Genomic DNA, 56,597 nt, shown 5'->3' with positions numbered 1-56,597 from the left:
ACCCTTCGTCGTTGCAGCGAGACGCAGCCTTACAGCGCGGCGACCTGCTTCGCGATGGCCGACTTGCGGTTCGCGGCCTGGTTCTTGTGGATGACGCCCTTGCTCGAGGCCTTGTCGAGCTTCTTGGCGGCGAAGGCGAGCGCGGTGGCGGCCTTCTCGGTGTCGCCGGCGGCGATGGCGGAGTGCACCGCGCGGACGGCGGTCTTCAGCTCGCTCTTGACGGCCTTGTTGCGCTCGTTCGCCTTCTTGTTGGTGAGGTTGCGCTTGATCTGCGACTTGATGTTTGCCACGTCTATTACCTTCTTCTCGGATGTGTGTGCAGCCGGCTACTCGACGGAGTGCCCCTTCCGGTGGCGTGGAAACGCCATCCCGGTGCGACTGGAGGTCGCCGGCTTCTGAATCACTCCACACACGCCAATGGTGGAGCGCAAGCCAACAAGGAACTTTAGCGCACCCGCCGCCACCCTTCAACCGCGCCGCGCCCGCCGCCCGCCCGCCCCCGTCCCGTCCTGTCCCCTCCCGCGAGATGCCACTTGCGTACGCGACACGCCGCGCGGGGCGTACGCAAGTGGCATCTCGCGGGAGGAGCCCGCCAGTAGCCTGACCAGCGATGCCCCGACTCGCCGATCACATCCCCGCCGTTCCGCCCTCGGGCATCCGCCGGCTGTTCGAGATCGCCCTCCGCCTGGACGGCGTGACGCTGCTCGCCGTGGGGGAGCCCGACGTCGCCGTCGCACCGCACATCATCGAGGCGGCCCGCGCCGCGTGGGCCGCGGACGACACCGGCTACGGCCCGAACGGCGGCCTGATGGAGCTCCGGCGCGCGATCGTCGCCAAGCTCGCCCGCGACAACGGGTTCCGCGCCGACGTCGAGCAGGTCTGGGTCACGGTCGGCGCCACGCAGGCGCTCTACCAGGCGATGACGCTGACGCTCGGCCCGGGCGACGAGGTGCTCCTGCCCGACCCCGGCTACACCACCTTCACGATGAACGCGCGGATGATCGGCGCGGTCCCGGTGCCGTACACGCTGCGTGCCGAGAACGGCTTCCTCCCCGACCTCGACGAGCTCGAGCGGATCGTCACCGACCGCACCCGCGCGATCATCGTGAACAGCCCGTCGAACCCGCTCGGCATCGTCCTGCCGCGGCCGATGCTCGAGCGGCTGCTGGACTTCGCGCGCCGCCACGACCTCTGGATCATCAGCGACGAGGTCTACGAGTGCTTCACCTACGGTCGCCCGCACGTGAGCCTCGCCGCGCTCGCGCAGGAGGCCGGCCACGACGACGACCGCGTCTTCAGCGTCTTCTCGCTCTCGAAGACCTACGCGATGACGGGCGTCCGGGTCGGCTACCTGGTCACCCCGCCCGGCCTGACCTCGACGATGGTCACCGTGCAGGAGGCGTCGATCAGCTGCGTCGCGACGCCCGACCAGCGCGCGGCCCTCGCGGCGCTGACCGGGCCGCAGGACGCGGTCGCCGACGCCTCCGCGCACTACCTCGCCAACCTGCGGCTCGCGACGGCGCTGCTCGACGAGCGCGGCATCCGCTTCCGCGAGCCGGAGGGCGCCTTCTACCTCTGGATCGACGTGTCGCACGCGAGCGACGGCGACGTCGCCTCCTGGGCCGAGGCGTTCCTGCTCGAGACCCTCGTCGCCGTCGCGCCGGGCAGTGCCTTCGGGCGCACCGGTGAGGGCTGGATCCGCGTCTGCCTCGCGGCCGACCCCGCCGACCTCGAGCACGGGCTGCGCGCCCTGCCGGCCCCGACCGCGGCGGCGAGTGCATGAGCGCCGACGACGTCCTGGTCCGCCGGGTGCGCCCGGAGGAGTACGCCCAGGTCTCCCGACTGCGCCTCGCCGCGTACGCCCACGACTACGAGCTGGGGGAGGAGTACGCGGCGGACGTCGCCGACGTCGCCCGGCACGACCGCGAGGGCGAGGTCTGGGTCGCGGAGGAGGACGGCGCGATCCTCGCGACCGTCACCACCGCGGCTCCCGGCACCACCCTGTACTCCCTCGGCCGCCCGGGCGAGCTCGACTGGCGGCTGCTCGCGGTCGCTCCGGAGGCGCGCGGACGCGGGCTGGGCCGCCTGCTCACCGAGTTCGTGGTGATGCTCGCCGTCGAGCGGGGACTCCAGCGCGTGGTCATGAACAGCGGCACCGACATGCTCGCCGCGCACGCCCTCTACGAGAGCATGGGCTTCGTCCGGCTCCCCGAGCGCGAGAACCCGCCCGGGATCGAGCCCACGCGCACCTACGGACTCGACCTCTAGCGAGGACCGCCCGCAGAACATCAGCGGAGAAGGGCGTTCATCCCCAATCAGCGATGAGGTCCCTCCACAGCTGACGTTCTGCCCCGCATCCGGCCGGTCCCGGCCCCTCGCCCGCCGCCGCACCCCGGCCGTGGGACACTGGACCCACGATGTCTCCACGTGCACACCTCGGGCTCGAGCCCGCCGCGACCGATCCGGCGTCCATCCGCAACTTCTGCATCATCGCCCACATCGATCACGGCAAGTCCACGCTCGCCGATCGCATGCTCGGCATCACCGGCGTGGTCGAGGACCGCGCGATGCGCGCGCAGTACCTCGATCGGATGGACATCGAGCGCGAGCGCGGCATCACGATCAAGTCGCAGGCCGTCCGCATGCCCTGGGAGCGCGACGGGCAGACCTTCGCGCTCAACATGATCGACACCCCCGGTCACGTCGACTTCTCCTACGAGGTCAGCCGCTCGCTCGCCGCCTGCGAGGGCGCGATCCTCCTCGTCGACGCCGCGCAGGGCATCGAGGCGCAGACCCTCGCGAACCTCTACCTCGCGCTCGAGAACGACCTGGCGATCATCCCGGTCCTCAACAAGATCGATCTCCCCGCGGCCGACCCGGAGAAGTACGCAGCCGAGCTCGCGAGCCTCATCGGCGGCGACCCGGCCGACGTCCTCCGCGTCTCCGGCAAGACCGGGGTCGGCGTCGAGGCGCTGCTCGACCGCGTCACCGAGCTGGTGCCCGCGCCGGTCGGAGACAAGAACGCTCCCGCTCGCGCGATGATCTTCGACTCCGTCTACGACTCCTACCGCGGCGTCGTCACCTACGTCCGGATGATCGACGGCCAGCTCTCGCCGCGCGAGAAGATCCAGATGATGTCGACGCGCGCGACGCACGAGATCCTCGAGATCGGCGTCTCCAGCCCCGAGCCCGTCTCCACCAAGGGCCTCGGCGTCGGCGAGGTCGGCTACCTGATCACCGGCGTGAAGGACGTGCGCCAGTCCAAGGTCGGCGACACCGTCACCACCGCGTCCAAGCCCGCCACCGAGGCGCTGCCCGGCTACACCGAGCCGCTGCCGATGGTGTTCTCGGGTCTCTACCCGATCGACGGCAGCGACTACCCGGACCTCCGCGAGGCGCTGGACAAGCTCAAGCTCTCCGACGCGGCGCTCGTCTACGAGCCCGAGACCTCGGTCGCGCTCGGCTTCGGCTTCCGCTGCGGCTTCCTGGGGCTCCTGCACCTCGAGATCGTCACCGAGCGGCTCGACCGCGAGTTCGGCCTCGACCTGATCACCACGGCGCCGTCCGTCATTTACGAGGTGACCACCGACGACAAGAGCACCGTCACGGTCACCAACCCGAGCGAGTTCCCGGTCGGCAAGATCGCCAGCGTCACCGAGCCGATCGTCCGGGCCGCGATCCTCGCGCCGAAGGACTACGTCGGCACGATCATGGAGCTCTGCCAGAGCCGTCGCGGCACGCTGATCGGCATGGAGTACCTCGGCGAGGACCGCGTCGAGATCCGCTACCACATGCCCCTCGGCGAGATCGTCTTCGACTTCTTCGACAACCTCAAGTCGAAGACAGCCGGCTACGCCTCGCTCGACTACGAGCCCGCCGGCGACCAGGAGGCCGACCTGGTGAAGGTCGACATCCTGCTGCAGGGCGAGCAGGTCGACGCGTTCAGCGCGATCGTCCACCGCGACAAGGCCTACGCCTACGGCGTGCTGATGACGGGGCGGCTGCGCAAGCTGATCCCGCGCCAGCAGTTCGAGGTGCCCATCCAGGCCGCGATCGGCGCCCGCATCATCGCCCGCGAGTCGATCAGCGCGATGCGGAAGGACGTCCTCGCCAAGTGCTACGGCGGTGACATCACCCGCAAGCGCAAACTGCTCGAGAAGCAGAAGGAGGGCAAGAAGCGCATGAAGATGGTCGGCCGCGTCGAGGTCCCGCAGGAGGCGTTCATCGCCGCCCTGAGTGGTGACGTCGAGACGAAGGACAAGAAGTGAGCGTCCGGCGCTCGAGCTTCGAGGGGCAGCCGCAGGTCACCTACGCGGCGGTCGGCGGCACGCTCGCGCCGGACCTGCTCGAGTACCCGCCGGACGGCTTCACCGCCGAGCGGTTCGAGGCGCGCCTGGGCTCGGGTGCTGAGCGCTTCGCGATCACGACAGCGTCGCTGATGACGTGGGGCGTGCAGCGCGGCAGCGGCATCGCCGTCACCGACATCACCGCCGGCAGCGGCGTGCAGTACACGGGTGTCAACTTCGACTCCGCCGGCACGCCGATCGACCTCGCCAGCCGCCCGACCGAGGAGCAGTTCTCCGCGGACGGCACGCCCTACATCACCGCCGGCGTGACGGCCGTGCTCAGGATCACGCTGCTCGGCCGGACGGTGAACGCCCCCGTGCGCGTCGTCTACGTCGTGGACGAGCCCGACCAGGTCGGCTTCGCCTACGGGACGCTTGAGGGCCACCCGGAGAGCGGCGAGGAGTCCTTCGTGGTCGAGAAGCGCGCGGACGACTCGGTCTGGCTCGTCATCCGCGTCTTCTCGCGGCCCTCCACCGCCCTCTACCGCCTCGGCACCCCCGTCCTCCGGGTCGTGCAGAAGCGGCAGGTCAAGAAGTACCTGCGCGCGCTGCTGCCGGCGCGCGTCAGCTGACGTGGGCAGCGCCCTCCCGCTCGCCGACCCGGCACCGCTCGACGGACTCCTGCCGGCCTCCGTCGCCGACGGCGTGGAGACCCGCGACCTCGGGCTGTACGTGCACGTCCCGTTCTGCCGGGTGCGCTGCGGCTACTGCGACTTCAACACCTACACCGCGACCGAGCTGCGCGGCGCGAAGCAGCAGGACTACGCCGACGAGGCGATCGTCGAGATGGCGCTCGGCGAGGGCGTGCTGGCGGCCGCGGGTCTGCCGCGGCGGCCCGCGGCGACCGTGTTCTTCGGCGGCGGGACTCCGACGCTGCTGCCCGCCCGCGATCTGGTGCGCATGCTCGACGGGCTCCGGCGTCACTTCGGCGTCGCCGACGGCGCGGAGATCACCACCGAGGCGAACCCCGACTCGGTGGACGCCGCCTACCTCCGCGAGCTGGCCGACGCCGGGTTCACGCGGGTCAGCTTCGGGATGCAGTCGGCCGTGCCGCACGTGCTCGCGACGCTCGAGCGCACCCACGATCCCGAGCGCGTGCCGCTCGTGGTGGAGTGGGCGCGCGAGGCGGGGCTGCAGGTCAGCCTCGATCTGATCTACGGCACACCGGGGGAGTCGCTGGCCGACTGGGAGCGCTCGCTCGACTCGGCGCTGGCCAACCGGCCCGATCACCTCTCGGCGTACGCGCTGATCGTCGAGGAAGGGACGAAGCTCGCGCGGCAGATCCGCCGCGGCGAGGTGGCGACTCCGGACGACGACCTGACCGCGGACATGTACGAGCTGGCGGATGCTCGGCTCGCCGCGGCCGGCTACTCCTGGTACGAGGTCAGCAACTGGGCGCGCGACGACGCGCACCGGTCGCGGCACAACCTGTCGTACTGGCTGGGGCACGACTGGTGGGGCGTGGGGCCCGGTGCTCACAGCCACGTGGGCGGAGTGCGCTGGTGGAACGTGAAGCACCCGGCGGCCTACGCCGAGCGGCTGCACTCCGGCTCGTCGCCCGCAGCCGGGCGGGAGACCCTCGACGCGGCGACCCGCCGGGTGGAGGACGTGCTGCTGCGCTCGCGCCTGGCGGACGGGCTGCCGATCGACGCGATCGACCCGGAGCGCCGCCGCGAGGTCGCGGGGCTGATCGCCGACGGCCTCGTCGACGGCCGGGCCGCCCTCCGCGGGCGCCTCGTGCTGACCCTGCACGGCCGGCTGCTGGCCGACGCGGTCGTCCGCCGCCTCACGGACGGCTGAGTCGCCCCGCTCCCAGCTGATCGAGCAGCCCGCGGAGCGGGCGTATCGAGATCCCCTGTCCGATGTGCGTGGGTCTCGATACGCCGCCTGCGGCGGCTACTCGACCAGCATGTGGTTCCGCCTGCGGTGGCTGCTCGACCAGCAGGTGGCCCCGCCTGCGGCGGCTGCTTCCCTTCATGCTGATCGAGTAGCCCGCGGAGCGGGCGTGTCGAGATCCCGCTCGGTGCCTACTTGAAGAAGGGGATGCTCAGCGGGTACGTGTAGTACTCGCCGGCGCTGGCGCGCACCGAGGCGATGATCGCGAAGACGATCACGAGGATCGGCACCACGATGAAGACGATGAAGCCGACGAGCACGAAGCTCAGGATCGTCCCCGCGACGTACGCGATCAGGGTCGTGAGGTGGAAGTTCAGCGCCGTCTTCGCGTGCGCCTCGAGGAAGGGCCCGCGGCCCTTGAAGACGAGGTAGACGATCAGCGACGGGATGAAGCTGAAGAAGATGCCCGTGATGTGGGTGACGATCGCCCAGGTCTTCTCGTCGGCCGGGTTCAGCGGCGGGGCGGGCGTCGAGTAGGCGGGCGGCGGGGGCGGGGTGGCCGACATGGTGATCTCCGTCTCAGGAATCGGCGCGTCGGGCGACCCCGGGCGCTCGGCGTCCATCGTGGCAGAGACGCAGCCGCACCGGGAGGCGATCCGGGGCAAGCCCCGCCCTCCTTCCTCCTGCGCGGTTATGATTGGCACTCAATCTCGCGGAGTGCCAAGCTCCGCGCGGCGCCACGGCGCCGAGGTGGTCGTGCCGCGAGGCACCCGGAGTCCGGCGGGAGGTCGGTCGTATGGTGACGGAGCGCGGTCTCCAGGTCCTGCGCGTGATCGTGCAGGACTACGTCGCGAACCGCGAGCCGGTCGGCTCCAAGTCGATCGTCGAGCGCCACGCGTTCGGCGTCTCCGCCGCGACCATCCGCAACGAGATGGCGCAGCTCGAGGAGGAGGAGCTGATCGCGGCCCCGCACACCTCCTCCGGCCGCGTCCCCACCGACAAGGGCTACCGCCTCTTCGTCGACCAGCTGACCGACCTGCGCCCGCTGACCGCGGCGCAGCGGCAGGCGATCGAGACCTTCCTCGGCCAGAGCCCCGACCTCGACGAGGTGCTCGTCCGCACGGTCCGCCTGCTCTCGCAGCTCACCAACAGCGTCGCGCTCGTGCAGTACCCGTCCTTCGGGGCCGCGCGCATCCGTCACGTCGAGCTGGTCGCCCTCGCCCCGCGGCGGCTGCTCTCGGTGCTGATCACCGACACCGGCCGCGTCGACCAGCGCGTGCTCGAGACGCCCGAGGACGTCGACGAGCTGCTGCTCGGCGAGATCCGGGCGAAGCTCAACACCGCCGTCCTCGGCCTGGGGCTCGCCGCTGCGGCGGAGACGCTGCAGAGCGCGACCGAGCAGTTCAGCCCGGAGCGCCGCGCCGTCGTCGACCCGGTCGTGCAGACCCTGCTCGAGCAGGTCGGCGCGAACCGGCAGGACCGCCTGGTGATGGCGGGCGCCGCGAACCTGGTGCGCACCGAGGAGGACTTCTCCGGCAGCATCTACCCCGTTCTCGAGGCGATCGAGGAGCAGGTCGAGCTGCTGCGCCTCTTCGCCGAGATGACGCCGGACCCGCGCGGCATCTCGGTCCGCATCGGCCGCGAGAACGCACCGTTCGGCCTGCAGGAGACCTCCGTCCTCACCAGCGGCTACAACACGGCCGGCGGCCAGGTCTCGCGCCTGGGTGTCCTCGGACCGATCAGGATGGACTACTCCGGCAACATCGCGGCGGTCCGCGCCGTCGCCCGCTACCTCTCCCGCCTCCTCGGCGAGGAATGACCCGCTTCCAGACCCTCGCCGGAACCCCGGCTCCCGACAGGTCCGCCGCGCCCGGCGCACCGACCACGAACGAAGGACGAAGCCCCCTGTGGCCGATCACTACGAAGTCCTCGGCGTCGACCGAGACGCCTCCGCCGACGAGATCAAGAAGGCGTACCGCCGGCTCGCGCGCGAGCTGCACCCCGACGTCAACCCGAGTGCGGACGCGTCCGAGCGGTTCAAGCTCGTCACGCACGCCTACGACGTCCTGAGCGACGCCCAGCAGCGCCAGCAGTACGACCGCGGCCCGCAGGACGGCTTCCCCGGCGGTGGCGGGCAGGGCTTCGGCGGCTTCGGCGACATCTTCGAGACCTTCTTCGGCCAGGGCGCGCAGGGCTCCTCGCGCGGCCCGCGGTCGCGCCGGGAGCGCGGCCAGGACGCGCTGCTGCGCGTCGAGGTCTCGCTCGACGAGGTCATCTTCGGCACCCACCGCGACCTCGAGGTCGACACGGCCGTGCTCTGCGAGACCTGCCAGGGCTCGTGCTGCCAGCCGGGCACCTCGCCGGTCACCTGCGACATCTGCCACGGCTCAGGCCAGATCCAGCGCACCGTCCGCTCGCTGCTCGGCAACGTGATGACGGCCAGCCCCTGCGGCACCTGCCGCGGCTACGGCACCGTCATCGCCACTCCGTGCTCCACCTGCCAGGGCCAGGGCCGGGTCCGCGCGCGCCGGACCATCCCCGTCGACGTCCCCGCGGGCGTCGACACGGGCCTCCGCCTGCAGATGCCCGGCAGCGGCGAGGTCGGCCCGGCCGGCGGCCCGAGCGGCGACCTCTACCTCGAGATCAAGGTCAAGCACCACGACATCTTCAGCCGCAACGGCGACGACCTGCTCTGCACCCTCGAGGTGCAGATGACGGACGCGATCCTCGGCTCGACGACGACCCTCGCGGCGCTCGACGGCGACATCGAGATCGAGGTCAAGCCGGGCACGCAGAGCACCGAGATCGTCACGATCAAGGGCCGCGGCGTCACCAAGCTGCGCGGCAACGGCCGCGGCGACCTCCGCGTCGGCATCCAGGTGGTCACTCCGACCAAGCTGGGGCACCGCGAGCGCGAGCTGGTGCAGGAGTTCGCCAAGCACTACAAGCCGCAGAAGCCAGCTCTCACGCACTTCCAGCAGGGGCTGTTCTCCAAGCTCCGCGACCGCTTCCTGGGCTGACCGGCGTAGGCGTGGCGCACCACTACATCGACGAGTCGCTCGACTCCGGGGACTTCGTCGCCGGCGGCCGGCTGGAGCTCTCCGGCGCGGAGGCGCGCCACCTCGCGACCGTGAGCCGGATCCGCGCGGGCGAGAGCGTCCGCATCGGCGACGGCCGAGGCCGGGTCGCCGTGGCCGTCGTCGAGAGCGCGGAGGCGTCGCGTGTCGTCCTCGCGGTCGAGTCGGTCGAGGAGGTGCCCGCGCCGAGCCCGCGCCTCGTGCTCGTGCAGGCACTCGCGAAGGGCGACCGCGACGAGCTGGCGATCCAGGCGGCGACCGAGCTCGGCGTGGACGAGGTCGTGCCGTGGCAGGCCGCCCGCAGCGTCTCGCGCTGGTCGGGCGTCAAGGAGGAGAAGGGCCGCGAGCGCTGGCGCAGCATCGTCCGCGAGGCGAGCAAGCAGTCGCTCCGCGCCCGGGTGCCGGAGGTGTCGGCGGTCGTCGGCCTCCGCGCGCTCGTGGAGCGGGCGGCGACGGCGCGTGTGCTCGTGCTCGAGCCCTCGGCCGAGGCGCGGCTCACGGCGATCGAGCCGGACGGGCGCGACCTCGTGCTCGTCGTCGGACCCGAGGGCGGCATCGCGGCGGAGGAGCTGCGCGCCCTCGCCGACGCGGGTGCCGAGGCCGTCGCGCTCGGCGACTCCGTCCTGCGCACCTCCACCGCCGGCCCGGCCGCGATCGCCGTGCTCTCGGCTCGTCTCGGCCGCTGGTGATCCCCGCCGATCCGCGCGCCCTGGGCGAACGCGCCCCCGTCGTCGCCCTCGCCCCGTTTAAGATGGATGCATGACCGAGCCCACTGTCTTCACGCGCATCGTCCGCGGTGAGATCCCCGCCGACGTGGTGTTCGAGAACGAGCGGATCCTCGCGATCCGAGACATCGCGCCGAAGGCGCCCGTCCACCTGCTGATCTTCCCCAAGACCCCCGAGTACGCGAACGTCGCCGAGCTCGCCGCGGGCGATCCGGAGCTCCTCGCCGAGATGGCCGTGGTCGCGCAGACCCTGGCCGACGCGCACAGCAACGGCCAGTTCCGCCTCGTCTTCAACTCCGGCGAAGAGGCCGGTCAGACCGTGTTCCACGTCCACGCCCACGTCCTGGGCGGCCACCTGACGGAAGGCTCCCTTGCCACCGGTTGATCACGCGGGCGATCGCTCCGCGGACCAGAACCCCACTCGAACCGGCTCGACGGAGCCGTCGGTCCCGCAGAGCGACGCGGACCGGACCACCGGCGGGACCCATCGCGTCATCGCCGTCGACGGAATCGCCATGGTGCGCCTCCTCGGACCCCAGGACCGCCTCATCCGGGCGGTCGAATCGCGATTCCCCGACGTCCGGGTGCACGTGCGCGGCAACGAGGTGACCCTCGACGGCGAGGGAGCCCCCGTCGCCGCGGCGGCGCGCCTGGTGGAAGAACTGGTGCTCATGACGGCAGGCGGCCACGACCTCGACCCGGAAGGCGTGCGCGAGTCCGCGCGCATCCTCGAGAACGGCGGGCCGGTGCGTCCGGCGGACGCGTTCGGCCAGGCCATCCTCACGGCGCGCGGGAAGAGCATCCGCCCGAAGACCCTGGGGCAGCGCGAGTACGTCGACGCCGTCGATCAGAACACGATCGTCTTCGGCATCGGCCCGGCCGGCACCGGCAAGACCTACCTCGCGATGGCCAAGGCGGTGCAGTCCCTGCAGCGCAAGGAGGTCGAGCGGATCATCCTCACGCGCCCCGCGGTCGAGGCGGGGGAGCGGCTGGGCTACCTGCCCGGCTCGCTCACCGACAAGATCGACCCGTACCTGCGCCCGCTCTACGACGCGCTGAACGAGATGATGGACCCGGAGATCGTGCCGAAGCTGCTCGCGGCGGGCACGATCGAGGTCGCGCCGCTGGCCTACATGCGCGGCCGCACGCTGAACTCCTCGTTCGTCGTGCTCGACGAGGCGCAGAACACGACGCCGGAGCAGATGAAGATGTTCCTCACCCGCCTCGGCTTCGGCTCGAAGATGGTGATCACGGGCGACATCACCCAGGTCGACCTCCCCGCCGGATCGAGCGGTCTCCGCCTGGTGACCCGGGTGCTCGACGACATCGACGACATCCACTTCGCCCGGCTGACCAGCGAGGACGTGGTCCGCCACAGCCTCGTCGGCCGGATCGTCGACGCGTACACCGAGTACGACCAGCAGAAGCAGGCGCAGAGCTTCGAGCGCGAGCAGGCCCGCGAGTTCGCGGCCCGCGCCGAGCGCCGGGCGGCCACCCGCTCGACCGGCGCCGCTCAGCCCAAGCGCCCGCGCGCCTGAGCGCCGTACCACCGCCTCCCGCCCCGCCGAGCCCCTCCCGATCGAAGGAACACCGCACCCCGTGAGCATCGAGATCAACAACGAGTCGAGCATCCCCGTGGACGAGGCGACCCTGCTGCGCCTCGCGGGCTACGCGCTCGACTCGATGCACGTGCACCCCGACGCCGAGCTCGCCATCGTGCTGGTCGACGAGGGCGCGATGGAGCAGCTGCACGTGCAGTGGATGGACGAGCCCGGCCCCACCGACGTGCTGAGCTTCCCGATGGACGAGCTGCGCCCCGGCACCGAGGACGAGCCGACCCCGGCCGGCCTGCTCGGCGACATCGTGCTCTGCCCGCAGGTGGCGCAGAGCCAGGCCGAGGCCGCCGGCCACTCCGTGCTCGACGAGCTGCTGCTGCTCACGGCCCACGGGCTGCTGCACCTGCTCGGCTTCGACCACGCGGAGCCCGAGGAGGAGCGCGAGATGTTCGGCATCCAGCGCGACATCCTCGTCGGGTTCCACATCAGCGAGCGACGCCGCTAGGCCCGGCGTGCTCACCGTCCAGCTCCTCATCGCGGCCCTCGGCCTCGTCGCCCTCGGCGGCTGGCTCGCCGCCACCGACGCCGCGCTCGGCGTGCTCTCCCGCAGCGACGTCCTCGAGATGGCGAACCACTCGCGCAGCTCGCGCGCCCTGCGGGCCATCGCCGGCGACATGAGCGCGCACGTCAACGTCGTCAACTTCACCCGGATCGCGGCCGAGACCACCGCCGCGGTCTTCGTCACCACCGTGCTCGTCGTCGTGGTCGACGCCCTGTGGCTGGCGCTCCTGCTCGCGATCCTGATCATGGCGGCCGTCTCGTTCGTGCTCGTCGGCTCCAGCCCGCGCAGCGTCGGGCGCGCCCACGCCCGCGCCGTGCTCGGCTCCAGCGCCTCGCTCGTGCACGTGCTGCGGGTCGCGCTCGGCCCGGTCGCGCACGGCCTCGTCGCGCTGGGCAACCGGGTCACCCCGGGCACCGGCCGCTCGGCCGGCTTCTCCTCCGAGGAGCAGCTGCTGAGCATGGTCGACGAGGCGACCGAGCAGTCGGTCCTCGAGCAGGACGACCGCGAGCTCATCCACTCCATCTTCGAGTTCAACGACACGCTCGTGCGCGAGGTGATGGTGCCGCGGACCGACATGGTGACCATCGAGGCCGGTGCGTCGGTCGGCGCCGGCATGGGACTGCTGCTCAGCCGCGGCATCTCGCGCCTGCCCGTCATCGGCGACGGCGTCGACGACGTGCTCGGCGTGCTCTACCTCCGCGACGTCGCCCGGCACACCTACGAGCGCCCGGACGACGACGACTCCGCGGCCGACCTCGCCCGCCCGGCGCTGTTCGTGCCGGAGTCGAAGAAGGCCGACGAGCTGCTGCGCCAGATGCAGCTCGAGTCCAACCACCTCGCCATGGTGGTGGACGAGTACGGCGGCATCGCCGGGCTCGTCACGCTCGAGGATCTCATCGAGGAGCTCGTCGGCGACATCTCGGACGAGTACGACCGGGAGGTCGACCTCTTCGAGGAGACCGAGCCGGGCGTCTACCGCGTCTCGGCGCGGCTGCCCGTCGACGAGCTGGGCGAGCTGTTCGACCTCGAACTCGAGGACGACGACGTCGACTCGGTCGGCGGACTGCTCACCAAGGCCTACGGCCGCCTGCCCGAGCGGGGCGCGACCGCCCGGATCGACGGGGTGATCCTCGAGGCCGAGCAGGCGGATCCCCGTCGCGGCACCATCTCGACCGTCATCGTGCGGCGCGATCCCGACTACGATCCCTCAGGCGAGACCGGCACCGGACCGGTCGCGATCGTCGCCGAGACAGACCACCAGGACGAGGACGCACGATGACCGACCCCAGCACTCCCACGACCCCCTACCGGGCGGGCTTCGTGTCGTTCGTGGGCCGCCCGAACGTCGGCAAGTCCACGCTCACCAACGCGCTGGTCGGCGAGAAGATCGCCATCACCAGCTCGAAGCCGCAGACCACTCGCCGCGCCATCCGCGGCATCGTGCACCGCCCCGACGGCCAGCTCATCGTGGTGGACACCCCGGGCATCCACCGCCCGCGCACCCTGCTCGGCGAGCGGCTGAACTCCCTCGTCACCTCGACCCTCGGCGACGTCGACGTGATCGGGATGCTCTTCCCGGCCGACGAGCCGATCGGCCCCGGCGACCGCTTCATCAACGAGCAGCTCGAGGCCTTCCCGCGTGCCCGCAAGGTCGCGATCGTGTCCAAGGTCGACCTCTCCTCGAAGAAGTCCGTCGCCAAGCAGCTGCTCGCCGTCTCCGAGCTGCGCGAGTGGGACACCATCGTGCCGATCTCGGCGGTCACCGAGGAGCAGCTCGACGTGCTCGCGGTCGAGCTGCTGCGCCTCATGCCGGTCTCGCCCGCGCTCTACCCCGAGGAGGCCGTGACCGACGAGGACACCGGCTCTCGCATCGCGGAGTTCATCCGCGAGGCCGCGCTCGAGGGCGTCTCGGACGAGCTGCCGCACTCGCTCGCCGTGACGCTCGACGACATGGTCGAGCGCGAGGACGGCTCCTTCATCGACATCTACGCGAACGTCTTCGTGGAGCGCGACAGCCAGAAGGGCATCATCATCGGCAAGGGCGGTCAGCGCCTGCGCGAGGTGGGCGCCGTGTCGCGCGAGCAGATCGAGCGGCTGCTCGGCCGGCGCGTGTTCCTCTCCATCCGGGTGAAGGTCGCCAAGGAGTGGCAGCGCGACCCGAAGCTGCTCGGCCGCCTCGGCTTCTGAGCCGGTGAGCGCGGCGCCGGATCGGGAGGGGGACGGCAGTCACTCTCCCGGACGACGCCCCGCGGCGACGTCGCCGCGTAGCGTGGGGCTCATGCGTGCGCTCCTGGATCGTCCGGCGACGCTCCCGATCGCGGGAGCCCTGCTCGGGGTCCTCCACCTCGGACTGAGCGCGGCCGGCCTGATCGCGCCGGAGCACCTCAGCGGCGGGCTGCTGATCGCGCTCGGCCTCGGCCTCGCGGCCTTCCTGCCGGCCCTCGCACCGTCCCTGGTCGCCGTCGGGGCGGTCACCGGCGGCGGGATCCCGCTCCTCGGCGTGCCGGTGGACGGTGTCCTCGTGGGCCTGCTCGTCCTCTGGTCCACGGCGCGCCGGCTCGGGCCCTGGACGCGGACGCTGACCCTCGTCGGCGCCCTCCTGCTCGCGGGCATCGCCGGGCTGGTCGCCGCGCTGAGCGGGACCGAGCAGCTGCTGCCGCAGGAGGCGAGCGCGGACCAGGTCCTGCTCTTCCGCGCCGTCGCCGCGCTGGTCGTCGCCGCCCTCCTCGCCGGCCTGGAGGTCCTCGTCTGGCGCGCCGGGGTGCGGCGGCCGGTCGGTCCCGACGACAGGATCGATGCGCTCCTGGTGCGGGTCGCCGGTCCGCAGGACGGCTTCGCCGTCGGAGCGGCCGGCTGGCAGGCGCTCCTCCTGCTGCTGATCTCGACCGTGCCGTTCGCGGCGCCCGACGGCTCGCTCCAGCCGGTCGTCGGCGGAGTGCTGGCGGTCGCGCTGGTCCTGCACCGCCGGGCGCCGGCGCTCTCCCTCACGATCGCCTGGGGCGGGGCGCTCCTGCAGATGGGTCTGCAGCTGGCACCGGGTCCGGCCGACCTCGCGATCCTCGCGGTGCTCTTCGGCACCGGCGCGTCCGAGCGGCGCCGGGTGCGCGCTGCCGGAGCCGTCTCCGCGGTGCTCGGCGCGGTCGTGGCGGTCGTCTACCTGATCATCGTCTTCCGGCTCGTCCAGTCCATCCCCTCGCCGATCCTGACCGGGGGAGCGGTGTTCGGCGGGATCCTCGCCACGCTCGGCCTCTCCTGGACGGTCGGCCTGCTCTCCCGCTCGGTGCGGCGAGCGCGCGAGGGGCAGACCCTCCGCGCCGAGGCCGAGCGCGAGCGCGCGGCGGCGCAGCGCGAGCTGGACACGGTCGAGGAGCGCAACCGCATCGCCCGCGACATGCACGACGTCGTGGCGCACTCGCTCGCCGTCGTGATCGCGCAGGCGGACGGCGCCCGCTACCTCGGTGCGTCCAGCCCGGCGCTGACGGACGCCGCCCTGCTCACCATCTCCTCGGTCGCCCGCGACGCGCTCGGCGACGTCCGCGTCCTCCTCGCTCAGCTCCGGCACAGCCAGAGCGACGGACCGCAGCCGGAGGCGCGCGACCTGCCGGCGCTGCTCGAGAGCGTCTCCGGAGCCGGGACGCAGCTGCGGTCCGAGCTCGAGGTCGACCTCGAGACCGTGCCGCGCGGCATCGGCCTCGCGCTCTACCGCATCGTGCAGGAGGCGACGACGAACGCGCTCCGGCACGGACGGCCCGGCGCCCCGCTCGACGTCGCGCTGCGCCGCGAGTCCGGCGAGATCGTCCTCACCGTCCGCAACGCGCGCTGCGCCGACGCCGAGGCCGCCGCTCGCGTGCCCGGGGAGGGGCACGGCCTCGTCGGCATGCGCGAGCGCGCCGCACTCGTCGGCGGCGTCCTCCGCGCCGGCCCCGACGGCGACGACTTCGTGGTCGATGCGCGCCTGCCCGCCCCCTCTTCCACCGCCCTGCCCGTCGCCTCTGGAGGCCACCCCGCATGACCGACACCATCCGCCTCGTCCTCGTCGACGACCAGGCGCTCTTCCGAGCCGGCATCCGCATGCTGCTGAGCTCCCAGCCGGACCTCGAGGTGGTCGGCGAGGCGTCCGACGGCGCGGAGGGCGCGGAGCTCGTCGGCCGGCTGGCCCCGGACGTGGTGCTGATGGACATCCGGATGCCGGGGGTCGACGGCATCGAGTCGACGCGCCGCATCCTCGCCGACGCCGCGGAGAAGGACGTGGAGCCGCCGCGCATCCTGGTGCTCACCACCTTCGACCTGGACGAGGCGGCCGCCCGCGCGATCCGCGCCGGAGCGAGCGGCTTCCTGCTCAAGGACACCGAGCCGGGCTTCCTGCTCGCCTCCGTCCGCACCGTGCACGCCGGCACCGCGGTCGTCGCCGCCTCCGCGACGCGCGAGCTCTTCGAGCACTTCGGCGCGCCGGGGAGCGGCCGCGAGACTCCCGCCGCGTTCGGCACGCTGACCGACCGGGAGCGCGAGATCTTCCACCTCGCCGCGCGCGGCCTCAGCAACACCGAGATCGCCCGAGCGGAGTTCCTCAGCGAGGCGACGGTCAAGACGCACATCAGCCGCACGCTCGGCAAGCTCGGGCTGCGCGACCGGGTGCAGCTCGTCGTCTACGCCTACGAGAACGGGCTCGTCGCCTGAGGACGACGTCCGCGCCGCAGTGGTGCCTCGTGGGTGCCGACCCGCGGGCGCAGTGCTACCGTGGTCGCGTGCGCATCGGTCTGCTCCTTCTTAGCCGCCGCGACGAGATCTGATCCTCAGGCCCTCCTCGTCGCGGAGTCCGTCGTCGGCTGAATCAGACCCATCGTCACCACAGACCACCCGCGTGGTTCGATCCGCATCCGGATCCCCGCGAGACGAGAGACAGGCGCGTCCGCGCGCCGGGAGAGCACCCTCATGAAGAACACCCAGAAGCCGTCGTCGCTGCCGATCGGCAAGTACAAGCCGTTCCACGAGCAGATCGTCGTCGAGCTGCCCGACCGCACCTGGCCGGCCAAGCGCATCACCACGGCGCCGCGCTGGTGCGCCGTCGACCTGCGCGACGGCAACCAGGCGCTGATCGACCCGATGAGCCCCGAGCGCAAGCGCATCATGTTCGACCTGCTGGTCCGGATGGGCTACAAGGAGATCGAGGTCGGCTTCCCGAGCGCCAGCCAGACCGACTTCGACTTCGTCCGCAGCCTCATCGAGGAGGACGCGATCCCGGAGGACGTCACCATCCAGGTGCTGACCCAGGCGCGCGACCACCTGATCGAGCGCACCTACGAGTCGATCCGCGGCGCCCGCCAGGCGATCGTGCACCTGTACAACTCGACCAGCGTGCTGCAGCGCGAGGTCGTCTTCCGCAAGGACCGCCAGGGCATCATCGACATCGCCCTCGCCGGCGCGCGCAAGTGCCGTGAGATGGAGGCGTCGGTGCCCGGCACCGCCGTGTACTACGAGTACTCGCCCGAGAGCTACACCGGCACGGAGCTCGACTTCGCCCGCGAGATCTGCGACCGCGTGGTCGAGGTCTTCGAGCCGACCCCGGAGCGCAAGGTCATCCTCAACCTGCCCGCCACGGTCGAGATGGCGACGCCCAACGTCTACGCCGACTCGATCGAGTGGATGTGCCGCAACCTCGCCCAGCGCGAGAACATCATCGTCTCGCTGCACCCGCACAACGACCGCGGCACCGCCGTCGCCGCGGCCGAGCTGGGCTACCTGGCCGGAGCGGACCGCATCGAGGGCTGCCTCTTCGGCAACGGCGAGCGGACCGGCAACGTCGACCTGGTCGCGCTGGGCGTCAACCTGTTCACTCAGGGCATCGACCCGCAGATCGACTTCAGCGACATGGACGGCATCAAGCGCACGGCCGAGTACTGCAACCAGCTGGCCGTGCCCGAGCGCAGCCCCTGGGCCGGCGACCTGGTCTTCACCGCGTTCAGCGGCTCGCACCAGGACGCCATCAAGAAGGGCTTCGAGGCGATGGAGGCCGAGGCGGAGCGCACCGGCGTCAGCCGCGACGAGCTGACCTGGGCGGTGCCCTACCTGCCGGTGGACCCGAAGGACCTCGGCCGCTCCTACGAGGCGGTCATCCGCGTCAACTCGCAGTCCGGCAAGGGCGGCGTCGCGTACCTGCTGAAGACCGACCACGCGCTGGACCTGCCGCGCCGCCTGCAGATCGAGTTCTCCGCGGTCGTGCAGGCCAAGACGGACGCCGAGGGCGGCGAGGTCACCAGTGAGCAGATCTGGACGATCTTCCAGGACGAGTACCTGCCCGCGCCCGCGCACCGCGCCGAGGACAAGTGGGGCCGCTTCGAGCTGGCCCGCACGAGCACCTCGAGCGACCTGGGCGGCTCGATCGCCCTCGACGCCGTGCTGCGCGTCGGCGACGAGACGATCACCGCGAGCGCGACCGGGAACGGCCCGATCAACGCCTTCGAGGCGGTGCTGGCGCAGCACGGCGTCGAGGTCCGCGTCTTCGACTACGTCGAGCACGCTCTCAGCGCCGGCGGCGACGCGCTGGCCGCCTCCTACGTCGAGTGCTCGGTGAACGGCCGCACCCTCTGGGGCGTGGGCGTCGACGCCGACATCTCGACCGCCTCGCTGAAGGCGATCGTCTCGGCCGTCAACCGCGCCCTCCGCGAGGAGGCGCCGGACCGCGAGCTGGCGACGGCCTCGGCCTGAGCCTCCTTTGCCGGGCGAGTAGCCCGCGGAGCGGGCGCGCCATGCTGGTCGAGTAGCCCGCGGAGCGGGCGCGCCATGCTGGTCGAGTTGCCCGCGGAGCGGGCGTATCGAGACCCGTGTTCATGCGGTGGTGGGTCTCGATACGCCGCGTTCCGCGGCTACTCGACCAGCATGGGGCGGTGCCGCCTGCGGCGGCTACTCGACCAGCATGCTGCGGGCTTGCTGCGGTCGCCGCCGAGGCGGACCTCCGTCTCAGGCGCGGCCCTGGAGGATGAGGTTCCAGTAGACCCAGGGGAGCAGGTAACGGTCGGCGAGGAAGGTGAGGCGGCGCTCCTTCGCGAGGCCCTTCCAGAAGGGGATGGTCGGCTTTGGGCGGTAGCGGTCGTCGAACTCGGCGAACACCACGGTCGAGCGCGAGACGACGAACGGGCAGACCGAGTAGCCGTTGTAGACCTGGGGGAGCGGCTTCCCCTTGCGGGCGGCGACGAGGTTCTTCGCCAGGGTCTTCGTCTGCTGCCGGAGCGCGCCGCCCGACTTCGAGTTGGTGGTCGCCGCGGCGTCGCCGAGCGCCCAGACCTCGGGGTGGCGGGGGTGGCGCAGCGTCAGCGGGTCGACCTCGACGAAGCCGCCCGTGCTCCCCTCCGCCACGAGTCCGGTGCCCGCGAGCCAGTCCGGTGCGGACTGCGGCGGGACCGCGTGCAGCACGTCGTAGGAGAGCGTCTCCCGCTGCTCGGTGCCGACGTGCCCGGCGTCGTGGTCGACACCCAGCTGCGCGCGGCGGCCGTCGTCGCCCGCGATGACGACCGTTCGCTTCTCGGTGTCCACCTCGACCAGCTCGCGGCTGTAGCGCACGTCGATCCCGTACTCCGCCACCTTGCGCTCGAGCTCCGCGTCGATCAGCGGCATGCCGAACATCGTGGGTGTCGGCACGACCAGCACGACGTGGACGTCCGCGAGCACGCCGATCTCGCGCCAGTAGTCGCAGGCGAGGTACATCGGCTTCTGCGAGGCGCCCGAGCAGGTGCCCGGGCCGCTGGGCTGCGTGAAGACGACCGTTCCGGAGCGGACCCCGCGGAGGACACTCGAGGCTTTCCGCGCGTACTCGAACTCGTAGTTCGAGACGCCGACCGGCGACGCCATCGCCTCCGTCAGCCCGGGCACCGCGGACCAGTCCTTCTGGATGCCGGGGCAGACGACGAGGTCGCCGTAGCCGACCCGCCGACCGGAGGCGAGCACGACCGTCTTCGCGACGGGATCGATCGCCTCGACACGGTCCCGGATCCAGGTGACTCCCTTCGGCGTCACCGAGCCCTGCGGCCGGGTCGCCTTCGAGGCGGGAGCGGTGCCGCCGGCGACGTGGGAGAACATCGGCTGGTAGAGGTGCGTCTCGCGCGGCTCGATCACCGCGACGTCCGCCACCCCGTAGCGGCGGAGGCGCCCCGCGACCGAGAGTCCCGCGTTCCCCCCGCCGATGATCAGCACGTCGTGTCGGTCGGTCGTGGTGCCCGCAGCGGTCATGCCGCCACCCTAGGTCGGACCCCCGACACGGGCGCGGGCTTCCGCGAGCCGTCCGGACGTGCATCCCCGCCGTCAGCCGCGCTTCCGCCAGCCCAGACGCGGCACCCGGCTCAGCGCCCGCTGCTCCGGCAGGCTCCAGCCGTAGCGCACCGCCAGCAGCCGGATGACGGCCGTGACCAGCACCGCGATCGGCGCCGCGTAGTCGATCACCATCCCGAACCGCAGCGCGACCACCAGCACCACCGTGCCGCCGGTCGCGGCGATCGCGTAGAGCGAGCCCACGTGCATCAGCGCGATCGGCCGGTTGAGCAGGATGTCCCGGATCACCGAGCCGCCGACGGCCGAGACGGTGCCGACGAACACGGCGGGCACCTCCGGCACGCCGAGCGAGAGCGCCTTCGTCGTGCCGATGGCGCCGAAGAGCCCGATCGTCAGGGCGTCGAGCGCCGTGATCGTGCCGTCGACCCGGTTGAGCACGTGCTGCAGCAGCATGCCGAAGAGCGAGGCCGTCACCGCGACGAGCAGGTAGGCGTTGGTGTGCAGCGCCACGAGCGGGGTCTGCAGCAGCAGATCGCGCAGCACGCCGCCGCCGAGCCCCGTCGCCGTGCCGATGATCGTGACGCCCAGCAGGTCGATCCGGCGGTCGCGGAACTCGCCGGCGAACATCGCGCCCTGCAGGCAGCCGATCGCGATGGCGAGGAGGTCGGCCCAGGCGGGGATCTCGAAGAGGGAGGCGGCCACCGAGCCATCGTTCCACGGGCGGGAGCGGGCGGGTGCCGGTCCACCGCGGGGTTGTCAGGGGTGGGGAGGATAATCGAGCGCATGCCCACCTACCGTGACGAAGCCGTCGTGCTGCGCACCCACAAGCTGGGCGAGGCCGACCGCATCGTGACGCTGCTCTCGCGCAGCCACGGCAAGATCCGTGCGGTCGCGAAGGGCGTGCGCAAGACCGGCTCCAAGTTCGGCTCGAGGCTCGAGCCGTTCATGGTCGCCGACCTGCAGCTCTACGAGGGCCGGAGCCTCGACATCGTCACGCAGGCCGAGTCGCTCGGCGCGTACGGCGCGATCATCGCGGCCGACTACGACAGCTACACCGCGGCGAGCGCGATGGTCGAGACGGCCGACCGCCTCACCGACGCCGACGCGTCGCTGCAGCAGTACCTCCTGCTCGTCGGCGCCCTGCGCTCGCTCTCGAAGCACGAGCACGAGCCGGTGCTCACGCTCGACTCCTACCTGCTGCGCGCGCTCTCGATCGCCGGCTGGGCGCCGAGCTTCGAGGACTGCGCCCGCTGCGGCGCCCCCGGCCCGCACGGCGCGGTGGTCGTCCAGCTCGGCGGGGTGGTCTGCGAGGACTGCACGCCTCCCGGCGCCCCGCGCGTCGCCCCGGAGGTGGTCGTCCTCCTCGGCGCCCTGCTCACGGGAGACTGGGAGCACGCCGAGACGACGGAGCCCTCGACCCGCTCCCGAGCGAGCGGCGTGGTCGCCGCCTACACCCAGTGGCACCTCGAGCGCGGACTGAGATCTCTGGAGCACGTCACCCGATGAAGCCGTTCACCCACAGGGACGCCGTCCCGTTCCGCCCCCTCGACTGGACCGGCGTGCACCCGCCGGAGCTGCCGCGCAAGGCGGTGCCCGAGCACGTCGCGATCGTGATGGACGGCAACGGCCGCTGGGCCAACTCCCGCGGGCTGACCCGGGTGGAGGGGCACAAGCGCGGCGAGGCGTCGCTGCTCGACGTGGTCGCGGGAGCGATCCAGATCGGCGTCAAGCACCTCAGCGTCTACGCCTTCTCGACCGAGAACTGGAAGCGCTCGCCCGACGAGGTGCGCTTCCTGATGGGCTTCAACCGCGACGTGCTGCACCGCCGCCGCGACCAGCTCAACGAGTGGGGCGTCCGCGTGCGCTGGGCCGGCCGGAAGCCGCGGCTCTGGGCGTCGGTCATCAACGAGCTGCAGTACGCCGAGAAGCTGACCGAGGGCAACGACGTCCTCACGCTCACCATGTGCGTCAACTACGGCGGCCGCACCGAGATCGCCGACGCGGTGCAGCGGATCGCGGCCGAGGTCGCCGCGGGCCGGCTGAAGCCGTCCGGCATCACCGAGAAGACGATCGGCAAGGCGCTCTACCTGCCCGACATGCCGGACGTCGACCTCTTCGTGCGCTCCTCCGGCGAGCAGCGCACCAGCAACTTCCTGCTCTGGCAGAGCGCCTACGCCGAGATGGTCTTCCTCGACCGGCTCTGGCCCGACTTCACCCGCGAGGACCTCTGGGGCGCGATCGGGCACTACGCCGGCCGCACCCGCCGCTTCGGCGGCGCCGTGGACGTGCCGGGCGCGTCCGCCTGACGCGCCCGGCACGATCGGCGGCTCAGCCGTCGGTCCCGCACCGGGTCGGGTCGGCCGGAAGGGTGCCCTCGACGAGGTAGGCGTTCGCGATGGCGGTCGCGCACGACGAGTCCCGGTACAGGGCGCCGTGACCGTCCACGTCCACCTCGACGAGCGTGCTGTTCGTCACCTCGGTCTCGTGCAGCCGCACGGCGTCCGCGTGCGGCGTCGCCGGATCGTGCAGGTTGGAGGCGATGAGGATCCTGTTCCCGCTCGTGTAGGAGAGCGCCGGATCCAGGCGCTCGTACTCGCCCCACCGGTCGCAGTCCCGGACCGGGTCGTCCGCCTGCTCGAGGACGCCGAGCGGCCCCGTGCTCGTCGGACCCTCACCCGCGACCGGAGCGGCACTCGCTCCGGGGACCGCGGGGACGGCGCAGTAGACGGCGTACTCGAGTGCTCGGTCGACAGCCGAGTCGTCGGCGCTCGCGACGACGTCCAGCGCGCTCGCGTCGCCCGCCACCACCCCGCGGAGGACGGCGACCGTCTCTCCCCACGAGGACCGCGGCTCGTACAGGCTGGTCAGCAGGAAGGACGCGAGCTCGCGGCCGCCCACCTCGGCGGGCGCGCCGTCGGGGTCGGTCGCCGTCCGGGGCTCCGCCGTCAGCGTCTGCAGGAGGGCCGTGAGCTGCTCGGCCGCCGTCGTCGCATCGCCGGTGAAGGGGCATTCGCCGATGCCACCCGATGTGCAGGCGGCGAGGAGGCGCGTGAGGCTCGCCTCGAAGCCCTCGAGATCGCTCGCCCTGTTCAGCGAGGCGGTGTCCACGACGCCGTCGAGGATCATCCGGCCGACGGTCTCCGGGAAGAGGGTCGCGTAGACGCTGCCGATGTAGGTGCCGTAGGAGGCGCCGTAGTAGTCGAGCTCCGGCTGCTGCAGCGCCTGCCGCAGCAGCTCGTGGTCCATCGCCACGTCCGTGCTGGACGCGTGGACGGCGAACCGGCTGGTGCTCGAGCACGCCTCGACCGCACCCGCATCGTCGGCGGTCATCGCCTGGACGTCGCAGGCGAGAGCCGTCTCGGGGCTGACGCCTCGCGGCTCGATGCCGACCACGTCGTACTTCTCGAAGACGGGAGCGGTCTCCGGCACGGTCGCCAGGCCGAGGGCCATGTTCCGCGCGGAGACGCCCGGTCCGCCCGGGTTGACCATCAGCACCTCGTCGTGCGGTCCGCCCACCGAGACCCTGATCAGGTCGAGGTCCACCGACTCGGAGGTGTCGGGGCGGCTCCAGTCGACGGGCGCTGCGATGCTGCGGCAGGTTACGTCCACTCCGTCGAGCCCCGTCACGGCCTCGCTCGGGCAGTCGAACCAGGAGGGCTCCCCGTGCTGGGTGAACCACGAGGTCACCTGCGCCCGGGGCCCGCTCGTCGAGTCGACCACCGTGCCGGCGGTGCCGGCGGTGCAGCCGGACAGCATCAGCGCCAGGAGGCACCCCGCGCCGATCATCGGATTCTTCTTCATCGTGTCCATCCCTCGTGAATCGCTCGTCACCGCTCATGTCGCCGCGACGCGGTCGTCGGCTCGTGATCCGCACGGCGTCGACTCGTCTCGCGATCGGCGGCGGATCCGGACGTCGCCGCGGCCGCGACGAGGCGGCGTCGCGTGCGAGTGGTCAGCGTAGGGAGCGGGGGCCGCAGAGACCGGGCCGGCGTGCAGTGGACGCTGTTCGGAGATGATCGCGGCGCGGTTGGCCTACTCTTCTCCGTCCGCTTGCCCGCGAGACACCTCGGCTGGTGGGGGGAGTCGGCGTGACGGGCGGGCCCGGTGGCGCCGCTGGCTACCATCGGAGCATGACGATCGGGACCAGCACACTCCGCGTCGGGCTCGTCGGCTACGGACTCGCCGGCCGGATCTTCCACGCACCGTTCCTCGAGGCGCACCCGGACGTCGTGCTGGTCGCGATCTCGACCAGCGATCCGGAGCGGGCGGCGGCGGCCACCGCCGCGCATCCCGGCGCACGGATCGTCGCCGGCCTCGACGCGGTGCTCGCCGAGGGGCCCGACCTGGTCGTCCTCGCGACGCCGCCCTCCGTGCACCGCGAGCAGGCCGATCAGGTGCTCACCGCCGGTGTCGCGGTGGTCATCGACAAGCCGTTCGCGCCGAGCACGGCCGACGTCGACGCGATCCTCGCCGCCTCCGAGGCGGGCGGGGCGCCGGTGTTCGTCTTCCAGAACCGCCGCTGGGACGCCGACTTCCTGACGTTGCGCCGGCTCCTCGCGGAGGGAGCGCTCGGCGACGTGATCCGCTTCGAGTCGACGTTCGAGCGCTGGAGCGCCCCGAAGACCGGGCGCTGGCAGACGGCGATCGGCCCGGCGCAGGGCGGCGGCATCCTCTTCGACCTCGGCAGCCACCTCGTCGACCAGGCCCTGGTGCTCTTCGGTCCGGCCGTCGTCACCGCGGCGGAGACCCGCGTCGTGCACGCGGGCGGTGCGAGCGAGGACGACGCCTTCGTCTCGCTGCTCCACGAATCCGGAGTGCGCTCGCACCTGACGATGAGCCGGGTCGCCCGCGCCTCCGCCCCGCGCTTCCGGGTGCTCGGGACGCGGGCCGCGTTCTCGGTCGACGGCCTCGACCCGCAGGAGGGCGCGCTGCGCGGCGGCGGCGCCACTCCGCTGGACGAGGACTTCGGCGTCGTTCCGCAGGGCGCGGAGGGGATGCTGGCCGACGAGCGCGGCACGACGGCCGTGCCGAGCGAGCGCGGGAACTACGCCGCCTTCCTCGCGGGAGTCGCCCGCGCCCTGCTCGACGGCGCTCCGTCACCCGTCGACGTGCAGGACGCTCGAGCAGTGGTCGCGCTGATCGAGCAGGCCCACGCCCTCGCCGCGCGGTGACGCACGACGCGCCCGGTACTGCCGCGAGGTTGGCGATCCGGGCGTCGAGGGGGATCCTCGGAGGGTGAGCACCGCACCCCCGGCCCCCGCCGACCTCCGAGCGCTCTTCCCCGGCGCCCGCGGGTACCACAACGCCTGCACGCTGGGCCTGCCGCCTCGCGCGACCGCCGAGGCCCTGCGCGCGGACCTCGACGAGTGGTCGGCCGGCTGCGGTACCGCCGCGGGCTACGGAGCGGTCGCCGAGCGCGCCCGAGCCTCCTTCGCGCAGATCGCCGGAGTGCCGGTCGACCGGGTCGCGATCGGCTCGCAGACCTCGGCGATGGCCGCCGTGCTCGCCGCATCGCTCCCGGACGGAGCGCACGTCCTCTGTGTCGACGGCGACTTCTCCTCCATCGTCTTCCCCTTCCTCGCCCAGGCCCACCGCGGCGTCGTGGTGCGCTCGGTGCCTCTGGAGGCGCTCGCCGACTCGGTCGAGGACGCCGACGACCTCGTCGTCTTCTCGGCCGTGCAGTCCAGCAGCGGAGCGCTCGCCGACCTCGACGCGGTCGTCGAGGCGGCCGCCCGCCACGGCGTGCGCACGGCCTGCGATCTGACCCAGGCGGCGGGCGTGCTGCCGGTGGACGCCTCCCGCTTCGACGCGACCCTCACCCACGCCTACAAGTGGCTCTGCTCGCCGCGCGGCGTCGCCTTCCTCACCGTCTCGCCCGAGTACGCGGCCGAGCTGCTGCCGGTGCAGGCCGGCTGGTACTCGGGGGAGGACGTCTGGTCCTCCTGCTACGGGCCCGCGATGCACCTCGCCGAGAACGCCCGGCGATTCGACGTCTCGCCCGCCTGGCAGGCGTTCGTCGGGGCGGAGGCGTCGCTCGAGCTGTTCCGCTCCCTCGACCTCGCCGCGGTCTGGGCGCGCGCCTCCGGGCTGGGCGACAAGCTCTGCGAGCGCCTCGACCGCGCGCCGCAGCACCGCGCGATCGTCTCCTGGCCGGACGAGGACGGCGCCGATCTGGCGCGCCTGCAGGCCGCGGGGCTGCGCGTCTCGGGCCGCGGCGGGCGCCTCCGCGTCGCCTTCCACCTCTGGAACGACGAGTCCGACGTCGACGAGCTCGTCCGGGTGCTGCGGGAATAGCTCCCGGTGGCAGCGGTTGTCCTCGGAGTGAGCGAAGCGCAGACCCCCATCACCGTCGACATCTGGTCCGACATCGCCTGCCCCTGGTGCTACATCGGCAAGCGCAAGTTCGAGCGCGGGCTGGCGGCGTTCCGCGCCGCGCACCCCGACGCGCCGGAGGTCGCGGTCGAGTACCGCAGCTTCGAGCTGTCGCCGGAGACGCCGGAGGACTACCGCGGCGGCACGGCCGAGTTCCTCGCCCAGCACAAGGGCGTCCCGCTGGAGCAGGCGCAGCAGATGCTCGACTCCGTCACCGCGATCGCGGCGGGAGTCGACCTCGACTACCACTTCGAGTCGGTCGTGCACGTGAAGACCGTCCGGGCGCACCAGGCGCTGCACCACGCGAAGGCGAACGGGCTGCAGCTCGAGCTGAAGGAGCGACTGCTCCGCGCCTACTTCGTCGAGGGGCGCGACCTCGCGGACTCCGACGTCCTGGCCGCCCTCTCCGCCGAGGTCGGGCTCGACGCCGACGAGGCTCTACGCGCGCTGGACGAGCAGCGGCACCTCGCCGACGTGCAGTCCGACATCGCGCAGGCCCGCGAGTACGGGATCAACGGGGTGCCGTTCTTCGTGCTCGACGGCCGCTTCGGGGTCTCCGGAGCGCAGGAGCCGACAGCGTTCACCGAGGTGCTCGAGCACGTGCTGTCGCAGCGGGCGGTCGTCGCGTGAGCGATCGAGTGCCGAGCGGGCCGTTCGAGATGCTCGGCGCCGCGGACGTGCCCGTCTGCGAGGACGGTGTCTGCTCGGTGCCGGCTCCCGGCGCTCCCGCTGTCAGCGAGCAGGCTCCTCGATCGTGATGTCGGCGACCGTCGCGCCGTAGGCGGCGATCAGCGCGTCGGCCTCCACGAAAGCGCTCCGGCCGCTCGTGCCGGCGCCCATCGCGATCCTGCGGCCGACGATCCGCTCGTCCGCGACGACCGGCCAGGCGGTGGTCGAGCCGATCGGCGTGATCGTGCCGCGGCGGTAGCCCGTCGCCTCCAGCGCCACCGACTCGTCGGGCAGGCGGAGCTTGTTCACGCCGACCACCGCGCGCAGCAGCGGCCAGGAGATCTGCCGGCCGCCGGGCACCAGCGCGAAGAGGAAGCCGCCGTCGTGGCGCTTGACCACCAGTGACTTCACGATCGAGCCGGGCTCGATGCCCAGCAGCTCGGCCGCCTCGGCCAGGCTGCCGGCCTCCGGGCGGTCGACGATCTCGACGTCGAGTCCGCGCTCGCGCGCATCCGCCTCGAACCGCGCCGGGCCGTCCTCCGCGGTGCGGTCCTCCGCGGTGCGGTCCTCCGCGGTGCGGTCCTCCGCGGTGCGGTCCTCCACAGTGCCGTCCTCCACGGTGCCGTCCTCCACAGTGCCGTTCCCGTCCATCCGTCCCCACCTCTCCGCTCGTTCGCCTTCCCCAACACAGGATCTGGGAGAATCGATACCGATGTCCTCCACTCTCATGGCCGCACCGCCCGCGCGCACCGCGCCGGCGCTCCGGATCGGCCCCCTCGAACTCGACGCCCCCGTCGTCCTCGCGCCCATGGCCGGGATCACCAACACTGCGTTCCGCCGGCTCTGCCGCGAGTTCGGCAACGGGCTCTACGTCAGCGAGATGATCACCTCCCGCGCGCTCGTCGAGCGCACCCCGGAGTCGATGCGCCTCATCCGCCACCACCCCAGCGAGAAGGTCCGCTCGATCCAGCTCTACGGGGTCGACCCGAAGACGGTCGCCGAGGCCGTCACCATGCTCGTCGCCGAGGACCGCGCCGACCACATCGACCTCAACTTCGGCTGCCCCGTCGCGAAGGTCACCCGCAAGGGCGGGGGAGCGGCCCTGCCGTGGAAGCTCCCGCTGTTCCGTCAGATCGTCGAGGGCGCGGTGCGGGCCGCGGGTGACATCCCGCTGACGGTCAAGATGCGCAAGGGCATCGACTCCGACCACCTCACCTACCTCGAGGCCGGCCGGGCCGCGGAGGGCGCGGGAGTCGCGTCGATCGCGCTGCACGCCCGCACCGCCTCCGAGTTCTACAGCGGCCAGGCCGACTGGTCGGCGATCACGACCCTCAAGCAGGCGATCACGAGCGTCCCGGTGCTCGGCAACGGCGACATCTGGTCGGCCGAGGACGCGCTGCGGATGATGAGCGAGACCGGCTGCGACGGCGTCGTCGTCGGGCGCGGCTGCCTCGGCCGCCCGTGGCTTTTCGGCGACCTCGCCGCCGCCTTCGCGGACTCGGACGAGCGCTTCACCCCGACCCTCGGCCAGGTCGCCACGGCCTTCCGCCGGCACGCCCAGCTGATCTGCGAGTTCTTCGAGAGCGAGGAGCGCGGCTGCCGCGACATCCGCAAGCACGTCGCCTGGTACTTCAAGGGCTACCCCGTCGGCGGCGACCTGCGCGCGAAGATGGCCTCCGTGGTCACCCTCGCCGAGCTCAACGAGCTGCTCGCCACCCTCGACCCCGACGTGCCGTACCCGGGCGAGGCGGCCGAGGGCCAGCGAGGCCGCGGCGGCTCGCCGAAGACGCCGTCGCTGCCCGACCGCTGGCTCGAGTCCCGCGAGCTGAACGCCGACCAGCGCGACGCCGTCTCGGCCGCCGAGATCCACCACAGCGGTGGATGACCGCGCGCTCTGGGGGTACTCGCTCGTCGACGTCGAGCGGTTCCTGCCGGAGGACCACAGCACCCGCCGCTCCGACTTCGCCCGCGATCGCGCCCGGCTCTTCCACTCCAGCTCGCTCCGCCGCCTCGCGGCGAAGACGCAGGTGCTCAGCCCGACCGCCGGCGTCGACTTCGCCCGCAACCGGCTGACCCACTCGCTCGAGGTCGCCCAGATCGGCCGCGAGCTCGCCACGAGCCTCGACCTCGACCCCGACGTCGTCGACACCGCCTGCCTCGCGCACGACATCGGCCACCCGCCCTTCGGCCACAACGGCGAGCGCGCCCTCAACACCTGGGCCGAGTCGATCGGCGGCTTCGAGGGCAACGCGCAGACCTTCCGGCTGCTGACCCGGCTCGAGGCGAAGGTGTTCGGCGAGGACGACCGCCCGTACGGCCTGAACCTCACCCGCTCGAGCCTCGACGCCAGCTGCAAGTACCCGTGGCCCGACACCCGCTCCGTCGCCGATCCGTCCGGCCGCGCCAAGTACGGCTTCTACGCCGACGACGAGCCCGCCTTCACCTGGATGCGCGAGGGCGCCCCCGAGGGAGTCCGCTGCATCGAGGCCGAGGTGATGGACCTCTCCGACGACATCGCCTACTCGGTGCACGACTTCGAGGACGCCGTGTTCTCCGGCTACATCGACGTCGCCGCGCTCGGGTCCCGCGTGGACCACGACGACCTCGTCGAGTCGATGCACTCCTGGGTCGGCGGCGAGATCGGCCACGACGAGCTCGTCGCCGCGTTCGACCGCCTCGACTCGCTCGACGTCTGGGTCGACTCCTGGGACGGCTCCCGCCGCGACCAGGCCCGGCTGAAGAACCTCACCAGCCAGCTCATCGGCCGCTTCGCCGCCTCCGCCACCGAGGCCACCCGGGACGCCTACTCCCACCCCGACCTCGTCCGCTTCGGCGGCCACGTCGTCGTCCCCCGCGAGCAGCAGGCCGAGATCGCCGTGCTCAAGGGCATCGTCGCCACCTTCGTGATGTCGCGGAACACCCGCCAGCCGATCTACGCCCAGCAGCGCGAGGTCCTCACCCGACTCGCCGACACCCTCCTCGAACGCGGCGCCGGCGCCCTCGACGCCGGCTTCGCCGAGGACTGGAACGCCGCCGGCACCGACGACGCCCGCCGCCGCGTCGTCGTCGACCAGGTCGCCAACCTCACCGACCAGAGCGCCCTCAGCTGGTTCGAGAGGCTGTGCCACTGAGCTCGCCGGGCGCAGCCCGGCTCGCTCGGACGCCGGTCCCCGCCCGGCGTCCGCGCGGTCGGCTCCTCGGGGTGGTCCGTTCCGCAGAGCGGGTCGCGGACGCCTAGCGCGATTCGCTGGCACGCGAATCGCGCCTCCGGCTGCACCCTGCGGCGTGCCCGCCGGAAGGCTGAGCTTTCCGGCATCCATGCTGGTCGAGTAGGGCGCGGAGCGCCCGTATCGAGACCGACGTGTCCGGTCCGGTGGGAGGCCCATGCTGATCGAGTAGCCCGCGCAGCGGGCGTATCGAGATCGACCAGCGTCAGCAGGACGAGTCTGCAGGCCCGCTCTGCTGATGACGGTGGGTCTCGATACGCCGCGTTCTGGGGCTGCTCGACCAGCATGTGCGCGGGAGGCGGGTGCGCCGTTCGGCGCTCCTCCTTGCTGGTTCTGGGGCTGCTCGACCAGCATGTGCGTGCGCCGGTCGGCGCTCCTTCTTACTGGTTCCGCGGCTGCTCGACCAGCGTGCGGGGCGGGCGGAAACGGCGCACTCGGCCGGGGGGCGGGTGGCGGCGGATACGATGGGAGGCATGCCTCGGATTCGACAGACGGATGTCGAGGAGGTCAAGGCCAGGGTCAACATCGCGGACGTGGTCGGCGAGTACGTCACCCTGAAGTCGGCGGGCGTCGGCTCGCTCAAGGGGCTCTGCCCGTTCCACGACGAGCGCAGCCCGAGCTTCCACGTGCGACCCCAGGCCGGCTTCTACCACTGCTTCGGCTGCCAGGAGTCGGGCGACGTCTACAGCTTCGTCATGAAGATGGACCACACCTCGTTCAGCGAGACGGTCGAGCGGCTCGCCGGCCGCATCGGCTTCCCGCTGCAGTACGAGGAGGGCGGCGGCCAGGCCCCCGAGACCGGCGGACGCGCCCGGCTCATCGCCGCGAACAACGCCGCCGAGGAGTTCTTCCGCGAGCAGCTCGCCACCCCCGGCGCCGACGTCGGCCGCCGCTTCCTCGGCGAGCGCGGCTTCGACCGCGCGGCGGCCGACCGCTTCGGCGTCGGCTTCGCCCCCGACGGCTGGGACGGCCTGACCACCGCGCTCAAGCGCCGCGGCTTCTCCGAGGAGGAGCTCACCACGGCGGGCCTCGTCAGCAGCAGCAACCGCGGCGGCGTCTACGACCGCTTCCGCGGCCGCCTCGTCTGGCCGATCCGCGACGTCACCGGGCAGACCGTCGGCTTCGGCGCCCGCCGCCTGCTCGAGGAGGACAAGGGCCCGAAGTACCTGAACACCCCCGAGTCGCCCGTCTACCACAAGTCGCAGGTCCTCTACGGGCTCGACCTGGCCAAGCGCGACATCTCCCGCGGCCACCGGGTCGTCGTCGTCGAGGGCTACACCGACGTGATGGCCTGCCACCTCGCCGGCGTCACGACCGCGGTCGCCACCTGCGGCACCTCCTTCGGCGTCGACCACATCAAGGTCCTGCGCCGCGTGCTCGGCGACGACAGCGGGGTCGGCGAGGTCGTCTTCACCTTCGACCCGGACGCCGCCGGCCAGAAGGCGGCGATGCGCGCCTTCCAGGAGGAGCACCGCTTCGCCGCGCAGACCTTCGTCGCCGTCGCGCCCGAGGGCCTCGACCCGTGCGACCTGCGGCTCAACCGCGGCGACGACGCCGTCCGCCGCCTCATCGACGACAAGAAGCCGATGTTCGAGTTCGTCATCCGGCAGCTGCTGTCCCGCTACGACCTCGACACGGTCGAGGGCCGGATCGCCGCCCTCCGCGCCGCCGCCCCGGTCGTCGCCGAGATCCGCGACCCGGCGCTGCGCCCCGGCTACTCCCGCGAGCTGGCCCGGATGCTCGGCCTGGACATGTCCGAGGTCAACTCCGCCGTCCGCTCCGCCGGCTCGCGCGCGCGCAACGCCCCGGGCGGCCGGGACGAGCGCCCGCAGGAGGACGCCCCCGAGGCGCCCGCCGGCGCCCGGATCGCCGACCTCCCCGTCGACGTCGTCACGCGGATCGAGCGCGAGGCGCTGATGGCCATGCTCCAGCTGCCCCAGGTGATGGGGGAGTCGCTGCTCGCCCGGGCCGCGCACGCCGCCGTCACGAACGAGACCCTCCGCGTCGTCCGCGACGCCGTGGTCGCCAACCTCGAGCGCGCGCAGGACCGCGACTGGGTCGAGCACGTGGCGGCCGACGTGCCCGGGCCGTTCGCCTCGCTCGTGCACCAGCTCGCCGTGGCGCCCATCCCGGCGGCCGACGAGGCCGGCCTCGCCCGCTACTCGAAGGACGTCGCCATCTCGCTGATCGAGCGCGACCTCCTGCGCGAGATCGCCGAGCTGCGCGGCGCCCTGCAGCGCGCCTCGACCGACCCCGTGCTCTCCCGCGCCGTGCAGGTCCGCCTGGTCGAGCTGGAGCGCGAGAAGCGGGCCCTGCGCACCGAATGAGGGCGCCGCGGGTGCCCCGTGCCCTCGATGAGGGACGTGTTGCAGTCGTGTGAAGAAAGCGCTCGACGGCCCGCGCCGGTTCGGAGAGCGCTTCCGCATGTGTTACCACTGAGGAACAGCAATGCGGGCGCTCAGCGTCGTGGCCCCCGTGCGCCCAGAGAACACCGTGCGCCTGAAGGACAGTGCGCCGGATCGACACCGCTCCGCACGGACCCCGTGCGAGACGGACTCTGCGCCGCGGGACCGCGTTCCACGCCGAGGTCCGCATCCGATTTCTGACAGGAAGAGGCAGACGGAGATGACATCCGGATTCACTCGCGGTTCGCGGGCACTCGGCACGGCAGCAGGCTTCGCCGCGGTCGCGCTCGTGCTGGCGGGCTGCTCCGCCGGCGGCGGGGACTCGACCGGCGGCGCGGCCGGCGGCACGCTCACCATCGGCACCACCGACAAGATCACCACGCTCGACCCCGCCGGTTCGTACGACAACGGCTCCTTCGCCGTGATGAACCAGGTGTTCCCGTTCCTGATGAACACCCCCTACGGCAGCCCGGACGTCGAGCCCGACATCGCCGAGTCGGCCGAGTTCACGACGCCGACCGAGTACACGGTCACGCTCAAGGACGGCCTGAAGTGGGCCAACGGCCACGACCTGACCTCCTCGGACGTCAAGTTCTCCTTCGACCGCCAGGTCGCCATCGCGGCCGAGAACGGCCCGTCGTCGCTCCTCGCGAACCTCGACAGCGTCGCGGCGCCGGACGACACCACCGTCGTCTTCACGCTGAAGTCGGAGAACGACCAGACCTTCCCGCAGATCCTCTCGAGCCCCGCGGGCCCGATCGTGGACGAGGAGGTCTTCTCGGCCGACGAGCTGACCGCCGACGCGGACATCGTCTCGGGCGACGCCTTCGCCGGGCAGTACACGATCGCCAACTACGACGTGAACAACCTCATCCAGTACAAGGCGTACGACGACTACCAGGGCGTGCTCGGCGCGGCGAAGACCGGCACCGTCAACGTCAAGTACTACGCGGACAGCTCGAACCTCAAGCTGGACATCCAGGAGGGCAACATCGACGTCGCGTACCGGAGCCTCTCCGCGACCGACGTCGAGGACCTCCGCGGGAACGACGCGGTCAAGGTCGTCGACGGTCCCGGCGGCGAGATCCGCTACATCGTCTTCAACTTCGACACGCAGCCGTTCGGCGCGACGACCGCCGAGGCCGACGCGGCCAAGGCGCTCGCCGTCCGCCAGGCCGCGGCCGATCTGATCGACCGCCAGGAGATCGCCGACCAGGTCTACAAGGGCACCTACACCCCGCTGTACTCCTACGTCCCCCAGGGCCTCACCGGTGCGACCGAGTCCCTCAAGGGCCTCTACGGCGACGGCCAGGGCGGTGTCGACGCCGACAAGGCGGCCGCCACGCTCCAGGCCGCGGGCGTCACCACCCCGGTCACCCTCAACCTGCAGTACTCGAACGACCACTACGGTCCGTCCTCGGGCGACGAGTACGCGCTGATCAAGGACCAGCTCGAGTCGACCGGCCTGTTCACCGTGAACCTGCAGACGACCGAGTGGGTCCAGTACTCCAAGGACCGCTCGAGCGACGTCTACCCGGCGTACCAGCTCGGCTGGTTCCCGGACTACTCCGACGCCGACAACTACCTGTCGCCGTTCTTCATCAAGGAGAACTTCCTCGCGAACCACTTCGACGACGCCGACGTGCAGAGCCTGATCGCCGAGCAGGTCTCCACCACCGACGCCGATGCGCGCACCGCGCTGATCGAGGAGATCCAGGACAAGGTCGCGGCGCAGCTGTCGACCCTGCCCTACCTCCAGGGCTCGCAGGTCGCGATCGTCGGCAGCACCGTGAGCGGAGCCGAGGACACCCTCGACGCCTCGTTCAAGTTCCGCTACGCGGCGCTCAGCAAGGGCTGATCCACCCCTCCGGCCGGCGCCTCCCCACCCGGGGGGCGCCGGCCGTTCTCCACGAAAGGCATCACGTGACGACAGCCACGACGGCTGCGGCGACGGCGCCCACCCGGCGACCGCGCGGCTCCGGAGGAGGACTCGGGCGCTATCTGCTCGTCCGCTTCCTGCTCATCATCCCGACCGTCTTCATCCTCGTGACGATGGTGTTCCTGCTCATGCGCTCGACGGGCGACCCGATCACCGCGGCGCTGGGCGGTCGGCTCACCGCCGACCAGCTGGCCGAGCGCGTCGCCGCCGCCGGCTACGACCGCCCGCTGATCGTGCAGTACCTCGAGTACCTCGGCAACCTGCTGCGCGGCGACTTCGGCACCACCCTGAGCGACAACCGCCCGGTCACCGAGGTGCTGGTCACCTACGGCGCCGCGACCGTCGAGCTCGCCTTCTACGCCCTGATCGTGGCGTTCCTCGTCGGCATCCCGCTCGGGATGCTCGCCGCCTACCACCGCGACCGCACGCCCGACGCGGTCCTGCGCATCTTCGCGATCCTCTGCTACGCGACCCCCGTCTTCTTCGCGGGGCTGCTGCTCAAGCTCGTCTTCTCGGTCTGGCTCAAGTGGTTCCCGGTCGCCGGTCGCGCGACCACGAACACCGAGCTCTCGCTGCAGTTCCTCGAGAACAAGACCGGCATCTACCTGATCGACGCGATCCAGACCGGCGACCCCGCCGCCGTCGCCGACGTGCTCTCGCACGCGGTCCTGCCGGCGATCGCGCTCGGCCTGCTCACCGCCGGCATCTTCCTCCGCCTCGTGCGCACCAACGTGATCGGCACCCTCGGCACCGACTACGTCGACGCCGCCCGCTCGCGCGGAGTGAGCGAGTTCCGCCTGGTCCGCACGCACGCCTACCGTCCGGCGCTCATCCCGATCATCACCGTCATCGGCCTGCAGATCGCCCTGCTGCTGGGCGGCGCGGTGCTCACCGAGACGACCTTCGAGTGGAAGGGCCTCGGCTTCCAGCTGGCCGAGTACCTCCAGGCGCGCGACTTCGTCGCCGTGCAGGGCATCGTCGCCCTGCTGGCCGTGATCGTGGCGCTGACCAACTTCATCGTCGACGTCATCGCGGCGCTCATCGACCCGCGAGTGAGGTACTGACCCATGAGCACCACCACACCGGCGCGCCCGCGCCGCCGCCTCGTCGACCGGCTGCCGGTCGTCCACCAGCTCCGGCAGAGCGTGGGCCTGCAGCGCGGGATGCTCGTCACCGGTCTCGTGATCACCGGCGCGTTCCTCCTCGTCGCGGCCCTCGCCCCGCTGATCGCCCCCTACGGCTACTCGCAGCTGCGCACCGGCACCGAGTCGTTCGGCGCGCAGCAGCCGCCGAGTGCCGAGCACCTGCTCGGCACCACCGTCGGCGGCTACGACGTGCTCTCGCGCGTGATCTGGGGCGCCCAGACGGCGTTCCTCGTCATCGTGGTCGCCGTCGTGCTGTCGATCTTCCTCGGCGTCTTCCTCGGTCTCGTCTCGGGCTACCTCGGCGGCTGGCTCGACCGCGTGCTCGTCGTGATCTGCGACGCGATCTACGCCTTCCCGACCCTGCTGCTCGCGATCGTGATGTCGATCGTGATCTCCGGCGGGCAGTCGAACCTCTGGTCGGGCATCTTCGCCGCCGCGGTCTCGATCACGGTCGTCTACATCCCGCAGTACTTCCGGGTGATCCGCGCCGAGACGGTCCGGATCAAGGGCGACGCCTTCGTCGAGTCGGCGAAGGTCATCGGGGCGTCGACCCCGCGGATCATGTTCAAGCACGTGCTGCGCAACGCCACCCGCACCCTGCCGCTGATCTTCACGCTCAACTCGTCCGAGGCGATCCTCACCCTCGCGGGCCTGGGCTTCCTCGGCTTCGGCATCGAGCCGACCTCTGCCGCCGAGTGGGGCTACGACCTCAACAAGGCGCTGTCCGACGTGACCAGCGGCATCTGGTGGACCTCGGTCTTCCCGGGCCTGGCCATCGTCCTCGTCGTGCTCGGCATCACGCTGGTCGGCGAGAGCCTCAACGACCTCGCCGACCCGCGCCTGCGCGGCCGGCGCGCAGTGGCCGCCGGTTCCGGCGACGTCGCCGCGACGTCCGTCGTCCCGGGCGGCGCGCTCCCCGCGGACGGCCTGGAGACGCCGGGACACGATCCCGTCGCCGGAGTGGAGAAGACCCGATGAGCGTCCAGCGTCCCGCCGACAGCCGTCCCGCCGACGCGGGCTCCCGCCCGATCGTCGACATCCAGGACCTCGAGGTCGCCTTCGCGAGCGATCGCGGCGCCGTTCGCGCGGTGGCCGGCGTCAGCCTCCGCGTCGAGCGCGGCGAGGTGCTCGCCATCGTCGGCGAGTCCGGCAGCGGCAAGACCGTGACCGCCAAGACCATCCTCGGGCTGCTGCCCGAGACGGCGACGGCGTCCGGCGTCATCCTGCTCTCGAAGAAGGACGGCAGCTCGTCGACCGACGTGGTCTCGGTGCCGAAGTCGCGCCTGCGCGAGCTCCGCGGCACCGATGTCGCGATGGTCTTCCAGGAGCCCGGCACCGCCCTCAACCCGGTCTTCACCGTCGGCTGGCAGATCGCGGAGGGGCTGCGCGCGCACGCCTCCGTCTCGCGCAAGGACGCGCGGAAGCGCGCCATCGACGTCCTGCGCACGGTCGGCATCCCCGAGCCGGAGAAGCGGGTCGACTACTACCCGCACCAGTTCTCCGGAGGCCAGAAGCAGCGCGTCGTCATCGCGATGGCGCTCGTGCTCGACCCGGGGCTGATCGTCGCCGACGAGCCGACCACGGCCCTCGACGTGACGGTGCAGGCCGAGATCCTCGACCTGCTCCGCCGCTGCCGCGACGACTTCGGCACCTCGATCGTCCTGATCACCCACAACATGGGCGTCGTCGCCGACCTGGCCGATCGCGTCGCGGTGATGTACCAGGGCGAGCTGGTCGAGGAGGCGCCGGTCGCCGAGCTGTTCGCCGCTCCGAAGGCCGAGTACACCCGCAAGCTCCTCGCCGCCGTGCCGCACGTGGGCCAGGGCGTCGCCCGGGCGAAGGAGCGCGCCATCGAGCGCGCCGGCGCCCCGGAGGCGGAGACGCTCGTCCTCGCCGAGGATCTGCGGATCCAGTACCCAGGCCGCCTCGGCCGCCCCGGCTTCGTCGCCGTCGACGGCGTCTCCTTCCGCATCCGCGCGGGCGAGGTGCTCGGCCTGGTCGGCGAGAGCGGCTCGGGCAAGACGACCATCGGCCGGGCGATCGCCGGACTGACCACCGTTACCGGCGGCTCGCTGCGGGTGCTCGGCAAGGAGATGCGCGGCATCCGCGAGCGCGCCTTCCGCCCCGTCCGCGGCGACATCGGCTTCGTCTTCCAGGACCCGGCGTCGAGCTTCAACCCGCTGCTGACGATCGCCGAGTGCGTCGCCGAGCCGCTGATCGTGCACGGCCGCGCCCGCGACGCCGGTGCCGCCCGGAAGCGGGTCGACGAGCTGCTCGAGGCGGTGCAGCTGCCGCGCTCCTACGGCGACCGCTACCCGCACGAGCTCTCCGGCGGCCAGCGCCAGCGCGCCAGCCTGGCACGGTCGCTCGCCCTCGAGCCGAAGCTGCTGATCGCCGACGAGCCGACCTCCGCGCTCGACGTCTCGGTGCAGGCGCGCGTGCTCGAGCTGTTCGCGGAGCTGCAGCGCGAGTTCGGCTTCGCCTCGCTCTTCATCAGCCACGACCTCGCCGTCGTCGACCTGCTCGCCGACCGGATCGCCGTGCTCTACCGCGGCGAGCTGGTCGAGGAGGGCACGGGCGAGGAGGTGCTGTCCGCGCCGAAGCACCCGTACACGCAGCGGCTGCTGGCCTCGCTGCCGGTGCCGGACCCGGGGGAGCAGGCCGAGCGCCGCGAGCTCCTGCGCAGCATCGTCGAGGCGGAGCGGAAGGCGTGAGCCGAGCCGCCGCCGCCTCGGCGCCCATCGTCGTCGACGACCTGAGCGTCGAGTACCCGCCGCGCGGCATCAGCGGGCGCTGGACCGCGCTGCGCGGGGTCAGCCTGCGCGTCGAGCCGGGTGAGGTGCTCGGCATCCTCGGCGGCAGCGGCTCCGGCAAGTCGACGCTGGCGCGCGTCCTCGGCGGCGAGGGTCTCGACGGCCCGGCTGGCGCCGGGGCGCGCACGCGGCCGGTGATCATCGGCGGCGAGGCCACCGTCTCCGGCCACCGACTCCGCGGGATGCCCGCCCGCGAGGTCAAGCGCTTCACCTTCGACGTCGCGCACCTCGCGCAGGACGCCGGCGCGGTGCTGCGCCCGGAGCTGACCGTCTCCGAGCTGATCGCCGAGCCGATCTTCCTCCGCGACCGGCACTACGACCCGAGGAGCGCGGCGGTGCGGGTGGCGACGCTGCTCGACTCCGTGCACCTGCCGCTGTTCCTGCTCGACCGCTTCCCCTACGAGCTCTCCAGTGGTCAGCGGCAGCGCGTCGCGATCGCGCGCGCGCTCGTGCTCGGCCCGAAGGTGCTGATCGCCGACGAGCCGACCTCCGGCATCGACGCGACCGTCCGCGAGTCGATCGTGGACCTGCTCACCGATCTGCGCCGGCAGGAGGGCTTCGCCGCGGTCGTCGTGAGCCACGACATCGACGTGCTCAGCCGGGCCACCGACCGGATCGCCGTGCTGGTCGAGGGCGAGGTGGTCGCCTACGGACCGCTGCTCGAGGTGCTGAACGACTCCCGGCACCCGTACGTCCGCGAGCTCGGCGCCGCCTTCGCCGAGTTCGAGCGCTTCGATGCTTCCCGCGCCGCGCGCACGGCGCCCGCGGAGGAGGCCGGATGACCGCGCCGCGCCTCGCCGTCCTGCCCCGGCCGAAGCAGATCTTCACCGACGCGATCGAGGCCGGCGGCGGGACCGTCGTCGGCGTCGAGGACGCGGAGGCGCTGCTCTGGCTCTCCTACGGCCGCACCGACGAGCTCGCGGCGGTCCTCGCGGAGCACCCGGGCCTCCGCTGGGTGCAGCTGCCCTGGGCGGGGGTCGACGTGTTCGCGCCCGTGCTGCGCAGCACCGGGCGGGAGGGGCTGCGCTGGACGAGCGCGAAGGGTGCCTACGCCGAGCTGGTCGCCGAGCACGCCCTCGCGCTGACCCTCGCGCTGCTGCGCTCGCTGCCCGAGCGCGCCCGCGCCGACTCCTGGGGAGCGAAGCGCGCCAGGACCCTGCACCGCGCACGGGTCGTCGTCGTGGGCGCGGGCGGCATCGCCGTGGAGCTCCTGCGGCTGCTGAGCGTCTTCGACGCGCACGTCACCGTGGTGCGCCGGACCGCCGCGGAGGTGCCCGGAGCCGACCGCACGGTCATCGCGGACCAGCTGCCCGACGTGGGCGGCGAGGCCGACGTCCTCGTGCTCGCGGCCGCTGCGACCGACGGCACCGCCCGGCTGGTCGACGCCGAGCTGCTGCGGCGGCTGCCGGCCGAGGCCGTGCTGGTCAACGTCGCCCGGGGGAGCCTCGTCGACACGGACGCTCTCGTGACCGCCCTCGCGGAGGGACGGCTCGCCGGGGCCGCCCTCGACGTCACCGACCCGGAGCCTCTGCCGGACGGGCACCCGCTCTGGAGCGAGCCGCGCTGCCTGATCACTCCGCACTCCGCGGACACCCCGGAGATGACGACGCCGCTGCTCGCCGAGCGGGTCCGCGCCAACGTCGCCGCCTTCGCCGCGGGCCGCGAACTGCTCGGCGTCGTCGACCCGGCGCTCGGCTACTGATCCAGGATTTGGAGTTCGCGCAGACTTTGCTAAAGTAGTCACGCGCTGTTCGCCTCCGGGTGAGCGGATGATCCTCGATAGCTCAATTGGCAGAGCAATCGGCTGTTAACCGGTAGGTTCTTGGTTCGAGTCCAAGTCGGGGAGCGAAGGGCCTGGGACTCCACTCCTGGGCCCTTTTTCGTGCCCTCGAGTCGGTCCTCCGGGCCCGGTCTCCGCGCCTCGTTCCCTGTGTGCTCACCGGTCCGCCGTGCTCCCTGCCGCGACCCCGACCGGAGCCCCCATGCGCGACGACGTCCTCGACCTCCTCCGCCGCCGGCCCGACGTCGAGGCCCCCGACCTCGTCGCGGTCGACGCGAGCGACCGCCTCCTCCTCGACCTCGCCGCGGGGCACTCCCGGGTCGCCGTCGTCGGCGACGCCTACGGCGCGCTGACGCTGGCCCTCGCCGCTGACGGCGTGGCGGTCTCCTCCGCCCAGGACTCGATCGTCGCCGAGCGGGCCCTCGCCGCCAACGCCGAGGCGGTCCGCGCCGCCGGCATCGAGCTCGCGCTCTTCACGATCGCCGACTCGATCGCCCAGGCGGTCGAGGGCGCCGAGATCGTGCTGCTGCGCCTCCCGCGCTCGCTCGACGCGCTGGCCGCCGTCGCGGCCGAGGTCGCGCTCGCGAACCCCGCCGCGCAGCTCATCGGCGCCGGGCGGATCAAGCACATGTCGCTCGGCATGAACGAGGTGCTGGCCCGCCGCTACGACCGGATCGACGTCAGCCTCGCCCGGCAGAAGTCGCGGGCGCTGCTCGCGAGCGAGGCGAAGGCGGAGCAGCCCCCCGCCGCCGGTGCGGAGCGCCGCCGTCTGGCCGAGCCCCGGCTCGAGGTCGTCGCACTGCCCGGCGTCTTCGCCGGCGCCAAGCTCGACCTCGGCACCCGGGCGCTGCTCGCCGCGCTCGACCCGGCCGCGCTGCCCGGGGGAGTCGCGGTCGACCTCGGCTGCGGCTCCGGAGTGCTCGCCGCGTCGCTCGCGCTCGCCCGCCCGGACCTCGACGTGATCGCCACCGACAGCTCCCGCGCCGCCGTGGAGTCCGCCGGCGCCACCGCCGAGGCGAACGGCCTGGGCGACCGCATCCGGCTGCTCCGCGACGACAACGCCTCCACGCTCGCCGACGGCTCGGTCGACGTGGTGCTCTGCAACCCGCCGTTCCACTCCGACGGCGCGGTGACCGACCTCGTCGCGCGCCGGATGATCGCGGCCGCCGGCCGCATCCTCCGCCCCGGCGGCGAACTGTGGACGGTCTTCAACTCGCACCTCGCGCACCCGGCCGAGCTGCGCCGCTCCATCGGGCCGACCAAGATCATCGAGCGCAGCGCGAAGTTCACCGTCGCGCGCAGCCGCCGCGAGGGCTGACCGCTCGCCCGAGTCGGGCGAGCCGACCGCAAGCCCCCGCCGCGCCTCCGGCTCTCGCGCCCGCTCCCGGGTACCATCGCTCTCCGGCGTCCCCCCGCGCCGTTCCCTGATGCCCCGGAGGCCGTCGTGCTCGAAGTCGTCCTCGTCCTCGCCCTGATCGTCGCGGCGGGGGCGATCGTCCTGTGGCGCCGCTCCGCCGCCGCCGAGCGCCGCGCGCTCGACAGCAGGGCCGAGGAGACGTCGCGCGCCGTCGCCCTCGAGCTGTCCGTCCGGGAGCAGGAGGCGCGGCTGCGCATCGTCGGCGAGCTCGAGCAGCTCGCCGTCCGCGCCGCGTCGAAGGTGGTCGAGGAGGCCGAGAGCGTGCGCCTCACCATCGACCGCGATCCCGCCGCCGCCTCGCGCTCCGCCGGGCGGGCCGTCAGCGCCGCGGAGGCGTCGCTCGCCCAGCTGCGCCGCATCGCGACGGTCGCCGCGGTCGATCCGCGCGAGCTCCCCGCGACCGGCGGGACGGACGCCCTCATCGAGAGCGCCCGCGAGCGCGGCCTGGTCGTGCAGGAGGAGACCTTCGGCGAGCCGTTCCCGCTGCAGGACGGCGCGGACGTCGCCGTGATGCGCGTCCTCGAGTACGCCTTCGACGAGGCCCTCGAGTCCGGCGGCACCGGCACCGAGCTGCGGATCACCTCCCGCTGGACCGCCACGGGCCTCCGCGTCGAGGTCGACGACGACCGCGAGCGCCACGCCGGCGCCGAGTCCGACGCGAGCGCCGTCGACGCCGACCTGCATGCGCTGACCGACCGGATCGACAGCCCGGCGCTCTCGGAGCTGCGCGAGCGGGCCGGCCTCTTCGGCGGCGACGTCGTCGAGAAGCGCACGCCCGGCGTCGGACGCAGCGTCACCGCCTCCTTCCCGACCGTGCGCCACCACAACGGCGTGCACGGCGTCGACCTGGCCTAGGCCAGGGAGCGCCGGCCCGGAATCGGAGCGGAGGCGGGGTGCCTCGGACGCTCAGTCCTCGAGGTGCTCGACGCCCGGGGTCCAGGAGACGCCGGGCACGCCCCAGCCGCGCTTGCGAGTGATCTTCGCGACGGGCTTGGCGTACTCGTGCTCGAGGCGGTCCGTGTAGAGGACGCCGTCGAGGTGGTCGAACTCGTGCTGGAAGACGCGGGCGAACCAGCCCTCCGCCTCGATCTCGAACGGCGTGCCGTCGAGGTCGACCGCGCGCAGGATCGCGCGCTCGGACCGCCGCAGTGGGAAGCGCTCGCCGGGGAACGACAGGCAGCCCTCGGACTCGGTGTCCTCGTCGGCCTCGCCGAGCGGCGTCGGGGTGACGAACAGCTCGGGGTTGATCGCGACGCCGCGGCGGGGAGTGCCGTCGTCGGCCTCGTAGTCGTAGACGAAGAGCCGCAGCGGCACGCCGACCTGCGGTCCGGCCAGGCCGACGCCGGGCGCCGTGTCCATCGTCTCGAACATGTCCGCGACGAGCGTGCGGAGCGCGTCGTCGAACTCGGTGACGGGGGCGGCGGGGGAGTGCAGGACGGGGTCGCCGGCGATGCGGATGGGGAGGACGGCCATGGGGATCAGGGTATCGCGGGCCCTGCGGGCGGCCGTCCTGATCGTCATCCGCTGGTTAGCCGAGGTCCCCCGTGCGTCGGAGGATGCGCGGATCGATCGTGGGTAGGGTCGTGCCCATGCCCACTGACCTCGCCGACCTTCTGAACGACCCGGCGAAGTTCATCGGCATCCCGATCGCCCTGATCGGCGCGGTCTTCCTCTCGCTCGGCGCGCAGTTCCAGCACCGCGGAGTCGTCAAGGTCGAGCGCTTCTCGAAGCGCTCCGGCTCGAGCGGACTCAGCGGCGGGCAGCTCTTCGCGCTGCTCTCGCGACCGTCGTGGGTGATCGGCACGCTGATGCTGGCGCTCGCGATCGTCTTCCAGCTCACCAGCCTCGGCTTCTCACCGCTCATCGTCGTCCAGCCCCTCGGCGCGGTCGCGCTCGTCATCACGGCGATCGTCAACGCCCGGGTGAGCAAGGTGCGGCTGAACGCGTCCTCGATCCGCGCGATCATGCTCTGCGTCGGCGGCGTCGGGGTCTTCGTGCTGGTGGCCGCCTTCAATGCGGTCGACGAGTCGATCCGGACGTCGCAGCTGATCACGATCCTGGTGATCCTCGCGGTCGTCATGACGATCTTCGTGATCGCCTTCCGCGTCTTCCGCAAGAAGGCCCGCGCGATCTTCTACATCCTCGGCGCCGGCGTCGTCTACGGCTTCGTCGCCACCCTCGCCAAGGTCGTCCTCAACCGGATCAAGTTCGGCGAGTTCGACCCGCTGACCGTCGTCTGCATCGTGGCGCTCCTGGCCGCGACCGCGCTCGGCGGCTACTTCGTGCAGAACGCCTACGCCTCCGGGCCGCCGGACCTCGTCGTGGCCGGCCTGACCGTCGTCGACCCGCTGGTGGCCGTGGCGATCGGCATCATCGTCCTCGGCGAGGCGCAGTACGCGGCGCCGTGGGCGATCCCGCTCTTCATCGCGGCGGGAGTGGTCGCCATCTGGGGCGTCTTCCTCCTCGCGAAGCACCACCCGCAGGCCCGCTGAGCCGCCCGACGCGAGGCGCCGCAATCCCGGGATCCGGCGCCCTCCCCGCCTACACTGGGACCGCTTCGAGACGCCGTGCACCCGCCCGAACCCACGCCGATCGCTCCTCTCCCTCGAGCGACACGACATCGTTAGGACCCACTCCGTGTCAGATCCCCGCGACGCGTCACGCCCCGAGTCGTCGACCGGCGACTCCGCTCCGGCGGACGCCGCCCGCCGCCCGCTGACCGTCGTGATCGGCTGCGACACCTTCGCGCCGGACGTCAACGGAGCCGCCAAGTTCGCCGAGCGCCTCGCCGCCGGCCTGCAGGCGCGCGGCCACGAGGTGCACGTCGTCGCCCCGTCCGCCGACGGCTGGAGCGGCACCCGCGTCGAGGACCACGAGGGCCAGCGGATCATCGTGCACCGCCTCTTCAGCCTCCGGTGGCCCCCGCACGACTGGCTGCGCTTCGCGATGCCGTGGCGCATCCGCCAGAACAGCGCGCGGATCCTCGACGAGGTGAAGCCCGACGTCGTGCACTTCCAGTCCCACGTCATCGTCGGCCGCGGCCTCGGTCAGGAGGCGGCCAAGCGCGGCATCCGCATCATCGGTACCAACCACTTCATGCCCGAGAACATGCTCGAGTTCACGCTCCTGCCCAAGGCCGCCCAGGCGAAGGCCGTGGCGATGGCCTGGCGGGCCGCCCGCCGCACCTTCGGCCGCGCGGAGGCCGTCACGACGCCGACCCGCAAGGCCGCGCAGTTCCTCGAGAAGTACACGGGGCTGCAGGGCGTGCACGCCATCTCCTGCGGCATCGACGCCGACAACTACACGCCCGACTTCACTCCGCGCACCGCCAACCGCATCCTCTTCGTGGGGCGCGTCACCGGCGAGAAGCACATCGACGTCCTGCTCCGCGCGGTCTCGCTGCTCGACCCCTCGCTGGATGCGCAGCTGGAGATCGTCGGCGGCGGCGACCAGATGCGCAACCTGCAGCAGCTCGCCACCACCCTCGGCATCGCCGACCGCGTCCACTTCACCGGCTACGTCTCCGACGCCGAGCTGAAGCAGGCGTACAGCCGGGCGACCGTCTTCGCGATGCCCTCCATCGCCGAGCTGCAGAGCATCGCGACCATGGAGGCGATGGCCTCGGCCCTTCCCGTGGTCGCTGCCGACGCGATGGCCCTCCCGCACCTCGTCCACGAGGGCGAGAACGGCCACCTCTTCGAGCCCGGCAGCGCGCAGGCCCTCGCCGACGGCCTCACCGACGTCCTGACGGCCGACCCCGAGCGCCTCGAGGCCTTCAAGCGCAGCTCGCTCCGCATCGTCGCTGCGCACGACATCAACCGCACGATCAGCACTTTCGAGAGCCTGTATCGTGGGGAGCCGGTGGCCGATCCGGCCGCCGACGCAGCGTCCGCTCCGGCAGGCCGAGCCGCCTCCTGACGGCCCGCCCCGCTCGCCTCGGGCGCCGCGGGGCGTTAGCTCAGCCGGTCAGAGCAGCGGACTCATAATCCGTCGGTCACGGGTTCAAGTCCCGTACGCCCTACTTCCGTCCCGTCCCCCTCGCGCCGCCGGCCCGCGCCTCGACTCCGCAAAAGTTGTCGTACTCGCGCGCTGAGTACGCCAACTTCTGCGCACTCGACGCGACCTCGCCGTCGGTCCCCGCCGCGAGTGCGCGAAAGTCGTCGTACTCGGACGGCGAGTGCGACGACTTCTGCGGACTGAGCGGAGAGGGGGCGTCAGGCGTCCGGGCGGGACTTCTTCAGGCGGGACTTCGCGGCGCGCTCGGTGAGGACGGAGAGGTAGTCCTGGACCGGGCGGTCGGCGAGGGAGTCGAGCTCCTTCTGGACGGCCGACTCCACCTCGGCGGCGGGGCGGTCGGGGAAGCGGGTGCGCAGGCGCGCGGACACTTCGGAGACGATCTGGTCGAGGTTCACTTCAGCGGTCACGGGCGGATCTTCCTCCCCGTTGGTTAACGGATGGTGTTCCTTCTGCGTCGACCGCGTCGGCGCTAGCACGTCCGCCGCCCGGAAGCCCGTAGTGGCCGGTCTCCGCACGACGTGGTTCGCTGTTCTCGTGCCTGACCTCCCGATGTTCCCGCTCGGCTCCGTGCTGCTGCCGCACATGCCGCTCCCGCTCCGGCTGTTCGAGCCGCGGTATCTGCGGATGCTCGGCGACGTGCTCGAGGACGACACGCTCTCGTTCGGCGTCGTGCTCATCGAGCGCGGGCAGGAGGTCGGCGGCGGCGACCAGCGCTTCCCGATCGGCACGGTCGCGCGCATCCTCAACATCGACGGGGCCGAGTCGTTCGTCACCATCGACAGCGTCGGCGAGAACCGCTTCGAGGTCGTCCGCTGGTACGACGACGACCCGTATCCGAAGGCCGAGGTGCGCCCCGTCGCGCCGCTGGAGTGGGCGCCCGAGCACGAGGAACTGCTGCGCTCCGCCGAGTCCGCGGTGCGGACGGCGCTGGCGGTCGCGAGCGAGTTCGTCGAGCAGCGCTACGGCGCCGTCGTCGAGCTGGCCGAGGACCCGGCCGCGCACGCCTGGCAGCTCGCGGGTGTCGCTCCGGTCACCGAGCTCGACCGGCTCGCGTTCCTGCGGAGCACCTCGATGGTGGAGCTGCTCGAGGCCGTGCGCGAGCGCTCGTCCGAGGCGACCGAGTCGTTCCGCGCCGGCTGGGCCTGATCGTCCCCTTGTGCTGATCTGCGTCAGCCGCTGATCCGGTGACTCGCGCCGACCGCGAGAGCCCGCCTCATTCCTCGAGCGCGACTCCACGCTCGGCGGCGAGCTTCGCCAGGTCGTCGACGACGACGAGCGCCATCCGCACCGAGCGGTCTCGCTGGTACTCCTCGTCGTCCGCATCGATCAGCGGCGCGCGGTCGAGGGTCTCCTCGATCGACTGCGACAGCTCGCGCCAGGCGTCCTGCCGGGCGTCGTCGACGAGCGAGGCCAGGTACTGCTCGTCCCGCGCGCGGTGGCGCAGGGAGTCGGCGACCGCGAGCGAGAGCCGCTCGCGGTGGTCGAGGTTGTCGATGTCGGCGGAGCGGTAGTCGTGCACGTGGTCGGAGCGACCGCCGACCAGGGTCGCGTCCGCGGCGATGGCGCGCAGGCGCTCGGCCGCCGCCTCCGACTCGTCGGCGAGCTTCTCCAGCTCGGCGGCGGCGATGACGGAGTAGTGCCGGACGTCGAACGCGACGCCCTCGGCCAGGCCGTCCATCAGCACGCGGTTCTTCACGGCCATCCGGCTCGCGTACTGGGCGAGCAGCAGGCCCTCCTCCGCGGCCTCCTCGACCGAGACGGGCTCGCGCGACGGGTTCTCGTCCGGGTCGTACGGCTCCATCTTGAACCTGCGTCGACGGCGGAACCACACGCGCGTCACCTGCACCCTCGGTTCGAGCGCCCCGCCCGCCGGAGCACCTCTTCGAGAATACCGGTCGGGCGGGCGCGATGGTCGGCCGGTCAGGCGTCCCGCCAGTCGTCCTGCAGAAGGTGCGAGCCGGCCTGCGGCCCCATCTGCAGCATGCCGCCGTCGACCGCGTAGGACGCTCCCGTGATGTAGGCGCCCGCGGGCGAGGCGAGGAGGGCGATCACGGCAGCGATCTCGCGCGCGTCGCCGGGGCGGCCGAGCGGGATGCCCGGGCGGTCGATGCTGTGCGGATCCACGTCCTCCGCGTCGTTCATCGGGGTCGCGATCTCGCCGGGCGCCACCGCGTTGGCGGTGATGCCGTAGCGGCCGAGCTCGAGGGCGGCGACCTTCAGCAGCCCGCCGAGTCCGTGCTTGGCGGCGACGTAGGCGCTCGCACCGACGCGGGGCTGGTGCTCGTGCACGCTGGTGACGCCGATGAGGCGTCCGCCGGTGCCCTGCTCGACCATGATGCGGGCGGCGCGCTGGAGGCCGACGAACGCTCCGTCGAGGTTCAGCGCGACGACCTCGCGCCAGCTGGCCAGGCTCTGCTCGAGGAAGGGCTCGCCGCCGCCCCCGCCCGCGTTGTTGACGAAGACGTCGAGTCCGCCGAGGCGCCGGGCCAGGTCGTCGATCACGTCGCCGACCCGATCGAGCTCGGTCGCATCGAGGCGGGCGACCTCGGCGCGGCGGCCGTGCGAGCGCACCTCCTCCGCGGTCTCCAGGGCGCCCTGCTCGTCGCTGTGCCAGGTGATGCCGACGTCCATGCCGGCCTCGGCGAGGGCGACGGCGGCGGCCCGGCCGATGCCGGAGTCCGAGGCCGTGACGACGGCGCGGGTGGGGCGGAAGTCGCGGGGTCCCTGGGTCATGACGTCTCCTTTTTCGAGGCGCGGCGCGTCTCCTCGATCACGATCCCAGCACCGGCGCCGCCCGGCCGGCAGACGCTTGACACACCGGTCACCGCGGTCGCGGGCGTGGCGGATGTCCGGGCGAGGGCCCGGATCGAGTTGACTGTCCTGATGGACTCCCGACGCATCTCCGTCGTCGTCCCCGTCAAGGACGACGCCCGGCACCTCGAGCGTCTGCTCGCCCTCCTGGCCGAGCAGACCCTCGCCCCCTTCGAGATCGTCGTCGTCGACGACGGCAGCACCGATGACAGCGCGGACGTCGCCCGTGCAGCGGGCGCGCGGGTGATCGTGCACGGCGGGACCGGCATACCCGCCAGCACGGCGCACGGCTTCGACGAGGCGGAGGGCGACGTGCTCGCCCGGCTGGACGCCGACTCTCAGCCGGACCGGCACTGGCTCGCGCGGATCGCCGCGCACTTCGCCGACCCGGGCGTCGGAGCGGTGACCGGCCCCGGCCGGTTCGTCGAGCTCGGCCCGGTCGCGCGGAACCTCGCCCGGATCGTCTACATGGACGCGTACTTCGTGCTGATGGGCTCCGCGCTGGCCAACTGGCCGCTCTTCGGCTCGAACTGCGCCGTCCGCCGCTCGGCCTGGCAGGAGATCGCGGGGGAGATGCACCGCGACGACCCCTACGTGCACGACGACGTCGAGATCAGCGTGCACCTGGGCCTGCGCCACCGGATCGTCTACGACCGCCACCTGGAGGTCGGCATCTCGGCGCGACCGTTCGGCGCCGCGGCCGACATGGTGCGGCGCCTCGACCGCGCCCTGCACACGCTGCGCCGGCACCCCGGGCTCGGCGACCCGGTGCAGCGCTGGATCCACCGCACCCGGCGCCGGCACGTCGAGCGGCTGAGGGCCCTCTCCGCCGCCCGCCGCGCTCCGCGCTAGGACTCCGCGGGGGTCGCGGCCGGAGCCTCGGCCGGTCGCGGGTCGTCCTTCGGCATCGCGCGGACCGCGAAGAGCATGCCGACGGCGAGCACCGTCAGCGCGATGCAGACGAAGCGGGTGCCGGCCGCGAGGCCCTCGGGCGTCGGATCGCCGCCATCGGCCTGGGCGTTGACGATCGCGCCGAACACCGCGACGGCGATCGCGCTGCCGATGTTGCGGGCGAAGAAGTTCGTCGAGGACACGACGCCGCGCTCGTTCCACTCGACGCTCGCCTGCGCGCGGATGAGGGTCGGCGTCGCGACCAGGCCCATCCCGGCGCCGATCAGCACGCAGAAGCCCGCGATCTCCCAGAGGCTCGACGAGGCGCCGAGGAGGATCGTCAGCCCGGTGCCGACCGTGACCAGCGCCGCGCCGAGGAAGGCCGTGCGGCGGAAGCCGATCCGCAGGTAGAGCCTGCCGGAGAGGCTCGCCGCGACCGGCCAGCCGATCGTCATCGCGGCGACCGCGAAGCCGGCGCCGAGGGCGGAGCTGCCGAGGACGCCCTGCGCGAAGGTCGGGAAGTAGGAGGTGACGCCGAGCGTGATCGCGCCGACCGTCACCGAGACGAGACTCGTCGAGAGCAGCACCCGCCGCGTGAGCACCCAGAGCGGCAGCACCGGGGCGACCGCCCGGCGCTCGATGGCCACGAAACCGGCGAAGGCGAGCGCCGCGGCGACGAAGACGCCGACGCCCGCGGGCGAGAGCCAGGGCCAGGCGTTGCCGCCCTCGAGCAGGCCGAGGATCAGCAGCGCGGTGCCGACGGCGAGCACCGAGGCGCCCGCGAGGTCGAGCGGGGTGCGCTCGCCGCGGGTGGTCTCGCGGAAGCTGCGGATCAGGAGGAAGGCCGCGAGCAGGCAGAGCGGGATGTTGACCAGGAAGATCCAGCGCCAGGCGCCCAGGTCCGACAGCACACCGCCGAGAGTGGGGCCGACGACCGAGGAGATGCCCCAGACGCTGGCGAGGTAGCCCTGGGTCTTCGCCCGCTCGGCGACCGTGTAGATGTCGCCGGCGATGGTGATGCCCATCGGCTGGATCGCCCCGGCGCCGAGGCCCTGCAGGGCGCGGAAGGCGATCAGCGCGGGCATGCTCCAGGCCAGGCCGCAGAGCAGCGAGCCGGCGAGGAAGAGGCCGATCCCGATCAGCATGATGGGCTTCCGCCCGATCACGTCGGAGAGCTTGCCGTAGAGGGGGACCGAGACCGCCTGGGCGAGCAGGTAGATCGAGAACAGCCAGGGGAACTGCTCGAAGCCGCCGAGGTCCGCGACGATCGAGGGCACCGCGGTGGAGAGGATGGTCGCGTCGAGGGCGACCAGCGCGGTCGAGATCATCAGCGCCAGGAGGATCGGACCGCGCTCGGAGCGCAGTCCGACGCTCGCGCGCGTGGGGGAGTCGGTCATTCCGCTCACGCTATTGCAGAGCCGGGCGATGGAACGGGGGCTCGACGCACTCGGTAGACTGGCCCTATGGAACTCGTGCTCTGGCTCGTCGTAGCCGCCATCGCCGGTGTCGGCCTCGTCTCCGGAGTCGCGGCTCTGGTCGCCATGACGAAGGCGCCCTGGTCCGACAGCAAGTAGCGGGGTCCGGGGTCGCACCCGCCCGCCCTCACTCGTAGCACCGCACCACGCTCCAGCACGGATCCGTCGAGGCGACGACGTCGAGCACGAACGCTCCGCCCGTCTCGAGATCGGTCGCCTGGAAGCGCCAGCCGCCGATGCTGACCGGCACGCCGCCGAACGTCGGCGGGAAGCCGTCGAGCGGCGCCCACCAGTCGCTGGTGCGCGTCCAGACCGTCGGACGGTCAGTCACCCGGTAGCTGGCGCCGCGCCATTCGAGTGCGACGGGCACTCCGTCACCGTCGGTCGCGACCATCGCCGTCTCCTCGATCACCGCCATCGTGGGTGCTCCCGCCTGCTCCTCTCGACCCGCCGGACTCGACTGGCCGTTCGAACATGTGTTCGATAGTCTGCGAGTGTACGCCGCGGCGCCCGTGCTCGCCACGGCAGCGGATCGACCGGGCAGGAGGCGAGATGATCGAGTGGAGTCCCCTCCAGATGCTGCGCAGCAGCGGGCCCGACGAGTGGGTCATGGTGGACGCGATGCGGACCGGGCGGATCGGGCTGATCCGCAGGATCGAGACGGGACCCTACCGCGAGAGCTGGTTCCGGGCCGTCACCTGGGCCGCGGAGCCGGGCAAGCGCACGCTGGTGGGCTACTCGCGGTCGATGGAGACCATCGCGGCGACGCTGTGGGCGCATCAGCCGCTGACCGCGCAGGAGAAGCCGTTCCCGGGCTACCCGGCGTCGAGGCCGGCCGGGGTGCCCGCTTCATGAGTCTGGCGGCGGAGGCCGTCGTCCGAGCTCGCTCTGCCGCGGAGGAGAATGGCCGGATGCTCCTCGCGCTCACCGGTGGCCCCACGGGGCAGTGGCGGGCGGTCGTCGCGGACGGCTCGGGGGCCGAGGTCGGCGGCGGGCGCGGACCGGCCGAGCTGGCCGCCTTCGTCCGCGAGCGGGAGCCGGAGCGTCCGCGCTGGGTCTGGGACGACACCGCCCGCTGGTACCCGGCTCTCCTGGCCGAGGGCGTGCACGTCGCGCGCTGCCACGATCTCCGCCTCGCCCGGGCGATCCTCCGCCGTTCGGAGCAGACGGCGCGCTCGCCGCTCGCCCGCTCGGCTCCCGACGCGTGGGACGCCGGGGCCGCCGCCCCGGTCGCCGGCGACACGCTGCTCGGCTTCGAGGAGGCGCCCGCGGAGACGGACGAGCTGGACCCGCTGGTCGAGCTCGCCCGGCAGGAGGAGGCGCTGGCTGCGGCCGCGCAGGGCGGGCGCCTGCGGCTCCTGCTCGCCGCGGAGTCGGTCGGCGCGCTGATCGCCCGCGAGATCGCCGCGGCCGGGCTGCCGTGGCGCGCCGACGTCCACGACCGCGTCCTCACCGACCTGCTCGGTCCGCGGCCGCGCTTCGGCGGACGGCCGGCCCGCCTCGAGGCACTGGCCGACGACATCCGCCGCGAGCTGGACGCGCCCGAGCTGAACCCCGACTCACCGGCGGACCTCCTGCGCGCGCTCCGCCGCGCCGGTCTGACCGTCGAGTCGACCCGCTCCTGGGAGCTGACCTCGATCGAGCATCCGGTGATCCCGCCGCTGCTGGAGTACAAGAAGCTCTCGCGCCTGCTGACCGCCAACGGCTGGGCCTGGCTCGACGCCTGGGTGCACGACGGGCGCTTCCGGCCGGAGTACGTCGTCGGCGGCGTCGTCACCGGCCGCTGGGCGACGTCGGGCGGGGGAGCGCTGCAGCTGCCGCGGCAGATCCGCGCCGCAGTGACCGCCGACGCGGGCTGGAAGCTGGTGGTCGCCGATGCGGCGCAGCTGGAGCCGCGCATCCTCGCCGCGCTGGCGGGCGACACCGTGATGGCGGCCGCGGGGCGGGGCAAGGACCTCTACCAGGGCATCGTCGACGCGGGCGTCGTCCCGGACCGGCCGCGAGCCAAGGTCGCGATGCTCGGCGCGATGTACGGGGCGACCAGCGGCGAGGCCGGGCGGCTGCTCCCGCGGCTCACGCGCGCGTACCCCCTCTCCGTCGCGCACGTCGAAGCGGCTGCCCGCGCCGGCGAGCGGGGCGAGCGGGTGTCGACCCGGCTCGGACGCAGCTCACCGCCCGGCGACGTCGACGCCGGTGGTCAGCGCGCCCGCGACTGGGGGCGCTTCACCCGCAACTTCGTCGTGCAGGGCACGGCCGCCGAGTGGGCGCTCTGCTGGATGGGGGAGCTGCGGGCCCGGCTGCGCGCGGAGGGCGCGCTCGCGCACCTCGTCTACTTCCTGCACGACGAAGTGATCGTGCACGCGCCCGCGGAGGAGGCGGAGCGGGTCGCCGCGGTCGTGCGCGAGGCCGCCGTGCGCGCCGGGCGGGCGCTGTTCGGCGATCAGGACACCGACTTCCCGGTCACCGTCGCGATCGTCGACGCCTACGACGAGGCGAAGTGACGCGACTGCCCGACCGAGGCTCCGGTGCTGTGGCTCAGTACCAGTGCGGCGAGCGGTTGTTCCAGGCCGACCAGGCCGCGCACGGCGAGCCGTAGCGGTCGGAGATGTAGGCCAGACCCCAGTCGATCTGGGTCGCGGCGTTGGTCTGGTAGTCCGCGCCGTAGGTCGCCATCTTGCTCGCCGGCAGCGCCTGCGGGATGCCGTAGGCGCCCGAGGAGCGGTTCAGCGCGTTCCAGCGCCAGCCCGACTCGCCGTTCCAGAGCGGGATGAGGCAGCTGTCGGCCTGGTCCTGGCCCCAGCCGTGGACGCCCATGACGGAGCGCGCGTAGTTCTGCGCCTGCGCCGGCGACATGCCGTCGGTCCGGCCGGCGTAGCTGCCGAGCGCGGCGATGGTCTTCGCGCTGCTGTCCTTGCCGGACGCGTCGTCGTCGCCGAGCTCGACCGGGCCGCCGCCTCCGCCCGTCGACGGGGCCGCGGGCGCCGCCGGTGCCGGAGCGGAGGGTGCGGACGGCGCCTTCGCGGCCTGCTGACGCCGGGCCTCCGCCTCGGCGGCAAGGCGGGAGAGGCGCTCCTGCTCCTCGAACGCGGCCTTCGCCTCCTGACCGGTGGCGAACTCCTCCTCGAGCGCGGCCGTGGTGTTCTTCAGCGAGGCGAGCTGCTCGTAGAGCCCGGCGCTGTACTGCTCCTGGTCGGCGACCTTCGCGTCGGCCTCGGACTGCGCGGCCTGCGCCGTGGCGAGCGCGTCCTGCGCGGCGCTGACGAGGGAGAGCCGCTCCGTGCGCGCCTGCTCCGCCTGCTCGGCGAGGGAGGCGGCGGCGTTCTCGGTCGACTCGGCGTCGCTCTGGAGGCGGCTGGTCTGCAGGGTGAGCTGGCTCATGGTGCCGAGGCGGTAGAGCAGCTTGTCGGACTGATCGCCGCCGACCAGGAGGTTCAGCGTCGCGTCGGTGCCGCCGTTGCGGTAGAGCTGAGCGGCGAGCCGGCCTGCCTGCTCCTTCGCGGCGTCCGCGTCGGCTCGGGCCGCGGCGGCGCGCTCCTCGAGGGCGGTCACGCGCTGGGTGGCCTCGTCGAGCGCGCTCTGAGCGGCGTCGGCCTCGGACGCGCGGGAGATGGCGGCGTCGGTGAGGGCGGCGGCCTGATCGCGCAAGTCGGCGAGGATCGCGGTGATGCGGTCGACCTCGGCGGCGGTCGCGGTCTCGCTCGACTTCGCGGCCTCGACGTCCGACCAGGACGGGTAGTCGGCCGGGTCGTAGGCGGAGGCCGCCATCGGCGCGGCCAGGGCGGCGCAGAGGACGAGGACCGTGCCCGCTCCGGCTGCGACGAGCCGTCGGCGCGCGGAGGTGGACACGCGGAGGCCGAGAGGCGAACGGATCATAGCCCCCACCTTAGGCGACGGCGCCCGCGCCTGTCTCGTGCCGGTCGTTCTGTGCGCTCAGCGGCCCCTCGGTCGCGGCGTCGTCCCGCGCCGCCGCCTTGCGTCCGCGCCGCGGGCGCTCGAGGGCGTAGCCGCGGACGGCCGCTCCGTCGCCCGCCCCGGCGAGCTCCTCCCTGGCGGCGTCGAGGAGCCGGCGCAGCGCGTCGTCGCGCACCAGCACCGCCCGTGCGGCGAGGCGGCGCTGCGGGTGCTCGTCGAGAGCCTCCTGCTCCTCGGGGAGCGTGCTCCCGTAGGCGTCGAGGACCGCATCGAGGTCGGCGTCGGAGAGGCTCGAGGCGAGGAGGATGCGATCGAGGACGTCGTCCCAGTCCTCCTCGGCGGACGCGCCCTCGCCGCTCAGCCAGGCGAGCGCCTCGGCCCGTCCCTCGTCGGTGAGCGCGTGCAGGGGGAGGCCGTCCTCCGTCGATCCCGCCGCCGCGACGAGGCCGCGCTCGCGCAGCCGGTCGAGCGTGGAGTAGATCTGCCCGACGTTGACGCGACGGCGGTGGGCCGCCCGATCGAGCAGCTCGGCGTGCAGCTGCAGCCCGTACGCGGGGCCGAGGGTGAGAAGAGCGAGCAGACCGTCGCGGACCGACACGGGGCTCCTCTCGAGCGGGTCGCGGGCCCGGAGCCGGGCGACGCCGCGGTTCGGGCGGACTTTCCCGAGTATAGGCAGGGGATCTGCGCGACCCGGCGGCGGGAGCGGCGAGGCGCCTTGTCGTGGCGCGGAGGGTCCTGCATAATCTCGACTGGTGGCTCGTCCACCGCACAAGAAGGCACTGCACGTCGCTCGTGGTCCAGGTCGTTGGGGAAGACGCACCAGGACGGACGGAGGACAGCGTGGTGACGCAACAGACTCGGGGTGTGCTCTTCGTGCACTCCGCCCCCCGCGCGCTCTGCCCCCATCTGGAATGGGGAGCGGGTCGCGCTCTCGGTCGCGCCGTGAACTTCGACTGGATCGAGCAGCCGGTGCAGCGCGGTGCCCAGCGCACCGAGTACGCCTGGGAGGGACCGGTCGGCACCGGTGCGGCGATCGCCTCCGCGCTCCGCGGCTGGGCCGACGTCCGCTACGAGGTGACCGAGGACCCCTCTCCGGGCGTCGACGGCGGCCGGTGGATGCACACTCCCGAGCTGGGCGTCTTCTACGCGCAGACGGACAGCGCCGGCAACACCGTCGTCCCCGAGGACCGCATCCGCTCCGCCATGGAGAGCGCCGGAGCCGACCCCATCGAGCTGCACCGCGAGCTGCGCCTCGCCCTCGGCCAGGCCTGGGAGGACGAGCTCGAGCCGTTCCGCGCCGCCAGCGACTTCGCGCGGGTCATCTGGATGCACAGCGTCGGCTGAGCGGAACGCTCAGCCG

The 56,597-nt window shown here is 72.5% G+C and carries 53 protein-coding genes, 2 tRNA genes and 1 pseudogene; 42 read left to right on the top strand and 14 right to left on the bottom strand.

Annotated elements, in window-relative coordinates; genetic code table 11:
- Positions 1-29: 29 nt before the first annotated feature.
- The gene (gene rpsT, locus MT351_RS07480; protein WP_123445612.1) at positions 30-290 is read right to left on the bottom strand and encodes a 30S ribosomal protein S20; all 261 of its coding nucleotides are present in this window, start codon (positions 288-290) and stop codon (positions 30-32) included.
- Between the two features lie 320 nt (positions 291-610).
- Between rpsT and MT351_RS07475 the strand changes: the two genes are divergently transcribed.
- The 5 genes from MT351_RS07475 to hemW all read left to right on the top strand — a co-directional run bounded on the left by MT351_RS07475 (position 611) and on the right by hemW (position 6,146).
- Positions 611-1,783, top strand: a complete 1,173-nt coding sequence (locus MT351_RS07475) for a pyridoxal phosphate-dependent aminotransferase (protein WP_127886275.1) — start codon at positions 611-613, stop codon at positions 1,781-1,783.
- Positions 1,780-2,268: a GNAT family N-acetyltransferase gene (locus MT351_RS07470; protein ID WP_243581775.1), complete on the top strand. Its 489-nt coding sequence runs from the start codon at positions 1,780-1,782 to the stop codon at positions 2,266-2,268. Before MT351_RS07475 ends, MT351_RS07470 begins: the two co-directional genes overlap by 4 nt.
- A gap of 149 nt (positions 2,269-2,417) precedes the next feature.
- The gene (gene lepA / locus MT351_RS07465) at positions 2,418-4,268 is read left to right on the top strand and encodes a translation elongation factor 4 (RefSeq protein WP_123445615.1); all 1,851 of its coding nucleotides are present in this window, start codon (positions 2,418-2,420) and stop codon (positions 4,266-4,268) included.
- Positions 4,265-4,918 carry a DUF1990 family protein gene (locus MT351_RS07460; RefSeq protein ID WP_123735449.1) on the top strand — a complete coding sequence of 218 codons (654 nt, stop codon included), beginning with the start codon at positions 4,265-4,267 and terminating at the stop codon, positions 4,916-4,918. Before lepA ends, MT351_RS07460 begins: the two co-directional genes overlap by 4 nt.
- Before the next feature lies 1 nt (position 4,919).
- Positions 4,920-6,146 (top strand): radical SAM family heme chaperone HemW, encoded by a 1,227-nt coding sequence (hemW, locus tag MT351_RS07455; RefSeq protein ID WP_243581774.1) that lies wholly within the window; start codon positions 4,920-4,922, stop codon positions 6,144-6,146.
- A 227-nt stretch (positions 6,147-6,373) separates the two neighbouring features.
- Here hemW and MT351_RS07450 read toward each other — a convergent pair whose 3' ends face one another.
- Positions 6,374-6,748 carry a DUF4870 domain-containing protein gene (locus MT351_RS07450; RefSeq protein ID WP_123704749.1) on the bottom strand — a complete coding sequence of 125 codons (375 nt, stop codon included), beginning with the start codon at positions 6,746-6,748 and terminating at the stop codon, positions 6,374-6,376.
- Positions 6,749-6,978: 230 nt separating this feature from the next.
- Here MT351_RS07450 and hrcA point away from each other — a divergent pair, with 230 nt between their 5' ends.
- From hrcA to leuA, 11 genes are all read left to right on the top strand, one after another.
- The gene (gene hrcA / locus MT351_RS07445) at positions 6,979-8,001 is read left to right on the top strand and encodes a heat-inducible transcriptional repressor HrcA (RefSeq protein ID WP_123445618.1); all 1,023 of its coding nucleotides are present in this window, start codon (positions 6,979-6,981) and stop codon (positions 7,999-8,001) included.
- 88 nt (positions 8,002-8,089) lie between these two features.
- Positions 8,090-9,202, top strand: coding sequence for a molecular chaperone DnaJ (dnaJ, locus tag MT351_RS07440; RefSeq protein WP_123445619.1), 1,113 nt, complete (start codon positions 8,090-8,092; stop codon positions 9,200-9,202).
- An 11-nt stretch (positions 9,203-9,213) separates the two neighbouring features.
- Positions 9,214-9,948 carry a 16S rRNA (uracil(1498)-N(3))-methyltransferase gene (locus tag MT351_RS07435; protein WP_243581772.1) on the top strand — a complete coding sequence of 245 codons (735 nt, stop codon included), beginning with the start codon at positions 9,214-9,216 and terminating at the stop codon, positions 9,946-9,948.
- A 70-nt stretch (positions 9,949-10,018) separates the two neighbouring features.
- On the top strand, positions 10,019-10,369 hold the full coding sequence (locus MT351_RS07430) for a histidine triad nucleotide-binding protein (RefSeq protein WP_123735452.1): 351 nt from the start codon (positions 10,019-10,021) through the stop codon (positions 10,367-10,369).
- A 130-nt stretch (positions 10,370-10,499) separates the two neighbouring features.
- Positions 10,500-11,522, top strand: a complete 1,023-nt coding sequence (locus MT351_RS07425) for a PhoH family protein (protein WP_243581771.1) — start codon at positions 10,500-10,502, stop codon at positions 11,520-11,522.
- Positions 11,523-11,583: 61 nt separating this feature from the next.
- Positions 11,584-12,045 carry an rRNA maturation RNase YbeY gene (gene ybeY / locus MT351_RS07420; RefSeq protein ID WP_123445622.1) on the top strand — a complete coding sequence of 154 codons (462 nt, stop codon included), beginning with the start codon at positions 11,584-11,586 and terminating at the stop codon, positions 12,043-12,045.
- Between the two features lie 7 nt (positions 12,046-12,052).
- Positions 12,053-13,381, top strand: coding sequence for a hemolysin family protein (locus MT351_RS07415; RefSeq protein ID WP_123445623.1), 1,329 nt, complete (start codon positions 12,053-12,055; stop codon positions 13,379-13,381).
- Positions 13,378-14,289: a GTPase Era gene (gene era, locus MT351_RS07410; RefSeq protein WP_123732108.1), complete on the top strand. Its 912-nt coding sequence runs from the start codon at positions 13,378-13,380 to the stop codon at positions 14,287-14,289. Before MT351_RS07415 ends, era begins: the two co-directional genes overlap by 4 nt.
- Before the next feature lie 91 nt (positions 14,290-14,380).
- Positions 14,381-16,114 (top strand): histidine kinase, encoded by a 1,734-nt coding sequence (locus MT351_RS07405; protein WP_243581770.1) that lies wholly within the window; start codon positions 14,381-14,383, stop codon positions 16,112-16,114.
- Positions 16,111-16,779, top strand: a complete 669-nt coding sequence (locus MT351_RS07400; RefSeq protein ID WP_243581769.1) for a response regulator transcription factor — start codon at positions 16,111-16,113, stop codon at positions 16,777-16,779. Before MT351_RS07405 ends, MT351_RS07400 begins: the two co-directional genes overlap by 4 nt.
- Before the next feature lie 255 nt (positions 16,780-17,034).
- On the top strand, positions 17,035-18,807 hold the full coding sequence (leuA, locus tag MT351_RS07395; protein ID WP_243581768.1) for a 2-isopropylmalate synthase: 1,773 nt from the start codon (positions 17,035-17,037) through the stop codon (positions 18,805-18,807).
- A 252-nt stretch (positions 18,808-19,059) separates the two neighbouring features.
- Here the strand turns inward: leuA and MT351_RS07390 are convergent, their stop codons facing one another.
- Complete coding sequence (locus MT351_RS07390; protein ID WP_243581767.1) at positions 19,060-20,325, bottom strand: NAD(P)/FAD-dependent oxidoreductase; 1,266 nt, start codon at positions 20,323-20,325, stop codon at positions 19,060-19,062.
- A gap of 72 nt (positions 20,326-20,397) precedes the next feature.
- Positions 20,398-21,066: a trimeric intracellular cation channel family protein gene (locus tag MT351_RS07385; RefSeq protein ID WP_243581765.1), complete on the bottom strand. Its 669-nt coding sequence runs from the start codon at positions 21,064-21,066 to the stop codon at positions 20,398-20,400.
- A gap of 81 nt (positions 21,067-21,147) precedes the next feature.
- Between MT351_RS07385 and recO the strand changes: the two genes are divergently transcribed.
- Both recO and MT351_RS07375 read left to right on the top strand, forming a co-directional pair.
- Positions 21,148-21,870, top strand: a complete 723-nt coding sequence (recO, locus tag MT351_RS07380) for a DNA repair protein RecO (RefSeq protein WP_123445629.1) — start codon at positions 21,148-21,150, stop codon at positions 21,868-21,870.
- Positions 21,867-22,670 (top strand): isoprenyl transferase, encoded by an 804-nt coding sequence (locus tag MT351_RS07375; protein WP_243581763.1) that lies wholly within the window; start codon positions 21,867-21,869, stop codon positions 22,668-22,670. Before recO ends, MT351_RS07375 begins: the two co-directional genes overlap by 4 nt.
- Before the next feature lie 22 nt (positions 22,671-22,692).
- Here MT351_RS07375 and MT351_RS07370 read toward each other — a convergent pair whose 3' ends face one another.
- Positions 22,693-24,165 (bottom strand): alpha/beta fold hydrolase, encoded by a 1,473-nt coding sequence (locus MT351_RS07370; protein ID WP_243581762.1) that lies wholly within the window; start codon positions 24,163-24,165, stop codon positions 22,693-22,695.
- A 329-nt stretch (positions 24,166-24,494) separates the two neighbouring features.
- On the opposite strand from MT351_RS07370, the gene MT351_RS07365 reads away from it, so the two are divergent.
- The 3 genes from MT351_RS07365 to MT351_RS07355 all read left to right on the top strand — a co-directional run bounded on the left by MT351_RS07365 (position 24,495) and on the right by MT351_RS07355 (position 27,366).
- Entirely contained in the window at positions 24,495-25,535 is a 1,041-nt protein-coding gene (locus MT351_RS07365; protein WP_243581760.1) for a Gfo/Idh/MocA family oxidoreductase, read from the top strand.
- 64 nt (positions 25,536-25,599) lie between these two features.
- The gene (locus MT351_RS07360) at positions 25,600-26,658 is read left to right on the top strand and encodes an aminotransferase class V-fold PLP-dependent enzyme (RefSeq protein ID WP_243581758.1); all 1,059 of its coding nucleotides are present in this window, start codon (positions 25,600-25,602) and stop codon (positions 26,656-26,658) included.
- Positions 26,659-26,685: 27 nt separating this feature from the next.
- The gene (locus MT351_RS07355; RefSeq protein ID WP_123735461.1) at positions 26,686-27,366 is read left to right on the top strand and encodes a DsbA family protein; all 681 of its coding nucleotides are present in this window, start codon (positions 26,686-26,688) and stop codon (positions 27,364-27,366) included.
- 102 nt (positions 27,367-27,468) lie between these two features.
- On the opposite strand, the gene MT351_RS07350 is transcribed toward MT351_RS07355, so the two are convergent.
- A complete protein-coding gene (locus MT351_RS07350) occupies positions 27,469-27,888 on the bottom strand; it encodes an aminoacyl-tRNA deacylase (RefSeq protein ID WP_243581848.1) in 420 nt (139 codons plus the stop codon).
- Positions 27,889-27,915: 27 nt separating this feature from the next.
- On the opposite strand from MT351_RS07350, the pseudogene MT351_RS20410 reads away from it, so the two are divergent.
- The 13 genes and pseudogenes from MT351_RS20410 to MT351_RS07290 form a co-directional block, all read left to right on the top strand.
- Positions 27,916-27,987, top strand: a pseudogene (locus MT351_RS20410) (hypothetical protein); the annotation flags it as partial.
- Positions 27,988-28,117: 130 nt separating this feature from the next.
- Positions 28,118-29,290 (top strand): tRNA dihydrouridine synthase DusB, encoded by a 1,173-nt coding sequence (gene dusB, locus MT351_RS07345; RefSeq protein ID WP_243581756.1) that lies wholly within the window; start codon positions 28,118-28,120, stop codon positions 29,288-29,290.
- Positions 29,283-30,536 (top strand): deoxyguanosinetriphosphate triphosphohydrolase, encoded by a 1,254-nt coding sequence (locus MT351_RS07340; protein WP_123735464.1) that lies wholly within the window; start codon positions 29,283-29,285, stop codon positions 30,534-30,536. The genes dusB and MT351_RS07340 overlap by 8 nt, the downstream gene beginning before the upstream one ends.
- Positions 30,537-31,105: 569 nt before the next feature.
- Complete coding sequence (dnaG, locus tag MT351_RS07335; protein WP_123735465.1) at positions 31,106-32,959, top strand: DNA primase; 1,854 nt, start codon at positions 31,106-31,108, stop codon at positions 32,957-32,959.
- Positions 32,960-33,257: 298 nt separating this feature from the next.
- A complete protein-coding gene (locus MT351_RS07330) occupies positions 33,258-34,895 on the top strand; it encodes an ABC transporter substrate-binding protein (RefSeq protein WP_123735466.1) in 1,638 nt (545 codons plus the stop codon).
- Positions 34,896-34,960: 65 nt separating this feature from the next.
- Complete coding sequence (locus MT351_RS07325) at positions 34,961-36,040, top strand: ABC transporter permease (RefSeq protein ID WP_123735467.1); 1,080 nt, start codon at positions 34,961-34,963, stop codon at positions 36,038-36,040.
- A 3-nt stretch (positions 36,041-36,043) separates the two neighbouring features.
- On the top strand, positions 36,044-37,099 hold the full coding sequence (locus MT351_RS07320) for an ABC transporter permease (protein ID WP_123732121.1): 1,056 nt from the start codon (positions 36,044-36,046) through the stop codon (positions 37,097-37,099).
- The gene (locus tag MT351_RS07315) at positions 37,096-38,835 is read left to right on the top strand and encodes an ABC transporter ATP-binding protein (RefSeq protein WP_123735468.1); all 1,740 of its coding nucleotides are present in this window, start codon (positions 37,096-37,098) and stop codon (positions 38,833-38,835) included. The genes MT351_RS07320 and MT351_RS07315 overlap by 4 nt, the downstream gene beginning before the upstream one ends.
- Positions 38,832-39,716: an ATP-binding cassette domain-containing protein gene (locus MT351_RS07310; RefSeq protein WP_243581754.1), complete on the top strand. Its 885-nt coding sequence runs from the start codon at positions 38,832-38,834 to the stop codon at positions 39,714-39,716. The genes MT351_RS07315 and MT351_RS07310 overlap by 4 nt, the downstream gene beginning before the upstream one ends.
- Entirely contained in the window at positions 39,713-40,636 is a 924-nt protein-coding gene (locus MT351_RS07305; RefSeq protein ID WP_243581753.1) for a D-isomer specific 2-hydroxyacid dehydrogenase family protein, read from the top strand. The genes MT351_RS07310 and MT351_RS07305 overlap by 4 nt, the downstream gene beginning before the upstream one ends.
- 71 nt (positions 40,637-40,707) lie before the next feature.
- A tRNA-Asn gene (locus MT351_RS07300) sits at positions 40,708-40,780 on the top strand.
- Positions 40,781-40,916: 136 nt separating this feature from the next.
- A complete protein-coding gene (locus MT351_RS07295; protein ID WP_243581751.1) occupies positions 40,917-42,032 on the top strand; it encodes a class I SAM-dependent methyltransferase in 1,116 nt (371 codons plus the stop codon).
- 126 nt (positions 42,033-42,158) lie between these two features.
- Positions 42,159-42,986 carry a hypothetical protein gene (locus MT351_RS07290; protein WP_243581749.1) on the top strand — a complete coding sequence of 276 codons (828 nt, stop codon included), beginning with the start codon at positions 42,159-42,161 and terminating at the stop codon, positions 42,984-42,986.
- Between the two features lie 51 nt (positions 42,987-43,037).
- On the opposite strand, the gene def is transcribed toward MT351_RS07290, so the two are convergent.
- Complete coding sequence (def, locus tag MT351_RS07285; protein WP_127886296.1) at positions 43,038-43,604, bottom strand: peptide deformylase; 567 nt, start codon at positions 43,602-43,604, stop codon at positions 43,038-43,040.
- A 116-nt stretch (positions 43,605-43,720) separates the two neighbouring features.
- On the opposite strand from def, the gene MT351_RS07280 reads away from it, so the two are divergent.
- The 3 genes from MT351_RS07280 (at position 43,721) to MT351_RS07270 (ending at position 46,152) form a co-directional block, all read left to right on the top strand.
- Entirely contained in the window at positions 43,721-44,623 is a 903-nt protein-coding gene (locus MT351_RS07280; RefSeq protein ID WP_123445647.1) for a DMT family transporter, read from the top strand.
- 145 nt (positions 44,624-44,768) lie between these two features.
- Complete coding sequence (locus MT351_RS07275; RefSeq protein ID WP_374204758.1) at positions 44,769-46,049, top strand: glycosyltransferase; 1,281 nt, start codon at positions 44,769-44,771, stop codon at positions 46,047-46,049.
- 29 nt (positions 46,050-46,078) lie between these two features.
- Positions 46,079-46,152, top strand: a tRNA-Ile gene (locus MT351_RS07270).
- Positions 46,153-46,345: 193 nt separating this feature from the next.
- Here MT351_RS07270 and MT351_RS07265 read toward each other — a convergent pair.
- On the bottom strand, positions 46,346-46,555 hold the full coding sequence (locus MT351_RS07265; RefSeq protein ID WP_132437785.1) for a three-helix bundle dimerization domain-containing protein: 210 nt from the start codon (positions 46,553-46,555) through the stop codon (positions 46,346-46,348).
- A 127-nt stretch (positions 46,556-46,682) separates the two neighbouring features.
- Here MT351_RS07265 and MT351_RS07260 point away from each other — a divergent pair, with 127 nt between their 5' ends.
- Positions 46,683-47,294, top strand: a complete 612-nt coding sequence (locus MT351_RS07260) for an LON peptidase substrate-binding domain-containing protein (protein WP_243581747.1) — start codon at positions 46,683-46,685, stop codon at positions 47,292-47,294.
- Positions 47,295-47,361: 67 nt separating this feature from the next.
- On the opposite strand, the gene MT351_RS07255 is transcribed toward MT351_RS07260, so the two are convergent.
- Together MT351_RS07255 and MT351_RS07250 are read right to left on the bottom strand one after the other, a co-directional pair.
- A complete protein-coding gene (locus MT351_RS07255; protein WP_243581746.1) occupies positions 47,362-47,949 on the bottom strand; it encodes a hypothetical protein in 588 nt (195 codons plus the stop codon).
- Positions 47,950-48,068: 119 nt separating this feature from the next.
- Positions 48,069-48,881, bottom strand: a complete 813-nt coding sequence (locus MT351_RS07250) for an SDR family oxidoreductase (RefSeq protein WP_243581745.1) — start codon at positions 48,879-48,881, stop codon at positions 48,069-48,071.
- Between the two features lie 150 nt (positions 48,882-49,031).
- On the opposite strand from MT351_RS07250, the gene MT351_RS07245 reads away from it, so the two are divergent.
- Positions 49,032-49,811 (top strand): glycosyltransferase family 2 protein, encoded by a 780-nt coding sequence (locus MT351_RS07245; protein ID WP_123735474.1) that lies wholly within the window; start codon positions 49,032-49,034, stop codon positions 49,809-49,811.
- Here the strand turns inward: MT351_RS07245 and MT351_RS07240 are convergent.
- The gene (locus MT351_RS07240) at positions 49,808-51,247 is read right to left on the bottom strand and encodes an MDR family MFS transporter (protein WP_243581744.1); all 1,440 of its coding nucleotides are present in this window, start codon (positions 51,245-51,247) and stop codon (positions 49,808-49,810) included. The two genes, MT351_RS07245 and MT351_RS07240, sit on opposite strands and share 4 nt — an antisense overlap.
- Positions 51,248-51,452: 205 nt before the next feature.
- Positions 51,453-51,719 carry a hypothetical protein gene (locus MT351_RS07235; protein WP_243581743.1) on the bottom strand — a complete coding sequence of 89 codons (267 nt, stop codon included), beginning with the start codon at positions 51,717-51,719 and terminating at the stop codon, positions 51,453-51,455.
- 158 nt (positions 51,720-51,877) lie between these two features.
- Between MT351_RS07235 and MT351_RS07230 the strand changes: the two genes are divergently transcribed.
- Positions 51,878-52,180 (top strand): hypothetical protein, encoded by a 303-nt coding sequence (locus tag MT351_RS07230; protein ID WP_243581742.1) that lies wholly within the window; start codon positions 51,878-51,880, stop codon positions 52,178-52,180.
- A gap of 56 nt (positions 52,181-52,236) precedes the next feature.
- Complete coding sequence (locus tag MT351_RS07225) at positions 52,237-53,826, top strand: bifunctional 3'-5' exonuclease/DNA polymerase (protein WP_243581740.1); 1,590 nt, start codon at positions 52,237-52,239, stop codon at positions 53,824-53,826.
- Between the two features lie 34 nt (positions 53,827-53,860).
- Here the strand turns inward: MT351_RS07225 and MT351_RS07220 are convergent, their stop codons facing one another.
- The gene (locus tag MT351_RS07220; protein WP_279398112.1) at positions 53,861-55,198 is read right to left on the bottom strand and encodes a hypothetical protein; all 1,338 of its coding nucleotides are present in this window, start codon (positions 55,196-55,198) and stop codon (positions 53,861-53,863) included.
- A 10-nt stretch (positions 55,199-55,208) separates the two neighbouring features.
- Positions 55,209-55,835 (bottom strand): PadR family transcriptional regulator, encoded by a 627-nt coding sequence (locus MT351_RS07210; protein ID WP_243581738.1) that lies wholly within the window; start codon positions 55,833-55,835, stop codon positions 55,209-55,211.
- A gap of 242 nt (positions 55,836-56,077) precedes the next feature.
- Here MT351_RS07210 and MT351_RS07205 point away from each other — a divergent pair, with 242 nt between their 5' ends.
- Positions 56,078-56,581 (top strand): DUF3145 domain-containing protein, encoded by a 504-nt coding sequence (locus MT351_RS07205; RefSeq protein ID WP_243581736.1) that lies wholly within the window; start codon positions 56,078-56,080, stop codon positions 56,579-56,581.
- Positions 56,582-56,597 lie beyond the last annotated feature (16 nt).

The organism is Rathayibacter sp. VKM Ac-2926 (genome assembly GCF_022815565.1).
GTDB classification, from domain to species: domain Bacteria; phylum Actinomycetota; class Actinomycetes; order Actinomycetales; family Microbacteriaceae; genus Rathayibacter; species Rathayibacter festucae.
Note: the sequence above shows the minus strand (reverse complement) of the source record. Positions and strands in the feature narration are given on the sequence as shown.

Bases quoted from the DNA above. Each gene is read 5' to 3' on its own strand.
- MT351_RS07475 (WP_127886275.1), top strand. From the start codon at position 611: ATGCCCCGACTCGCCGATCACATCCCCGCCGTTCCGCCCTCGGGCATC.
- MT351_RS07470 (WP_243581775.1), top strand. From the start codon at position 1,780: ATGAGCGCCGACGACGTCCTGGTCCGCCGGGTGCGCCCGGAGGAGTAC.
- lepA (WP_123445615.1), top strand. From the start codon at position 2,418: ATGTCTCCACGTGCACACCTCGGGCTCGAGCCCGCCGCGACCGATCCG.
- MT351_RS07450 (WP_123704749.1), bottom strand. From the start codon at position 6,748: ATGTCGGCCACCCCGCCCCCGCCGCCCGCCTACTCGACGCCCGCCCCG.
- hrcA (WP_123445618.1), top strand. From the start codon at position 6,979: ATGGTGACGGAGCGCGGTCTCCAGGTCCTGCGCGTGATCGTGCAGGAC.
- MT351_RS07430 (WP_123735452.1), top strand. From the start codon at position 10,019: ATGACCGAGCCCACTGTCTTCACGCGCATCGTCCGCGGTGAGATCCCC.
- MT351_RS07425 (WP_243581771.1), top strand. From the start codon at position 10,500: ATGGTGCGCCTCCTCGGACCCCAGGACCGCCTCATCCGGGCGGTCGAA.
- era (WP_123732108.1), top strand. From the start codon at position 13,378: ATGACCGACCCCAGCACTCCCACGACCCCCTACCGGGCGGGCTTCGTG.
- MT351_RS07405 (WP_243581770.1), top strand. From the start codon at position 14,381: ATGCGTGCGCTCCTGGATCGTCCGGCGACGCTCCCGATCGCGGGAGCC.
- MT351_RS07400 (WP_243581769.1), top strand. From the start codon at position 16,111: ATGACCGACACCATCCGCCTCGTCCTCGTCGACGACCAGGCGCTCTTC.
- leuA (WP_243581768.1), top strand. From the start codon at position 17,035: ATGAAGAACACCCAGAAGCCGTCGTCGCTGCCGATCGGCAAGTACAAG.
- MT351_RS07390 (WP_243581767.1), bottom strand. From the start codon at position 20,325: ATGACCGCTGCGGGCACCACGACCGACCGACACGACGTGCTGATCATC.
- recO (WP_123445629.1), top strand. From the start codon at position 21,148: ATGCCCACCTACCGTGACGAAGCCGTCGTGCTGCGCACCCACAAGCTG.
- MT351_RS07375 (WP_243581763.1), top strand. From the start codon at position 21,867: ATGAAGCCGTTCACCCACAGGGACGCCGTCCCGTTCCGCCCCCTCGAC.
- MT351_RS07370 (WP_243581762.1), bottom strand. From the start codon at position 24,165: ATGAAGAAGAATCCGATGATCGGCGCGGGGTGCCTCCTGGCGCTGATG.
- MT351_RS07365 (WP_243581760.1), top strand. From the start codon at position 24,495: ATGACGATCGGGACCAGCACACTCCGCGTCGGGCTCGTCGGCTACGGA.
- dusB (WP_243581756.1), top strand. From the start codon at position 28,118: ATGTCCTCCACTCTCATGGCCGCACCGCCCGCGCGCACCGCGCCGGCG.
- dnaG (WP_123735465.1), top strand. From the start codon at position 31,106: ATGCCTCGGATTCGACAGACGGATGTCGAGGAGGTCAAGGCCAGGGTC.
- MT351_RS07330 (WP_123735466.1), top strand. From the start codon at position 33,258: ATGACATCCGGATTCACTCGCGGTTCGCGGGCACTCGGCACGGCAGCA.
- MT351_RS07320 (WP_123732121.1), top strand. From the start codon at position 36,044: ATGAGCACCACCACACCGGCGCGCCCGCGCCGCCGCCTCGTCGACCGG.
- MT351_RS07315 (WP_123735468.1), top strand. From the start codon at position 37,096: ATGAGCGTCCAGCGTCCCGCCGACAGCCGTCCCGCCGACGCGGGCTCC.
- MT351_RS07305 (WP_243581753.1), top strand. From the start codon at position 39,713: ATGACCGCGCCGCGCCTCGCCGTCCTGCCCCGGCCGAAGCAGATCTTC.
- MT351_RS07295 (WP_243581751.1), top strand. From the start codon at position 40,917: ATGCGCGACGACGTCCTCGACCTCCTCCGCCGCCGGCCCGACGTCGAG.
- def (WP_127886296.1), bottom strand. From the start codon at position 43,604: ATGGCCGTCCTCCCCATCCGCATCGCCGGCGACCCCGTCCTGCACTCC.
- MT351_RS07280 (WP_123445647.1), top strand. From the start codon at position 43,721: ATGCCCACTGACCTCGCCGACCTTCTGAACGACCCGGCGAAGTTCATC.
- MT351_RS07255 (WP_243581746.1), bottom strand. From the start codon at position 47,949: ATGGAGCCGTACGACCCGGACGAGAACCCGTCGCGCGAGCCCGTCTCG.
- MT351_RS07250 (WP_243581745.1), bottom strand. From the start codon at position 48,881: ATGACCCAGGGACCCCGCGACTTCCGCCCCACCCGCGCCGTCGTCACG.
- MT351_RS07245 (WP_123735474.1), top strand. From the start codon at position 49,032: ATGGACTCCCGACGCATCTCCGTCGTCGTCCCCGTCAAGGACGACGCC.
- MT351_RS07240 (WP_243581744.1), bottom strand. From the start codon at position 51,247: ATGACCGACTCCCCCACGCGCGCGAGCGTCGGACTGCGCTCCGAGCGC.
- MT351_RS07235 (WP_243581743.1), bottom strand. From the start codon at position 51,719: ATGGTCGCGACCGACGGTGACGGAGTGCCCGTCGCACTCGAATGGCGC.
- MT351_RS07230 (WP_243581742.1), top strand. From the start codon at position 51,878: ATGATCGAGTGGAGTCCCCTCCAGATGCTGCGCAGCAGCGGGCCCGAC.
- MT351_RS07225 (WP_243581740.1), top strand. From the start codon at position 52,237: ATGCTCCTCGCGCTCACCGGTGGCCCCACGGGGCAGTGGCGGGCGGTC.
- MT351_RS07220 (WP_279398112.1), bottom strand. From the start codon at position 55,198: ATGATCCGTTCGCCTCTCGGCCTCCGCGTGTCCACCTCCGCGCGCCGA.